The sequence below is a fragment of the Flavobacterium filum DSM 17961 genome, from assembly GCF_000425465.1.
Taxonomy (GTDB): domain Bacteria; phylum Bacteroidota; class Bacteroidia; order Flavobacteriales; family Flavobacteriaceae; genus Flavobacterium; species Flavobacterium filum.
In genome coordinates this window covers 57,672-115,342 of the sequence record NZ_AUDM01000010.1, presented here as the reverse complement: position 1 = coordinate 115,342, position 57,671 = coordinate 57,672, and the positions used below count along the sequence as shown (strand labels likewise).

Sequence of the window (57,671 nt, the reverse complement as noted above, 5' to 3'; positions counted from 1 at the left end):
GGAAGATTCTTTATTTTCTCAATAATCCAATCTTGTTCAAGTCTTTCAGGTGAGAGATACAAGAATTTATAATTGCCATACAAACAGTTGTCAAACAAAGTGGTAATATCATCAACAGAAATTCCACCCGTTAACGCCACCGCTTTGATGTCTCTTTTTTTTAATTGGTCAACCTGGTCTTTCATTAAAGCAACCAAAGGAGAAATAACCAAACAAATTCCATCGTTCATCATCGCCGGAACTTGAAAACATACCGATTTACCGCCACCGGTAGGCAACAAACCAATAGTATCTTTTCCATCCAAAACCGATTGAATGATGTCTAATTGCGGTTCTCGAAAAGAAGAATATCCCCAATATTTTTTTAGTATTTCTTCCGGTTTTTGCATTCTTGAATTTACAATGCGTCTAAAATAAATTGAATTCTGTTTTCAACGGTATCCATTGGCACTTCAATCAGCTCATAACCATAATGTTCGTAGGTTTCTTTAAGATGCGAATAGATTAATTTGGCTTGTTCAAAATTTTCATATCGATGTTCATCAGACATATAAATAGCTTTCCATGGTGGCAAAATAAAAACTTTTGAATACGTATTTTCTTTGCAGGCTTCATCAAAAAATGCAGGATAACTGTCGCCAATATAATGCATGTAAGCCAAAATGTCAGGAATGCCTCGATCTAAAAAAACAATATTATTTTCATGTTGAGAGGCGTTATGAAATTGTTTTTTTCTTCCTTCCAGAAGTAATTCGCTAAACAACAAAGGTTTTTCTAAAAAAAGCTGTTCAATACCTTGTTTTCGGGCCTCGTTTATAATTTCTCTTGAAATTTCAGGCATACAATTATATCCGGTTTTAATCAATCCTTCTATTAAAGTTGTTTTTCCGGTTCCGGGTCCGCCCGTTATAACAATAATTTGCTTGTTCACTTTTGTAAAATAAAGGGGTAAAATTGAGAATATATTGTTTCAAAAACAAGTGAGTCATACATTTTAAACCTTTTTGGGAACAAATTTTGCTTAAATACATAAAAAGTTGATAAAAATACAGCATGCGACCCGAAGAAAATCGAAATTCAAAATCAATGCTGTATATTTGCGTGTAATAATTTAAGCATGGATAAAAAAACAGAAGAATTTTACGAAAGGTTAAAAGAGGAATTAAGAACAACTTCGTCTTGGCCGACCTTATATTTATATAAATTTATTGTGCCAACCGATCAATCAAAAATAATAGCCGTTGAAAATGCATTTGATAACATGGGTGCAGTAATCAATACAACGCAATCAAAAACCGGTAAATTTACAAGTGTTTCTGTAAATGTACCCATGCAAAGTCCGGAACACGTAGTTGAAAAATACTTAGAAGTTTCTACTATTGAAGGAATAATTTCTTTATAAAGCAACAAATGAATCAAAGCGAAAAAGCACATCAAGTTGTGCATCTTTTAGAATATAACGCAGAGCGACCTCATTTAATGATACCGGAATATGGTCGTCATTTGCAAAAATTAATTGATCAAGCCACCGTTATTGAAGATAGGGAAGAGCGGAATAAAGCGGCAAAATACATCATCAAAGTGATGGGAAGTTTAAATCCGCACCTGAGAGATGTGTTGGATTTTCAACATAAATTGTGGGATCAATTGTTTATCATGTCTGATTTTAAATTAGATGTTGATAGTCCATATCCAATTCCTACACGAGAAGTTATCAATCTAAAACCGGAACGTTTAGAATATCCACAGAAAAACCCGAAATACCGTTTTTATGGCAATAATATCAAATACATGATTGATGTGGCTAATAAATGGGAAGAGGGCGAAATGAAAAGTGCATTGATCAAGGTAATTGCCAATCACATGAAAAAATCATATTTGAGTTGGAACAAAGATACTGTTGACGACAAAGCTATTTTTGACCATTTATTGGAATTATCTAACGGAAAAATTGATTTACATCAAAGCAGTGAAGAGTTATCAAATACAACTGATTTGATGCGAACTAACAAAAAAGTTTCTAATAAAAATCTTCCTCAAAACAATAAAAAGATTTTAATAAAGAAAAATAAAAATAACCCGAAAGCATTTAAAAACAACAATCAAAAGCAATAGTTAGATTTTCATGGGAACATTTAAAATAGAAGGTGGTCATCGTTTAAAAGGTGAAATACATCCGCAAGGAGCAAAAAATGAAGCTCTTCAAATCCTTTGTACCGTTTTATTAACAGCTGAAAAAGTAACCATCAACAATATTCCGGATATTATAGATGTGAATAAGTTAATTACGCTGTTGGGTAATTTAGGTGTGAAAATGCAAAAGAACGGGCCAGGCTCCATTACTTTTCAAGCTGATGAAGTGAATGTTGGTTATTTAGAAACAGAAGCTTTCAAAAAAGAAGGTGGTTCTTTGCGAGGTTCTATCATGATTGTTGGCCCTTTATTAGCCAGATTTGGAAGAGGTTATATTCCAAAACCGGGTGGCGATAAAATCGGAAGAAGACGTTTAGATACGCACTTTGAAGGGTTTATCAATCTTGGTGCAAAATTCAGATATAATCGCGAAGACCATTTTTACGGTGTTGAAAATGAAGGAAGATTAAAAGGAACATACATGTTACTGGATGAAGCTTCCGTTACCGGAACAGCCAATATTGTAATGGCTGCCGTATTAGCAGAAGGAGTAACCACCATCTATAATGCTGCTTGTGAACCTTACTTGCAACAATTGTGTAAAATGTTAAACTCAATGGGTGCCAAAATCACCGGAGTAGGTTCTAATTTGCTTACAATTGAGGGAGTAGAAAGTTTGGGTGGTTGCACACATCGCATTCTTCCAGATATGATTGAAATTGGAAGCTGGATTGGATTAGCAGCCATGACTAGAAGTGAAATTACAATTAAGAATGTGAGTTGGGATAATCTTGGTGTTATTCCGAATGTGTTTAGAAAATTAGGCATTACCATTGAAAGAAAAGGTGATGATATTTATATTCCTGAGCACAAAGATGGATATGAAATTAAAAAAGATATTGATGGTTCTATTTTAACCATTGCAGATGCTCCTTGGCCGGGATTTACACCTGATTTATTGAGTATTGTATTAGTAGTTGCTACTCAAGCAAAAGGCGAGGTGTTGATTCATCAAAAAATGTTTGAAAGCCGCTTGTTCTTTGTTGATAAATTGATTGACATGGGAGCCAAAATTATCTTGTGTGATCCGCATAGAGCAATCGTAATTGGTCATAATTTCCAATCTCAGTTGAAAGCTACAACAATGTCATCGCCGGATATTCGTGCCGGAATTTCCTTGTTGATTGCGGCATTATCTGCAAAAGGAACCAGTACTATTCAAAACATTGAACAAATTGATAGAGGATATGAAAAAATTGACGAACGTTTAAGAGCAATTGGTGCTCAAATTGTTCGTGTGTAAATCATAAAGAAATAAAAAAATGCCCCAAATAGTATTTAACTGTTTGGGGCATTTTTGTATAGGGAAAAGGGTTATTCTAAAACGCTTAAAAATTGCATACCAAACATAAATCCATCGCCAACATAACTGCTTCCGCTATACGAACGAACATAATCTAAACGAAGCAATTTGAATTTTCCAAAACCTAATTTGTCTAATCCAACACTAAACTCCTGATACGGTCTAACATCGGGAATGGCTAGTTGATGATAACCCAAAATCAACGTTGATTTTAATTTGTTCAACAACGGAATTTTATTCATAATATATCCTTCAGTATCGTATTCAATATGCGTTTCCATATAACTTTTATTGGTGCTATAAGCGTAATAAGGTAGTTGAAGAAATTGATTTACATAACGATTATCAGTACTCACATTGATTTGGTTGCCATTAAAATGTCTGTAATCTACAAATGAAATATCATCGGCATTGAAAAACGTACCACCTTTTACATTCAGGGCTATATTTCCTTTATTGGAAAGGGAACGCTCATAGAAAATTCTTCCGGCAACAAAATCATAATTATAGTTAGATTCATTTCCTGCGAACCCTTTTTCATATCCTAAATAAAGTGTTGGATATGCATCATCGGAAACCGGAATTTTTCCATCCGGTCGGGATAGGTATTTTTGACCAAAATTGAAACGCGTATTGAGGTTAAATTTTACCAAATTGTGTTTTTCAATCGCTGAATTATCAAAATCGGTAGGATCAAGTGGATTATTTGATAAATAGGCTTTTTTGTTTTTAATTAAAGTATAATCGGTTTGGTCAAATAATGGTTTACGTTCAGCATATTCTAGTGCAACGGAAGTATAAAAACCGTTTACTACTTCTTGACTATAAGAGGCATTGATAAAATTCTTTTCGAATAATTTCATGTAATTCTCTTTAAAAAACAAGGTAGCAACACTGTTTAAAAGAGCACTTATAGGTTGATTTTGATTAAACTGAACAGCCTGACTTCCTCCTCTGAATGATAGTGTACTGAAGTTTTTAGCATTTAAGCGTGTGGTATAAAAGGCAGTAGCTCTGAATTTCTCTTCTGCAAATCCATAATTTAATCTTGTGCCAAAAGAGGTAAACGTGCGTTCATCTTCATTTCTCTTGGTATAGGTTATGTTGGATGTAACATTCCAACCTTGAACGGTATTAAAATAAATTGATTTTAAAATTCCATCATAGCTAATTCTCCAATTTTTTTCTGAATTTTGATAACTATATCCTGTTAAGGCTTTCAAAATCTTGAATTTATTGTTTTTCCGGTCAATAGAATCCAAATAGGGTTTAGATTTTCGTAATGTTTGAATACTGTCTTTTTTCAGATAATCAATTGATTCTTCATCTGTTAATGGAACCGGACGCATGGTATTCCAATAACTGGTATCTTTCTTATTGGCTTGGTCTTCAAAACTTAAGATTTCACTTGTGAATGTTTTCTTTTCAAAACTCTCTTTAAACTCATAATTACTAAAAACGTAAGTAAATTTTCCTGAAAAGACGATACCAAAAGCACCTGCATCAAATTGTAAACCCTGAACGTTTTTTGCCCATATTTTTGAAATTGGATTATAACTAAAGTTTTGAGTAACCGACATTGTGTTTACAAATTCCTGCTTCATTCGGTATCCTTTTGTTTGTAAATCAATACCATAAATCGCCCAAGAATCTTCAACAATAAAAATATAACCTTCAAAAACAGGTTCTACATCTCTTCTCGGTGTAACTTTTATTTTATTAATCAATTGATTGTGTTCGTCATAAAAAGTTCCTTCTAGCGTGTATTTATAATAACTAAAAGCGTTGTCAGCAATAGGAGAAATCATGTTTGTTCCCAATTCAACAACGTTGTCATAAAAGTCAAATCGTGTGCCTTGAGCTGTATTGTAACTAAAACCATTATTGTTTCCACTGATTTTAGAGGCAATTATTTTCTCTTTTAAGTTGTTAGGTTTCTCATAAGTAATTTTTGAAACCGTTTCCGAAAGGTAAATTATTCCGGAACCGGTTGAATCTAACGCACCATCCATATCGCCAATTTCTTGACCGAGAATTTTCTTTGGAGCATTTTTTAATTTAAAAATCCCTTTCGAATAAAAATCAGCTGTAAATTTTCCTGTTTTATCAGAGTTTACAGTTTTGGCTGCAATTGCTTTTCGAATAATGGGTATGGCAGGATTTTCTTTTGAACTGATGACAACTTCTTGTAGAGAATAGTTTTCTTCTTTAAGTTTAACATCCAAAAAGTAAGGGAATTGTGTGATGTTTAAAATTTGTTTTTGCGTTTTATATCCCAAATATTGAAATATCACGGTCACTTGTTCTTTATTTTGCACTTGTAATTCATATTGACCTTTTTCATTTGAAGTAGTGCCGATATAGGTATTTTCGATATAAATATTAACATATGGCAAAGGATTTCCGTTTTCATCGGAAACAATTCCTTTTACTTGAGCATTAGAAATAAGATTGAAAAAGATAAAAATAAAGGTAAAAATAGATTTCATTGGTTTTTATTTTAAGAAAGAAAGTAAGGCTAATTCATAACTTTTTAAACCAAAACCAACAATGATTCCGGCTGCATTGGGAGCAATATAAGATTGATGTCGAAAAGATTCTCTGCTAAATGTATTCGAGATATGTACTTCAATAACCGGAGTGGTAATCGCTTTTATAGCATCGCCAATTCCTATAGAAGTATGTGTATAGGCCGCAGCATTCAAAATAATACCATCATAATGAAAACCAACTTCTTGAATTTTGTTGATGATTTCACCTTCAATATTACTTTGAAAATAGTGAAGATTTACTTGTGGATATTTATTTTTCAATGAATCAAAAAAAGTTTCAAAATCTTCCTTCCCATAAATATCGGGTTCGCGTTTGCCTAATAAGTTCAAATTAGGGCCATTCAAAAGTAGAATTTGCATGATGTGTTGTTTTGAGTAAAATTAGTAATTAATAACTTTCAAAAACAACATTTTAAAACATTAGATTAAAATTAACAAAATTGAATATTTAATCCATTATTTTCACGTTTTAAATTAAAATACCATTTATGAAATTAAAATTATTACTCTTTTCACTGTTTTGTGTTGGAATAATGCAAGCACAAAGTGACTATTATTCGTATGAAAGTCTTTCTAAAAAGGTAAAAGATTTAGAAAGTAAACACAAAAACTGTAAAGTCAAATCCATTGGCAAAAGTAGTGGAGGTAAAGATATTTGGTTGATTACATTGTCTTCAAGCGAAAAAACTAAACCTTCTTTATTAATTACAGCCGGAATTGATGGTAAGCATCAGTCTGGTACATTGATGTCGATAAAATTGATGGAACAATTGTTGACTGATAATGCATTTTCTAAAGTTTTGGAGGAAAAAACGCTTTATTTTGTTCCTTCCGTAAATCCGGATGCAACGGCTGCTTATTTCAGTAAATTGAAATTTGAAAAAAGCGGAAATGCAACGGTAACTGATGATGACAAAGACGGTGAATTTGGTGAAGACGGATTTGAAGACTTAAATAGTGATGGTTATATTTCACAAATGCGAGTGGAAAGTGTAGCCGGAAATTATATTGAAAATGCAGATGACAACAGGATTTTGGTAAAAGCGGATCAAAGTAAAAATCAAATTGGAAAATATCTATTGTTTACAGAAGGAAAAGACAATGATAAAGATGGTGAATTTAACGAAGACTTTTCAGAAGGTGTTAACATCGATAAAAATTTTACTTTTGATTATCCGGCATTTGAAAAAGGAGCTGGAAATTATGCTGCATCAGAACCGGAAACAAAAGCATTGCTAGATTTTTTATACCTCAATCCACAAATTTATGGTGTCATAACGTTTGGCATGCATAATAACTTATCAGAGGCACCTAAGTTTGATAGTAAATCTTCTTCGGGTAGAATTATTAAAGGTTGGATGGAAAAAGATGTGAAAGCTGCTGAACAAGTTTCAAAAATATATTCGCAAAAAGCAGGTTTAAAAGATGCACCAAAAATGCCAATGACTAAAGGAAATTTTGCCCAAACTGCTTATTTTCATGCCGGAAGATTCAGCTTTTCTACTCCCGGATGGTGGATTCCAAAAGAAGAAATGAAAAAAGATTCAACAGCTCCAAAAGTGGAAAAACCAAAAAAAGGAGAAATGAATGAAGTTTTTCCAGAACTTGAATTTTTAAAATGGGCAGAAAGAAATGAAGTAAAAAATGTGTTTTTAAATTGGACAGAAATTAAACATCCTGATTTTCCGAATCAAAAAGTGGAAGTTGGTGGATTTTTACCTTTTGTGATGCATAATCCGCCCGCTCAATTTTTAGATGAAGCAGTAAATAAGCATAAACTATTTTTAACCGATTTGGTTAGTGCAATGCCAAAAATTGAGACTACTCAGCCGTTAATTGAAAAATTAGAAGGAGATGTTTATCGCGTTACTTTAAAAGTAGCTAATAAAGGTTTATTGCCAACCTACACAGAAATTGGTGATAAAATCCGTTTTATTTCCAGAATGAAAACTGAGATTAAATTGAATGCCATTCAATCGATGTTATCCGGTAGAAAATATTTTCTTCGAAATGCACTTCAACCGGATGAATCTGAAGAATATTCATGGTTGATAGCCGGAAAAGGAAAAGTGGTTATCACAACAGGATGTGCCACCACTGGTGTAAAAGAAATTAGTATTGATTTAAAATAAGTGTGCCATGAAAAAAATAATATACTTCGCCTTAATCAGTTTGTTTTCAACAGCTATTTATGCTCAAAATATTGCTCCTCAAGATTTAAATGGTATGCGAGCCATTGGTTCTCCTGCCAACCCAAAAGTTAGAATGTCGTGGGATCGCTATCATGATTATGCTCAAATTACACAATTTGGTAAAGATTTAGTAAAAGCGTATCCCAATTTGGTTAAGATGGAATCCATTGGAAAGTCATTTGAAGGACGAGACATTTGGGTGTTGACCTTAACCGACTTTAAAACAGGAGAAGAAAAAAATAAACCCGGATTTTATATCGATGGTGGTATTCATGCGAATGAATTACAAGGAGTAGAAGTTTCCATGTATACGGCTTGGTATCTTGCAGAAAACTTTCATTCAGTTAAATTTATCGCTAATTTATTGAAAGAAAAAGTATTTTACATCGCTTTAACCATTAGTCCGGATGCGAGAGAAAATTTTATTTACAAAGAAAACAATTCCAACACTTCCCGTTCCGGAATGCGACCATTTGATAACGATGGCGATGGTTTGGTAAATGAAGATAAATTGGATGATTTAGATAGCGATGGAAACATTGTGATGATGCGACGCAAATCGAAAACCGGTCGTTTTAAAATTGATCCTAAATATCCCACTAGAATGTATCAAGTGCGTGGTGATGAAAAAGGCGAATATGAAATGTTAGGATACGAAGGAATGGACAATGACGGCGATGGATTAGTAAACGAAGATCAAGTGGGAACGTATGATCCTAATCGTGATTGGGGGTGGAATTGGCAACCCAATTATGTACAAAACGGTGCCTTATTTTATCCTGGGACCTTACCTGAAACTCGGGCAGTAAAAGATTTTGTCACCAAACATCCAAATATTGCAGGAGCTCAAAGTTATCATAATTATGGTGGAATGTTTTTACGCGGACCGGGTGCGGCAGAAGATGATCCGTTGTATAGCAGACAAGATATTGAAGTGTATGATAACATCGGAAAATTGGGTGAAAAAATGATTCCGGGTTATAATTATTTCATTTTGCATAAAGATTTATATACCGTTTATGGTGGTGAAATTGATTATTTGTCGCTTACAAGAGGAATTTTTACGTTTAGTAATGAATTGATGACTTCCTATAAATTGTTCAATCAAAAAAGTTCTTGGAGCAGATGGGACAATGATGAATTTAATGAATTTGACAAATATTTGTTGTTTGGTGATGGATATGTAGAATGGAAACCCTTCAATCATCCTCAGTTTGGCGAAATTGAAATTGGCGGAGCTAAGAAAAACTATATCAGAAATCACCCTGGTTTTATGTTGCAGGAAGACGCTCATCGAAACATGGCTTTTACCTTATATCATGCGTATCAAACACCAAAATTGGAGATTGTAGATATTAAAACAGAGAAATTGCAAGGTGGATTAACAGCGGTTACAGCAACAATTATGAATACTAGAATCATTCCGACGCATTCAACACATGACATAAAAAACAAAATTGAGCGTCCTGATTACATCAGTTTGAAAGGGGTGAAAGTGATTACAGGAATGACAGTTGAAAATGAAGATTTAAATTTATTTACTGAACAAAAAAATTCACCACAAACCATCAAAGTGGCCAATATTTCCGGAATGGGTAATGTAAAAGTGAGATGGATTGTAAGTGGCAATCCGAATGGAGCAACTGTTGAAGTATCCAGTGCAAAAGGCGGTTTTGTTTCGGATAAAGTAGGAAAGTAATAGTAGAATTTAAACCATATAAGGCATATAAGTTTAGCTAATTAAACTTATATGCCTTATATGGTTAAAAAAAAAGCAGTATGCCTTAGAAACGGTAACCCACTGAAACTTGAATAACTCGATTTTTGATTTCCGCATCTTTTGTAGTATCCGTTAAACCGGCTACGTAGCGTGCTTGAGCAAAAATATTTTCAGTAAAATTAAATCCTAAACCGCCAACAGCGGCAAAATCAAAAGATTTAGACTCAAATTGATCAGGCACATTTTCATTTACCAAAAACGAAAATTGTGGTCCTGCTTCTAAACTCAATTTATCGGTGATGAGATAGAATTTCGCCAATACAGGAACTGTGATATAGCTAAAATTGATGTCCTTAATATTTTCTTCATTTACTTTTGCTCCTTGAGAAGAATACAATAACTCGGGTTGAATGGCAAAGTTCTCGAAAACTTTTACTTCCAATAAAGCTCCAAAATGAAAACTAGTATAGGTGTCAAGACCTTGAGCATCATCACCATCTAGGCTATTAAAATTGGCCCCGGCTTTTACACCAAATTTTAGCATTTGAGCATCTGCCTGAAAAATGCCAATTAAAAGAAATGCACTAATAAAAATGATTTTTTTCATTGTGATAGATTTTAGTTGATTTTAATTTGAATTCTTTTAGTTATAACTTATTTTGATTGAGTTTATTATTTGTAAAAATAACTGAATTGGTTTATAAATTCATTTAGTTTTATAAATATATATATTAAAAATGGGAATATTTTGATGTTTTATATAAGTTTACTTTGTTGTAAAAAAGTAAGTTTTTTAACATTTATTTTACTATACTTAAATTTATTTAAATTAATAAATTGAAAATCAGTATATTAAATATTTAAAAATCATTTTTAAGTTATCAACAAACTTGTTAATAACTCAAGTTTATTGATTTTGAAATACCAATATTTTTTTTAATTTTGTTAATATTAATTATAAAACAATTAAAACATGAAAAAAATTATTTTATCAATTTTAGCGGTTGCAGCATTTGGAACTGCTAATGCACAAGATGGTGGATTTAAAGCTGGTATCAATGTTGGTTTACCAATGGGTGACATTAAAGATTCTTACTCTTTAGCAGTAGGTCTTGATGTAGCTTATACATGGGAAGTAGCTGATAAATTCCGTGCTGGTGTAACTACTGGTTATGCTCATTACATGGGTAAAACTGTTGATTTAGGATTTGGTATTGAAGTTGATGTTGAAGATGCTGGACTTATTCCAATTGCTGGTACTGCTCAATATTCTTTCACTGATAACATTTTCGGTGGTTTAGATTTAGGTTATGCTTTAGGAGTTAGCCCAAGTGGAATGAATGGTGGTTTATTATACCAACCAAAAGTAGGTTACCAAGCTGAAAAATTTGAGGTTTATGCTGGTTACAAAGGAATTGCTGTTGATGGAGGTACTTTTTCTTCTATTAATTTAGGATTCAACTACAAATTCTAATTGAATTTTTATATAGTTTAAAACCACGCCTAGTGCGTGGTTTTTTTATTAATGATAAATACTTGTTTTATTGTATTGGTTTTTAAAGACATATAAAAAATAGAGAATGATTTTAATTGTTTTATTACTTTGTGTAGTATTTTTATTATTTTTGCAAAAATTTTAAAACAATTAAAACATGAAAAAAATTATTTTATCACTTTTAGCAGTTGCTACTTTTGGAACAGCTAATGCACAAGAAACTTCTAACGAAGCAGGATTTGCTAAAGGAGATCTTTTTATTTCAGGAGCTTTTTCTTTTAGTACTTCTAAAACAGGAGATTTTAAAGTAAACTCTTTTGAAGTGGCGCCTAAAGTGGGATATTTTGTTACAGAAAATATTGCAATAGGTGGGTCAATTGGATATCAGTCAAACAAACTTGATTTTGACGGAGAAGATGTTGCTAATACAGGTTTAGGTTTAGGAGCTTTTGGTCGTTACTATTTTACACCTGCGAGTAAATTTTCTTTATTTGCTGAATTAGGTGTTAATTACACCTCTTTTGACAATGAATATTTTATTATTGATGGTGAATTATTTGCTCCTGAAACATCAGTTGAAAGCAAAGAAATTGGTTTCGGATTAGGTTTTGGAATGAATTATTTTGTTTCATCTAATTTTTCAATTGAAGCTGGTGTTGGGGTGTTAGGTTATGCATCTAATGATAATGGTGGTGACGGTGCAGATAAAACAAACACTTTCTCTTTTGGTGGAGATTGGAGAGCTGTAACTTTTGGAGTTAATTATAAATTCTAATTGAATAGTTATAAATATAAACCACGCTTTGAGCGTGGTTTTTTTATTCCCTAAAATTCCCGAACTTTAACGAATGAATTGGTCAACGTATATCAAAAGTTTTCAATCCTATCTTAAAATTGAGAGAGGAATGTCTGCCAATACCATTGACAACTATTCATTTGATTTAATGCGGTTAGTTCATTTTTTAGAGGAAAATAGTAGTGTTGATAATCCCATTTCTATTAAAGAAGAAATGATTCAGCAATTTATTTATGCGGTTTCAAAAGAAGTAAAACCACGTTCGCAAGCGAGAATCATTTCCGGATTGAAAAGTTTTTTTTCCTATTTAATTTTAGAAGATTATCGCCAAGATAATCCAATGGAATTGATTGAAACCCCCAAAATAGGTAGAAAATTACCTGATACTCTCTCCGTTAAAGAAATTGATACATTAATTGCTGCCATTGACTTATCAAAAGACGAAGGCGAACGCAATCGTGCCATGTTGGAAACGTTATACGGATGTGGTTTGCGGGTTTCGGAGTTAATTTCTTTAAAAATATCTGATTTGTTTTTTGACGAAGGCTTTATAAAAATTACCGGCAAAGGAAATAAACAGCGTTTTGTTCCTATTGGTAACGCTACAATGAAATATATTCAATTGTATAGAACCCAAATCAGAACCCATCTTTCCATTCAAAAAGGACATGAAGATACCTTGTTTTTAAACCGAAGAGGAAGGCAATTGACAAGAGCAATGGTTTTTACTATTATCAAAGAGTTGGCTGTAAAAATTAACTTGAACAAGATTATTAGTCCACATACGTTTCGTCACTCGTTTGCCACACATTTATTAGAAAACGGTGCTGACTTACGTTCCATTCAATTGATGCTCGGTCATGAATCAATTACTACCACAGAAGTTTATGTACATTTGGACCGTAAACACTTAACACAAGTGGTTAATCAGTTTCATCCGAGGAAGTAGTTTGTAGTTGCAGTTTTCAGTCTCAGTTAAAATAAAAAAACCGTCTTACTATTTTAAAACGGTTTGATTATTCCTTATTAGAAATGGTTTATTCTTTTTTTACTTTCTTAAATAATAAAGAAGTTATGGCTACCAAGAAAACAACAAAAAATAAATTTGAGAAAAAGCTCATTAGCATATTGCCAATAGAAAATCGATCTTCTTTTTGGAGTTCTTCTTCCATTTTTTCCATTGCAATTAATATTTGTTCTTCAGGTAATCCCATTGTTCTGTAGGTTGATTCAATTCCTTCCACTAATTTTTCAGTTAGAAAAGCACTTGCATCAGGATTAATATAATTCATATAAATAATAACATAAATGGTACTGATGGCAAAACCAATAACACTCATCAAAAATAAATACTTGAATGTCTCACCGTAACTCAAATAACCTTCATTTTCTTTTTTATAGTCTTTAGCTGTAAAATAATGGAATAACACTAAAAGACCAAAAGATAAAAGGGTTTGCATCAACATGCCAAAATAATAAACATGAAAGGTGAATAATGAAATACATATAGAAATGATTCCATATATAATTCCGTATTTAAGAAATGGTTGAATTTTTTTCATACAATTTAGTGTTTTAGCATCGGTAAAATTAGTGAATCTTTTGCAATAATTTTTTTTGCATCAATATCTGTTTTTAAATAGTTGTAATAAAATTTGAATTGATGTAATCCTTTGGTTAATGAATCGGTTTCAAAAATGCATTTTAATCCTTTTTCATTTTTATGAGGATGGGTGTAGTAAACGGAGTTATCTTTAGTAATCCTCTTGTCGTCAATATATAGTTCAAAACTTGATAGAAATGCTTTTTTAATTTTATTAGACTTATCAATTTCTGCTTGTTTTATTTTTTTATCCCATTTCTTTTTTTCTATTTCTACTTTACGTTCTATATTATCAATTTTCAATTTTTTTTGTGCATCAGATTTTTCTTTTTTGAGGTTTCTTTTTTCTTTTAATAATGTCGAAATGATTTTGGATTTTTGTTGTTCCAATAAAGTAATTGTTGGATCATCTATTTCGTTTCCGGTAAAAAATGTAAAGGATAACCCCTTTGTAGTATAGGGAGATAAAGATTTGTCATTTTCAAGCAATTCAATCAGTTCAGGTGTAATTTTGATGAATACAGATGAAAAATTTTCTCTGATATTAAAATGCTCTAAAGAAATCCTTTTAATGATTTCTTTATTGATTTTTCGTTCTTCATTGGGATATTCAACCAAATATTTTTCTCTTAAATCATCATAGTAATAGTCATCAAGTAATTCGCCGGTTTCTAATAATGTGTCTCTGTCCGGAGCATATGGATTATAGGTGTTGGTGAACATTTGACCACCTAAAAAAACCAATAGTATGTAGGGTATGGATAAATAAAATAATTTTTTTGTGTAGGGATGATCAATAAAGTTATACAATAAAGGTCTGTAAAGAAAAGATAATGTAATTGTACTGTAAAACCGATAGATATAGAAATAAATTTTACTAATTGATTTTTCCTTTATTCTTTTAAGACCTCCTAAAGTAATTAAATCAAATAAAACAAATAAACCAATACCAACATATGCTAAAACGGTTAAACCAAAAATACTGTTTAAAGCATAATCATTTAAAAAAAGTTCAAATAAAAGCCTAATTATAATTATGGGAACAAAAAAAATGACCAATGACATAAACAATGCAAAAAGTAGAAATGTGTATGCAAATATCACACTACATAACATCTCTAATCGCTCAATCCAATCATCATAGCTACCTACTTTTTTCTTTAAAAAATTGGTAAAAATATCTGAGTAATTAAATTTATCATATTCTATCTCTTGTGAAACATATCGTAAGCCGATAGCACCAATCCACAAGCCTCTCATGATTACGTGACCTAATAAATTGAAAAAGAAAATTACCCAACCTACTTTTAAAATGATAAAAAAGGGTTTAACTAATGATTTTAAATTATCACTTGAGATATCATTTTCAATATACAAGCCAAAATCAGCTATTAATATTCGTGAAGAATAAATACCAAAAAGGGCGAAACCAGAAATAAGTAATTCTAATTGCCAAGATTCTTGTTGCAATTTTTCTAGCCATTGTTTGAACAATGTTTTTGTTTCATTAGAAGTTTCTCCGCTCATTGCTAAAATGAATTATTCGAATTAAAAGTAAAAAAAAAATAGGGTAGTAACCCTATTTCTTTTCATTTATTTTTTATTGATTTATTTTGCAATATTTACAGCTCTTGTTTCACGAATAACTGTAATCTTTACTTGTCCTGGATACGTCATCTCCGTTTGAATTTTCTGAGAAACTTCAAAAGATAGTTTTGAAGCTTGTTCGTCGGAAACTTTTTCACTTTCTACAATTACACGTAATTCACGTCCGGCTTGAATAGCATAAGCACTTTTCACACCATTAAATCCAAATGCAATCGCTTCTAAATCTTTCAAACGTTGGATGTATGAATCTAACACTTGACGTCTTGCTCCCGGTCTTGCACCAGAAATTGCATCACATACTTGAATAATTGGCGAAATCAAATATTTCATTTCGATTTCATCGTGGTGAGCACCTATTGCGTTGCATACTTCTTCTTTTTCACCATATTTTTCTGCCCACTGCATACCTAAAATAGCGTGAGGTAATTCACTTTCTGTATCCGGCACTTTTCCAATATCGTGTAAAAGTCCGGCACGTTTAGCTAATTTTACATTTAAGCCTAATTCAGCTGCCATGATTCCACATAATTTGGCTACTTCACGTGAGTGTTGCAATAAATTTTGTCCGTACGAAGAACGGTATTTCATTCTTCCTACAATTTTAATTAGTTCCGGATGTAAACCGTGGATTCCTAAATCGATAACGGTTCGTTTACCTACTTCAATAATCTCATCATCAATTTGTTTTGTGGTTTTTGCTACCACTTCTTCAATTCTAGCCGGGTGAATACGTCCGTCAGTTACCAATTTATGTAAAGCTAGACGAGCGATTTCTCTTCTAACGGGGTCAAAACAAGAGAGTATAATCGCTTCCGGAGTATCATCAACAATGATCTCAACGCCGGTAGCCGCTTCTAACGCACGGATATTTCTACCTTCACGACCAATAATTCTACCTTTTACATCATCCGATTCAATGTTGAAAACAGAAACACAATTTTCAACGGCTTCTTCTGTTCCAACACGTTGAATGGTGTTGATAATAACTTTTTTAGCTTCTTGTTGAGCGGTTAATTTAGCTTCTTCAAGCGTGTCTTGAATGTGAGCCATTGCTTTTGTTTTGGCTTCGGCTTTTAGGCTTTCCACCAATTGTTCTTTTGCCTCTTCTGCCGATAATCCGGAAATAACTTCCAATTGATCTACTTGGCTTTTGTGTAGTTTTTCAAGCTCAATCTGCTTTTTGTCCAACACTTCTAAACGATTGTTGTAATCTGCAATTTTTACGTCAAAATCATCAGCTGATTTTTTTGCTCTGGCTAATTCATTAGAAACTTGAGATTCTTTGTCACGTGTTCTTTTTTCAACTTCTGCAATTTTTTTGTCTTTGGCTAAAATCTCTTTTTCGTGTTCAGATTTTAATTCCAGAAATTTTTCTTTTGCTTGTAAAAGTTTATCTTTCTTAATATTTTCAGCTTCCACTTTAGCATCTTTTAAAATAGATGCCGCTTCTTTTTTTGCATTTTTAATCAAGTTGGAAACATTGCTTTTTTCGATGACTTTTGCGATTGCAAAACCCACAGCAACTCCAACAATTCCGGCGATAATTAATAGTAATGTACTGTCCATTGTTTGTTTAGGTTTATATATAAAAAAAGCCTACATTAGGTGATTGCATAAACTCGTTATGACAAGTTTTGAGCTAACTCACTGTTCAAGGATCCCACTACAAGATGGGCATGCTTTAGTAATGACGATTTGCTCATTCTAAATTGTTAGTGTTGAGTTTATCAAATAGAAACTAATGTAGGCAGTATCTTAATTAATGAGTAAGAACGTATTTATTTTTCTAAATAGTCAGCTAATTTTTCATTTAATTTTTTTAACTTTTCTAATGATTCGTTGTAATCTTCAGATTTGTCTATTAATTTTTGTTCTAATTGTGAGGCAAATTGCAAAGCACACATGGCTAATACATCTTGTTTGTCTCTCACAGCATAATTTTGTTCAAATTGCTTAATCATGGCATCAATTTTTTTGGAAGCACTTCTGAGTCCTTCTTCTTGAGTCGGGTCAACCGTCAACGGATAAACTCGATCTGCAATTGATAGTTTAATTTTAAGCTTTTCGTTCATGCTGTATTAGTCAGATAACTGTGCAATACAGTAATCAATCTCACGAATTAATGAATTTATTTTTAGCTTCGTATCTCTTTTGTTTTCGTCACTGCCTAATAATGAATTAGCAATTTTGAGTGTTTCAAACTTTTTATTCAAGTGTTCAATTTCTGTTGCTTGATTTTGTCTGATTTCGATAGATTGTTGTAGTTCATTCTTTAAATCTTGTATCTGTAACTCCAAACTCCTTGATTTTTCAATTAATTTGGAGAGTTTACTTTCAAGAGAATCAACCATTTCTATCATTTCACTCATGATAATCTAATTTCATTACACGAATTACAAAGTTAGTATTCCTATTTCATTAACGCAAATAAAAAAAATAAATTTTATCAATTTTCAGAAATGATTTGTCAATTGGTTGAATTCTACTAAAATTGCATTTTTTGGTTTGTTTTTTGTTAATCATTTTTTAAATTAGCAAAAATTATATGCCATGAAGTACTATTTATTCATTTTGTTATTCGTCAATCAGTTGTTTTTTTCTCAAACTCAATTTCCTACAACTGATTTTATTTCTCCACTTGACATTCCATTATCGTTGTCCGGTTCGTTTGGTGAATTGCGTTCCAATCATTTTCATTCCGGTTTAGACTTTCGTACTCAACAAAAAGAAGGACTGAATGTTTATGCCATTGCGGATGGTTATGTTTCCAGAATTAAAATTTCCACTTTTGGTTATGGTAAAGCAATTTATATCACACATGCAAATGGTTACACTAGTGTTTACGGTCACTTGCAAAGAGCATCAGGAAATATTCAATTGTATATTAAGCAACAGCATTATCAATTACAACAATTTGAAATAGATGTTTTTCCTAAGCCAAATGAACTACCGGTCAAAAAAGGAGAAGTTATTGCTTTATCCGGCAATAGTGGCGGTTCGGGTGGTCCGCATCTTCATTTTGAAATTCGCAATACAGCAACAGAAAAAATTATAAACCCATTCTATTTTGGATATGATGCTTTCATAAAAGATACCAAAGCACCTGTAATCAATGAGATAATTGTTTATCCATTAAGCGTTGATGCGGTGGTAAATCAATCACAACTCCCGATTTCATTGCCACTTTCACTTCAAAAAGACGGAACCTATTTGGCCTCAAAAGTTTTGGCTAAAGGAGCAATTGGTTTTGGAATCAACACTTATGATCAATCGGATAATAATTATGGTAAAAATGGTGTGTTTAAAATTACATCCGTTTTGGATGGAAAAAATGCATTTTCAGTAGATTTCTCCACTTTTGGATTTGATGAAACACGTTATGTAAATGCCTATATCGATTACACTCGTTACAAAAAATTAAATCAAAGGGTGCAACAACTTTTTTATCATAAAAAATATCCGCTTAGTATAATTTCTGCACCAAACGGGAATGGAATCATCCAAGTAGAAAATAATTTGTCACATGTTTTTAACGTTGAAATAATTGATTTTCATGGAAATAAATCAAAAGTAGTAGTGCCAATTCAATTTGCCAATTCAGCAGCAAAAATTGTAAAACCGATGGCCAAAACAGAATTTAAAATTAAATCTGAGCGGGAACATTATTTCACAAAGGAAAATGTATCCATTTATTTTCCGGAGAATGTATTTTATCAAGATACTTTTTTAAACATTGATGTGACTAAAGGAATTTTAAAACTACATGATGAAACCATTCCGGTTCATGCTAATTTTTCAATTGCATTTCAAAATGATACCATTCCCGAAATAAAACGGGAAAAATATTTTATTGCTTCAGTAAGCGGAGCAAAAAAAAGTTATCATTCTACTAAAATAAAAGGAAACACATTTACTGCTTGGGTAAAAAATTTAGGACAATATCAACTTTTGGAAGACTCGAAAGCTCCTTTAATCAAACTTATTAATTTTGAAGAAGGTAAGTGGTTAAGTAAGCAAAACACCATTCAATTAAGCATTACTGATGATCTTTCCGGAATAAAAACGTATAATGGATTTTTAAATGGAAAATGGATTTTATTGGATTATGATTTTAAAACCAATTTAATTACACACGATTTTTCAGATAATGTCGTTATAGAGGGTAAAAATGATTTAAAAATAGAAGTAGTCGATAATGTTGGAAATTCTACTATATTTGAAACACATTTTTATAGAAGTCAAAAACCTTAATTATTTCTTTTGAAAACAAAGTCACATTTTTTTACTTGGGTGTTTTTTTGCCTCGTTTTTTTTGCAAATGCCCAAACTGCCCGTATAAAAGGAATTATTTTAGATAAAAATAATAATCCGGTTGAAGGAGTAAATATCAACTATCAAGATAAAGGAACAACCACCAATAACAATGGTTTTTACGTATTAACTATTCCAGCTAACCAAAAAATTACACTTGTTTTTTCACATGTTACGTTAAAAACAGCCACTTTAAAAATTGAATTAAAACCAAATGAGGATTATGAGCATAATTTTCAAATGAGCGATTCGGAAGAATTATTAGGGGAAGTAATCGTGACTGCCGGAAATAGAAAAAGAGTAGAAGGTATTACAACTATTGAACCGGCTGTTATTCGTAAAATTCCCGGAACGAATGCCGGTGTTGAAAATATTTTGAAATTACTACCCGGAGTAAATTCCAATAATGAATTGAGTACCCAATATTCTGTTCGTGGTGGTAATTTTGATGAAAATTTGGTTTATGTGAATGAAATTGAAATTTATCGTCCGTTTTTAATTCGCTCGGGTCAGCAAGAAGGGTTAAGCTTCACTAATACAGATATGGTGCAGAATGTTGATTTTTCTGCCGGTGGTTTTCAAGCAAAATACGGGGATAAAATGTCTTCTGTATTAGACATTACGTATCGGATTCCAACGCGATATGCTGCTGCTTTTGAGGCGAGTTTCTTGGGTGGAAGTTTAACGCTTGAAGGTGTAAGTAAAAATCAAAAATGGGCTAACGTAACCGGTATTCGTTACCGAGATAACAGTTTGTTAGTAAATAGTCAGGAAACGAGTAGTAATTTCCGCCCAACTTTTATGGATGTGCAAACCTATCTTACGTTTACACCCAACAAAAAATGGCAATTTGGATTTTTAGGAAATGCGTCTCAAAATAAATACAATTTTGAACCGTTGACTCGTCAAACCAATTTTGGAACCATTGACGAACCAATTGCCTTACAAATTTTTTATGACGGACAGGAAAAAGATAGATATCAAACGTTATTTGGTGCATTCAAAGCTTCTTTTGATTATAATGAAAACAATACGTTCAAGTTTATCAGTTCTGTTTATCATACGCAAGAACAGGAATACTTTGATATTTTTGCGGCTTATTTTTTAGGTGAAGTAGATGGAAACATTGGTTCGGATACATTTGGTGATGTAAAATTTAATCGCGGAATCGGAACACAATTGAACCATGGTCGAAATGATTTAGATGCTCTAATTGTGAATGCTGAAATTAAAGGTTTTCATAAAGTAAAAGAAAATACTGTTGAATGGGGATTAAAATATACAAGAGAAGATATTCGTGATCGAATAGTAGAGTGGGAAGTAATTGATTCTGCCGGTTTTTCTTTAAATCCGCCTCGTGAATTTCCTGTAAATGATCAACCTTACAATCCTTATACCGGACCGTTAGTTCCATTTCAAAGTGTTCGAGCGACTAATTTTAATACCATCGATCGTTTTTCCGGATATGCTCAATGGAGTAGAAAATCATATATAGGTACAAGTGAAGTATGGTATAATGCAGGTGTGCGAATGCACCAATGGCAAGTTTCAGGTGATAATGTTGATGGAAAAAGTCAAATGGTTTTTAGTCCAAGAGCTCAATTTTCCATTAAACCTTTGTGGCAAAAAGATATGGTGTTCAGAATTTCCGGTGGATTGTATCATCAACCTCCTTTTTATCGTGAACTCAGAGGTTTTGACGGTCAAGTACGTCCGAATGTAAAAGCTCAACAATCGACTCATATTGTTTTAGGAAATGATTATAGTTTTAAAATGTGGAATCGACCGTTTAAATTAATTAGTGAATTATATTATAAAAGTTTAACGGATGTAAATACATATACGTTAGATAATGTGAGAATTCGATATATCGCGGATAATGAAGCAGAAGCGTACGTATATGGTTTAGACATGCGATTGAACGGTGAGTTTGTTCCCGGAACCGAATCTTGGTTTAGTTTTGGCTACATGAAAACGGAAGAGAATTATCAAAACAAAGGATTTATTCCACGACCAACTGATCAGCGACTTAAATTTGGAGTACTTTTTCAAGATTATGTGCCCAATATTCCAAGCATGAAAATGTATTTGAATTTGGTTTATAATACCGGTTTACCAGGAGGTTCACCTTCCTATGCTGATCCTTATTTATATCAATCCAGATTGAGAGATTACAGAAGAGCGGATATTGGATTTTTGTATGTTTTAACAGAGAAAAATGCCACTCGACCAGACGGACATTGGCTTAAACGTTTTAAAGATTTATCTTTTGGTGTTGAGATTTTTAATATGTTCAACAATCAAAATGCCATTACTAATACATGGGTTAGAGATGTTTATACAAAAACACAGTATGGCGTTCCGAATTATATGACCACTCGGGTTTTCAATTTAAAGTTAACGGCTAAATTATAATTGCAATAAATTTTATACCTTTGAATAAATCAGTATAAAAACAATGAAAATTAATTTCAATCATTTGTTTCTCGCTTTGATGCTTGTTTTCTTTAGTTGTAAAGAAGAAGTAGATCAGCCTAAAGTAATCTATGAAGAGGCAACAAAAGAAGCCATCACTAAAAAAGATACAACCCAAATAAGAGTTGCTGATTTACCTGTTTTTATGGATGGGACTTCTTATATCATTCATCCAGTAGGCGAGTTGCGTGTATATGATGTTAAATCAAAAGCAAGTTATGGTTCTTCGAGCACAAGTAGAGTTAGTTATGCGGTTTCCAATTATAATCGATATGAAATTACCGGATACTTGGATAATCTATATTTTCAACATATTGATTCTTCTTCTACAAAACCATTGACGGATAAACAAATGATCATTCAATCAGCTACCTATCTTACTACTTTTGCCGAAAAAAGTAAAAAGCAAATTATGGTGTACACTGTTGCAGATATGGATACCAATCGCGATAGCAAATTAGACCAAAATGATATTAAAGCATTGTTTTTAAGTTTGTCATCCGGTGAAAATTTCACCAAATTAACTCCGGATTATCAGGAACTTATCGATTGGAATGTACTTGAGCTTAAAAACCGACTTTATTTTAGAACCATTCAAGATTCCAATAAAAACGGTGATTTTGACAAAGACGATGCGGTGTTCTATTTCTTTGTAGATTTATTAGATAAAGAATGGAAAGTAAACGAATACAAACCGTTTAATTAAATCAAAATATCACTTTCCAAATCGGATTTTTCGATTGTAAAATTAAACCCGAGTTGTTCCATCAACTGAATAACTAAATTTTTATACCAATTCTCAGATTTGGGATGAATGTAAATTCGTTCTATTAATTGATGAATATCGACCTCAATTTTTAAACCATCATTAATGGAAATGTTGTTGGACGTAACATCCGTAATGATGCGAATTTCTCTTTCGTATTGAAAACTTTTCCGCTTAAATAGAAAAGGGAAAAATGTATCATCAAATGGGATGTGTTCTTTTTTGTAGTCGATATAATTGACTTCGCCAATGTATTGTTCCGTATTTCTTTCCGGTTTTAAGGCTTCTTGTAATCTTTTTACGGTGGATTGAATGGCTAATCCTTCGTTGTTTTTGGTGAAAATTTGCCACATGGCAAACGATTCGTATTCGTTAATGTGCCAACTGCTTATGACAATTTTTTCGCGATGCGATTTGTAATAATCCAAAAACTTCGGATTGTTTTCAGCTATTTTTCGAATTTCTTCATAAGTGGGTTCGCTAAACGTTCCTTCGTATTGGTCTTCAAATTTGTCGGACCGCGACATGAATAATTTTTTAGACAACAACAAATCCAAAAATTTAGACAAATCCAAATATTTCCAAACGATGGTGTTTGGGTCATCCGGAAGAATAATGTTTGGATTGTGTATGTACATTTTTGATTCTTAAATTATTCGATTTTCAGATTTAGAGTTTTCCAATTACCCATTACCCATTACCCATTACCATTCACCTATAACCTACTCAAACGACTGCATCATTACCAATTTGGCATACATCCCATTTTTAGCCAATAATTCGTCATGTGTACCTTGTTCTACAATTTCTCCTTTTTGCATGACTACAATTACGTCGGCTTTTTGAATGGTAGAAAGGCGGTGAGCAATTACAATAGAAGTTCTGTTTTGCATCATGTTTTCCAAAGCTACTTGTACTAATTTTTCACTTTCGGTATCCAAAGCAGAAGTGGCTTCATCCAAAATCATAATGGGTGGATTTTTCAAAACAGCACGAGCTATTGAAAGGCGTTGTTTTTGACCGCCTGAAAGTTTACCTCCGGCATCTCCAATATTCGTATTAATTCCGTTTGGTAAATCTTTTACAAATTCATACGCATTGGCAATTTTCAACGCTTCAATGATTTCATCATCGGTTGCGTTTTGTTTTCCTATCAGAATATTATTTTTAATGGTATCATTAAACAAAATCGAATCCTGTGTAACCAATCCCATCAAATGTCGCAACGAGTTCATGGAAATATCTTTGATATCCACACCATCAATTTGGATACTTCCTTTGTTTACATCGTAAAAACGCGTTAATAAATTGGCAATCGTACTTTTACCACTACCGGATTGACCAACTAAAGCTACCGTTTTTCCTTTTGGTATTTCTAATGAAAAGTTTTTCAAAACGGCATCTTCTTCATAGCTAAAGTTGATATTTTGAATGGAAATAGATGTTTTAAACTCTTTTTTGTATAGAGCATTTTCTTTATCCACAATTTCATTTTTCACTTCTAAAACATCAAAAACTCTTTCGGCTGCAGCCAATCCCGTCTTTACTTGGTAGGATGCTTTTGAAATGGCTTTGGCCGGTGTGAGAATATTATAGGCCAATCCCATATAGGCTAAAAATTTAGAGCCTTCCAATAAAGGAGAGCCATTTGCAAATTTTTCTACCAAAACCATATTTCCTCCATACCAAAGCAAAATAGCGATGACTACAATTCCTAAAAATTCACTCATAGGTGAAGAAAGGTTGTTTTTTCTACCAATACTATTGGTTAATCGATACAATCTGAAAATAGAATCGTTGAATTTTTTGGTAAACGTATTTTCTGCATTATAACTTTTAACCACTTTTAAACCACCCAAGGTTTCTTCTACAATTGAAATTAAATAACCGTTTTCATCTTGTGCTTTTTTAGATTTGGCTTTTAAGCTTTTTCCAATTTTAGAAATGATAAATCCGGAAATTGGAATAAAAATAAAAACAAATAAAGTCAGTTTAAAACTAATTGCTAACATTGCTCCAATAGTGAAAATGATAGTCATAGGTTCTTTTACTACCAATTCTAAAATGGAGAAAAAGGAGTTTTTTACCTCATTTACATCGTTTAACATGCGAGCCATCACATCACCTTTTCGCTTTTCGGAATAGTAAGAAACCGGTAAATCAATGATTTTATCAAACATTTTGTTTCGAATGTCTTTCAAAACGCCATTTTTCAACAACAATAAATGATTTAAAGCCAGGTAATTGAATAGGTTTTTTAATAAAAAGGTAATAATGATGATGGTCACTACCAATAACAAAGCATATTGTGGGCCGTTTTCTTCGGAAAGTTTGGTGATGTAAAAATACAAGTAGTCTTTTCCGAAATCACCAATTTTCCATATTGACGTGTAAACCGGTTTGGTTTCAATCTTTTCGGCATCTTTAAACAACACATCCAACATGGGAATAAGTGCTATAAAAGAGAGAGTGCTGAATAAGGCATACAATATATTGAATACAATATTCCACACCACATTGGTTTTGTAGGGTTTTAAAAACGGAAATATTTTCTTTAAATTTTCATCCATTAGTTGAGGTGCATCTCTGCAACGATGTTTTTAATTTTTTGATCTAAATCGGCTTCTACTTTTTTGAAATTATCTAAGGAGTCTAGTGGTTCATTTACACTAAAATAAAATTTGATTTTAGGTTCGGTTCCACTTGGTCGAGCACAAATTTTGGTGCCGTCTTCTAAATAATATATTAATACGTTAGATTTCGGAATGTGAATAGGTTCTACTTCTTCTGTGATGAGGTTCTTTGCTGTTGAATTTTGATAATCCTCTACACAAACCACACGTTGCCCATTGATTTCCTTTAATGGATTTTCGCGAAGATCAATCATCATTTGTTTGATTTCGTTGGCCCCTTCAATTCCTTTTTTAGTCAAAGAAATCAAATATTCTTTATAAAAACCGTGATCTATATATAAGTTCAACAGTTCTTTGTACAATGAACTTCCGGCGGCTTTGGCTTGTGCGGCAATTTCGCAAACGAGTAGGGTAGCCGCTACGGCATCTTTATCGCGAACGGCATCGCCAACCATAAACCCAAAACTTTCTTCTCCACCGCCCACAAATTTTTGATTAGGAAAGTCTTTGATGAATTTAGCAATCCATTTGAATCCGGTAAGTCCTACTTTGCATTCCACACCATAGGCGGCAGCTAATTCCAACATCATGGGTGTAGATACGATGGTTGAGCCAATGAATTCATTACCTTTGAATCTTCCTTCACGTTTCCACTGTTCTAACAAGAAAGCAGTCATGATAACCATGGTTTGGTTTCCGTTGAGTAAAATCATTTTCCCTTCGGTATCATGAACTGCTACTCCCAAACGGTCAGAATCAGGGTCAGTGCCTATTACAATATCGGCACTAGTTTTTTCTGCTAAAGCTAAAGCCATAGTCAAAGCTTCCGGCTCTTCAGGGTTGGGCGATTTTACCGTTGGAAAATTTCCATCCGGCACTTCTTGCTCTTTTACTATGTTTACATCGGTATAGCCTGCTTTGGCTAATACGGCCGGAATGGCTTTTATAGAAGTTCCGTGTAAAGAAGTGTAAACTATTTTGAGGTTTTCTTTAGCAGTAGCCGGTGTATTGAAACTGGCATTTTCAATCGTTGAGTTGAAAAAAGCTTCATCAACTTCTGCTCCAATATATTCAATTAGGTTTTCGTTGGCTTCAAATTTAATTTCGTCATACGCCAAATCTTCGATTACCTGAATGATTTCTTCATCTTGTGGCGGTACTAATTGCCCTCCATCTTGCCAATATACTTTATATCCATTGTATTCCGGTGGATTATGAGACGCGGTCAAAACAATACCGGCATGGCAGTTTAAATATTTTAAAGCAAATGATAATTCCGGAGTTGGACGTAATTCTTCAAAAAGGTAAACTTTGATTCCGTTAGCGGAAAAAACATTGGCAACTACCTTGGCTAAAGTATTACTATTATGACGACAATCATAAGCGATCACCACTTTTAATTGTTCGTTTGGAAAAGCTTTTTTCAAGTAATCGGAAAGACCTTGAGTGTTTTTTCCCAACGTATATTTATTGATGCGATTAGAACCAACGCCCATGATTCCTCGCATTCCACCCGTTCCGAATTCTAAGTTTTTATAGAAACTTTCCTCTAATTCTTTGGGTGAAGAAGTCATCATGTTTTTGATTTCTTCTTGAGTCGCATTGTCAAAAGTTGGTGTTAGCCACTCGTTTACTTTGCTTAATATGTTTTCAGAGATATGCATATGCTTATTTTTTGTATCCTATTTTGTTTCGTTCTAAGTTTCCGGGTTTACTTTCTTTGTCCATTAAAAAATTCAAAATTTTATAAATGTCCGGAAACTGTTTTTCTATTTCTGTTATTTTGTCATTCAATTCTTTGTATAGCAAGCTAAAATGCCTAATCGATACAAATGTTCGCATGATAGCGATATTGATTGCAATGGCTTTATCAGAGTTTAACACACTTGAAAGCATGGCCACTCCTTGTTCAGTAAAGGCAAAAGGCATGTAACGTAAACCACCTCTTTTTGAGGTCACAAATTGTGACCTCAAACTTTCGAACTCCTCTTTATTGAGTTCAAACATGAAGTCAGTTGGAAAACGATTTATGTTTCTTTTAACGGCTTGTTTAAGAACTTTTGTTTCGATTTCATATAAGTTAGCTAAATGAAAATCGAGCATTACTTTTTGACCTCTAATTTCAATAATTTGTTGTTGAATAATTTCTGCTTTCATGATTTTGGCGTTTATTAATTTTTTGTAATGGCATATATTTTTATTTCAGATTTAATTCGCTTGCTATTTTATAATTTTCACTTGCATTTTTACTGCGTAAAATTAGTTCTCCTAAAAATCCGGCTAAGAATAATTGTGTTCCAATAATCATAGTGGTTAAGGAAATATAAAAATACGGACTATTGGTTACCAAATCATAAGGTAAGTCGTTGTACAATCGGTATAATTTTGAGATACCAATGTAACCGGCGGTAGAAAATCCTATCATAAACATGACTACACCCCAAGCTCCAAAAAGATGCATGGGTCGTTTTCCAAAGCGAGACAAAAACCAAATGGTGATTAAATCTAAAAAACCGTTGATAAAGCGTTCCATACCAAATTTAGTTTCGCCATATTTTCGAGCTTGGTGTTTCACCACTTTTTCACCAATTTTTGAAAAACCGGCATTTTTAGCCAAAACCGGTATATAGCGGTGCATTTCGCCTGATACTTCGATGTTTTTGATGACCAAATTTTTATAGGCTTTTAAGCCGCAATTAAAATCATTCAATTGCACACCGGAAGTCTTTCTGGCTGCCCAATTGAATAGTTTTGAAGGTAGATTTTTTGAAACAACCGCATCATAACGTTTCTTTTTCCAACCGGAAACCAAATCGAAATTCTCTTGCATAATCATATTATACAATTCCGGAATTTCTTCAGGGTTGTCTTGCAAGTCGGCATCCATAGTAATGACAACATCACCTTGAGCTTTGGCAAATCCGGCATGAAGAGCTTGCGATTTTCCAAAGTTTTTCAAAAAGCGGATGGCTTTTACATTCGGGTTTTGTTGCGTAAGTTGTTCGATTACATGCCAAGATTGATCGGTGCTACCATCATCAATAAAAATTACTTCATAACTAAAGTTATTTTCATTCATGATTTTTAAAATCCATTCATGTAATTCCTTTAAGGATTCATCCTCGTTTAATAATGGAATAACGATTGAAATATTCATTTACTCTTTGTGGGATGGGGTTTTAAAAATAAGTGCAACCAATAATCCTAAAACCGCATAAAAAGCAATTTGGAAAAAATAAGATTTAAATTGAGCAAATGGACCAAAATTATCCGTTTTTTCAATCTCTTCAATGGCTTTATTGATTTCTGAAGCGGGTACTTTAAATTTAACCATCATTTCTTTTGTCATGGAAATAACATTATCGGTTAATGTATCTTTTGCTCCGGGATCAACTACATTAAAAAGTAGAATGTTAAATAATACAAAAAGCCCAATTCCAACGATGATAGGGAGAATGAAGCTTATGAATGCTTCTTTGTAACTCATGATTCCATTTAAAAATCTTTTGGAAGTTATTGAACTGTAAATAGCTAATCCTATGATGATTAAGAAATTTATAATTCCAACCCACCAATTTGTAAACAATGATAAATCAACTACATACATTGTAGTGGTGATGAGAATTAAGATTACACCTAAAATTACACCATTTGTTAAACCGATCTTTTTGATACTGTTTTCCATACTTTTAGTTTTAAAATACAAATATAGTAATTAATGGTCGTAATTTATAATGATATAGAAATGTGAATTGTTACAAAAAAAGTCAATTGGAAGGTTTGTATATTCAAAAAATAGTGTAAATTTGCACCTCAAAATTAGTATAAACAAAAAGTTGTGTGAAGTTTATACCTTTTCAAAGTGAAAAGCCGCAAAATGTAGCACAACCATTAATAGAAAAAGATTTACACAAAATGAAAAAAGGAATTCACCCAGAAAATTACAGATTAGTAGCTTTCAAAGACATGTCAAATGAAGATGTTTTTATTACTAAATCAACAGTAGAGACTAAAGAAACAATTGTACACGAAGGAGTTGAATATCCGGTGTTTAAAATGGAGATTTCCAGAACATCACACCCTTTTTACACAGGTAAATCGAAACTTATTGATACTGCAGGTCGTATTGACAAGTTCAAAAACAAATATGCTAACAGAGCTAAATAAGTTTACGTTACAAATCATAAAAAAATCCCGAGCAATCGGGATTTTTTGTTTTTATCAATTTCCTATTTAAAAATTCCTTCCAGAGGTTTGAGTTGATCCATATCGATGTCTGATTTTTTTAAGGCTTCCAACAAAGTCATAAAATTTTCAGGATTCATTTTATCACCTAAAATTCGAACTACGGCAAAACCATTTTCAGCTTGGCTGCCATACAATACAAATTCTTCAATAGCATCATCTTTTCCAACAAAATAAACAGCAGCACCATCTTTTCCGGAACCAAATTTCATTAATTGTTGGTATTTTTCATTTTTCAAAATTTCTGTCACTTCCATGCGTTCACCGTCAAAAGATGCTTTATTTTTTTCATTCATTTTGAAAGCTAGTACATTCATTTTTTTAAATGTTTTCAAAGCATTTTGTTGTTCAATGGTTAATGCATCCGGTTGAATGTTTAATATGCTAGGTGAGACATCAACCGTGATGAAATCAGTTGATTCTGTTTTTTCTACAAAATATTTTTGTAAGGTTGGTTCGTTTTGGCAAGACCAAACACTGACAATAATGAGTAAAATCAATATTTTTTTCATGTTAGTTTTCTTTTAAAAATTGTAATATTCTTTCTTCTTTTTCTGATAAAGGAAACGTATTGTTTGTTTCCCAAAACTTTTCAGTAAAATTCATACCGTTATCATATAAACTTCGGGATTTAAAAAATGAATTTTTTTCAGGCAAAATGGAAACGTTATCATGATAATCTGTCACAACCAAATCGCTAATACTCGTCATTCGGTCATTCATTTGTTTGCCAAATTTAATATGAATATCAAGAATAGATTTCCGATAACTAGGAATATATTTTCCGTTTAAGTACTTATAGGTTTGCTTGATTTGAATGTCATGAATTGCAAACTTCATAATCAAAGCATTGATGGTTTCTACATATTGTTTGTGATTATCAGACATTTTTATATCAATATCTAAAACAACTTTATTAATTGGGTCATACGTAATTTTACCAGCCATCAGTGATTTTTCAACATTTGCTCTTGGCTTGATATAAATCACTTCTAATGCATTTCCAAACTGGTCTTTTTTAGAACGTAATTCAAATTCGTAATTTTCATTGGCTTTATCAGATGAAATTCTGTCTATATATTCGTAGGTAAAAAAACCATTAGCCGCTTTTTGTATATCAAAGAAAGAATCTAATTCACTTAAATCTGCTTTGCCTTTTTTTTCAATCTCATCAACGCTGGCTAGTTGAAAAGCCCTACTTTGACTAACAATTAGTTTCGCTTCAACTTTTTCTTTTCGTTTAGGTTGAACATAAAAATCAATCATTCCGTCAGAAAATTTTGAATACTTGTTATTGATTTTTACAAATTCACGATAATACGTTTCTAATTTGATACTTTTATCCAATTGATTTTTAGAATTCGATAGAATTCCGGCTAAGATTTGATTAATCGGTTTATTGGTCACGATAACTTCTTCTAATGCCATTTCGTCTGCTTCAAGAAAAATAGTTATACTTTCTTTTTGGATTAGTTTTACATCAAAAATTTGGCTTTTGTAACCGATGTGACTAACTTCAATTTTTTCTACTCCGTTTGGAATGTAAAACTTAAATATACCGTCTTCATTTGAAATCACTCCTTGGGTAGAATTTTGTACAAAAATGTTGGCAAAAGGAATACTTTCTTTTGTGTTTTTATCGATAATTTTCCCTTCAAAAACAGTTTGTCCAAAAGAGGTTATAAATAAAAATTGGAAGAAAAGGAATGTAATTTGTTTCATGGATGTTAGCGTAAATTATTTTGTATAAAAATAAGAAAACTTTGCCAAAATTGGCTTTTGACAAAGTTTATTTTAAAAACATTTAGTTTTATTTTTTTCCTTTTGAGGCTTTTTTCAAATCGTCACCTCCAGGTAAATTCATTTGTTCCGTTAAGGCTGAAATTTCATCCAAATTAAAATTACCGGTTAATGAAAACAAGACGGTTTCATTGTCTTTAGCATTTCCTTCAATGAACATAAATAATTCTTTCACTGAGTTTTCAGTGGCACCGGAACGCATGTAAATTTTTACATTTTTTCCGCCATCAGAAATTCTCATCAATTCATCCATTCCGGATGTTTTTAGATATTTATCTGCCGTTGAACGCATTTCTGCAATTTGTTTCGGACTTGAAGTGATAAATACTTTTAAATTTTCTAATTTTTTAAGCAAACTTACATATTGTTGTGTTTCCTTGTCGTTTGCTTTTACTTTACTCATCATTTCAAACATTTTTTTGTTGACAATGATGGTTTTTACATCATCCGGTCCGTCAAATTTGTCAAAAATGGACTGACTTGACATGATTTGAGAAATTAATAATGTTACGAAAACTAACAAATAGGTTATAATTTTAGACATGATTTTATTTTTTAAAGATTAATTTTTTTGAGTTTTGATATTCATTTATATAGTTAACACTTTTCATGCCAACATTTACATTAGATGATAAAAGTGCTAAAGCTTTTTGTGTTTCTTCAAATGCTTCTTCCGGTGATTCAAATTGACCTAAATCAGCAGTTGAAACGGATTCATTTTGAGCTTTACCGTTAAAATGTAAGAACGTAAGTAAACCGGCAAATAACACCATGCTGGCTGCAAGTCCTAAACCAATCATTGGTTTTTTATTTTTCGTTTTTTGCAAAATCGAAGGTGAAAATTGAGCTTCTTTTTCTTTTACAAAAAACTGAAATAGTGATTGATAGTGTTCCAAATGTGGTGCTACTCTTGGAGAAGAAAAATACGTTCTTAATTCGTTTTCTTCTGCTAAAGTGGTTTCGCCATCAAAATACTTTTCTACTAATTGTTCTATTTTAGCTAATTCCATATGCATGGGTTTTATTCATTTTTTCTCTAATCATTTTTCGGGCTCTTGATAAATTAACGCGAACAGCTGTTTCGTTCATATCCAATATTTTGGCAATTTCTTCAAACTCATATTGTTCAATATCACGCATTTGAATAATTAACTTCTGTTGATCAGGTAATTCGTTTATCATTTTTTCTACCCAATTCCAGCTATCATTGTCTTCAGTTGCTTGGTCCAACGTTGCCTCTTTAGCAACATAATTGGAATGTACAATTTTCAGATGATTAGCTCTTTTTGATTTTAGCTGATCCAAGCAATAATTTTTAGTCATCGTCATCGCAAAAGCTTCAATACTGGAATACTTTTCTAAACCATTTTTTTTGTCCCAAAGTTTTACTAATACTTCTTGAGTAGCATCTTGAGCCTCTTCATGACTGACCAATAATCGTTTGGCTAATCTGAAAAGTTTATCCTTAAAAGGATTAATCATCAAAATGAACTCATTTTGGTTCATATCAATTGGTTATTGGTTGGTTATATAGTCAAGACGAATCAAACTAATTTTTGTTACAAAGAAATTGAAAATAAAACTAAAGTTATTAAATTTACGTTCTTAAAATAAAAAACTGCTATGAAGAATACATTAAAAATTGTTTTATCATTCTTTGTTTTTTCACTTGTTTTTCTTTCTTGTGATGACATTGATGATAAACCGGCACCAAGTTCTTTAGAAATTAAAGATTTTATTTGGAAAGGTTTAAACCTCTATTACTTTTGGCAAGGACAAGAACCAAATTTGGCCGATGACCGTTTTGCTACTCAGCGAGATTTGAATGCTTTCAATGAAACATTTGCATCTCCCGAAGCATTATTTGAAGATTTGCTTGTGGAACGTTCTACTGATCGTTACAGCGTTATTTTTAGTGATTATCGTGTGCTCGAAGGAATTTTAACAGGTACTTCCAAAAGTAATGGAGTAGATTATGGTCTAAAAAGAATAACTCCAGGTTCAAATGAAATTTATGGTTGGGTTCGATATATTTTACCTAGCTCAGATGCTTCCTCAAAACCGATTCAAAGAGGTGATATTTTTTATGCGGTTAACGGAACGCCTTTAACGGTTGATAATTATAATTCATTGTTGTCAAATGATACTTACACCTTAAATTTAGCTGATTTTAATGGTGGAAATATTTCACCAAATGGTCAATCTGTTAGTTTAACAAAAACAGATTATGCCGAAAATCCGGTTTATTTGACGAATGTTTATGATTATGGTGATAAAAAAATTGGTTACTTGATTTACAATGGTTTTTTTACCTCATTTGAAAATCAACTCAATCAAGCAATTGGGCAATTAAAAAATCAAGGAATAACACATTTAATTTTAGATTTGAGATATAATTCCGGTGGTTCAGTTGATACGGCAACTCGATTGGCCAGTATGATCACGGGTCAATTCAATAATGATGTTTTTGCCCGTCAACAATGGAATCAAAAGGTGGAAGATTACTTAAATCAAAACGATCCAAGTTCATTGGTTAATCGTTTTACCAATGTTATTTCGAATGGAAATTTAATCAACAACCTTAATTTGAATAAAATTTATATTATTACTTCACCAAGCACTGCATCTGCAAGCGAGTTGATTATTAATGGTTTGAAGCCACATATTTCGGTAGTTCAAATCGGAACCAAAACGGAGGGTAAAAATGTAGGATCAATAACACTTTATGATTCCCCAACTTTTGGAAAATCTAACAGAAATAATAATCATCGTTATGCCATGCAACCAATTGTGTTAAGAATTGCTAATAAATTAGGAGAAGGTGATTATGTAAACGGATTGAGTCCAAATGTTCCGCAAGATGAGAATATAGCAAATTTGGGAACACTTGGAGATGTTAATGAACCACTATTAAATACTACCATAAATTATATTTTAGAATTTGGTCGTCCAAGAGCAACTTATACAGAAGACGGAAAATTGTATTTCAAAGATAGAAAATCAATGCTGCCTTATGGAAATGAAATGTATTTAAATGATGTTCCGCAAGGATTGTTTCAAATTTTGCAATAAAAAAAAGGATGTTCAAAACGAACATCCTTTTTTTGGAGTAATTCTACAAACTAGTCATTAAAGTAAAATCCTGCCGGAATTACTCCAACTGTTTGTTGATCTATTAAACTACCGTTTAAAGAATAAATATAAATTTTTCCGTTAGAATTATAATCAACAGCATCTCCAACATAAATTTTATTGTCTTCTACAGTAAAACTATAAACACCATAAACTCCTTGTGCTGTTGTGCTGAAAATTGGAGTAGTAGGTAAACTTGTTGTTGTAATTGATGCTTTATAAACATCAGAATCAATCGTATAATAAAGTTGACCATCTTCTTCAACTAAGTTGGAAGGATGTTGAGTTGAACCAAAATCAAGACTACTCGCAACATTATTTGTAGATAAATTAATCTTTGATAACTTACCACCAGATTCATTACCAGACCATGATGGTAAACCTCCTGACAATACATAAAGAGTATTATTAGATATGAACATTGAGTTTGGTACGTATCCAACATTTATAGTGTTTGAAACAGTATTGTTTGTTGTATTGATTACTGAAATGGTTTCGCCAAATCCAAATCCACCTTGATGTGCTACATATAAATTATCATTATGCTCGATAATTTTTTCGGGTCCTTCAACAACAGGAATGCTTGAAATAACAGTATAGTTGGTTAAATTAATAACAGCTATATAGTCATCATTCGGATTCATTCCGCTTCCCCAGTTAGTTACGTAACCTTTTCCATTTGAAAATGTAATATTTCTCGGATTACTTAATCCGGAAGAAATAGTTGTTATATGTTGAAGCGTATAACGATTTATAACTTGAATACTATTAGAATTATTCATAACCACAAATGCTTTTTCATTTAGAAATCCTATATCTTGACCGGTATCTCCTAATTCAATACTAGGATTAACTGCTGAAAAGGCATTTAGTTGAAATGTTAGTAAATCATCTGACCAGAAGGAAATAGAGCTGTTTCCACCACCAAAATTTCCTTGATTTAAAATTAAAAGGCCATTATCATAATCGCCTAATGATTTTTCTTTTTGATCATCATCGCTACAAGATGTAATGAATAGACCTGCAGCAATAGCTAAAATGGAAAGTTTTTTAAAATTCATTTATTTAAGATTTAAAGTTAGATACACTTGAAAATGTCTTCCCGGCATCGGGCGAGAAGCAACGTTTTGATAGTTTGTGTTTTCGAGATTTAATACCTGAAAACCTAGTCGATAGGTGTTTTTCTTCCCAAAATCATAATCGACTCCAATAGTTGAAAAATGATAGGAATCCAAACTATAGAAATTATCAGAAGAAGTAAACACTTCACCATTAAACAACGTTTGAAAATAAGCTGTTATTTTTTGATAAGAATAAGCCAATGAACCATTTGCTTTGTGAATAGGAACATAAATCAACTGTTTTTTTAAATCATCTCGTTCCGAAATAGTATAAGCATACGAAGCGTTCAAAGAAAAATGATGATTGCCAAAAGTCAATTTATTTTCTAACAACGTTTCTAAACCGTACACGGTCACTTTGTCCGTGTTTTGCGGTTGCCAAAGTCCGGATGAATTCGGAATCCATCGCAACATATCGCGAAGTTTGACGTAATATCCTGTTACAGTAAGTTTTGTGTTTTTGTAGTTGAATTCTTGCCCAATTTCTGCTTGCAAAGCGTGTTCCGGTTTCAATTCAGCATTTCCGCTTCCTTGCCAATACAAATCATTGAAAGTGGGGATTCGATAGTTTTTAGAAGCATTAAATTTTATAGTATAAAAATCATTCAAATTCAATCTTGTTCCTGCAGAAAACAGAAGTGGACTTTCATAACGATCCGAAATCTCATTCCGAATACCTAATTCATAATTCCATTTCTCCGATAATTGATGTTTCCAAACAAGACTACCGCTTCCAATTGTTCTTTTTTTCGATTCAATATCTGATCCTTCACCTTGATTCTGACTAATGTCAAAAACAGAATTAAGATCAATTTTTTCCGAAACTTTAATGCTTAAATCATATCGCCCCAAGAGCGTATTTACTTTTCCGAAAGTAAAAAACGGATTGTCTTTGTTTTCAAAATAGTTGTATTCTTCAGTCAAATAGGCCAACTTCAGTTTAGAAGTAAATTTGTTTCTGAAACTTACCCATTCCAGCATGTTTCTCGTAGTAAAATCTTGGTATTTGTTTTTAGAAGTCACCGTGATTGTGCCCGAAAAATGCCTTTCGCCGTCAAACAAAAGACTATAAAACTTTAAAAAATTATTTTCATTGATTTTATATCCGGCAGAAAAATTCAGACTTTGATTATAATATTCACCGTTTTCATTTTTCCTATTTCTACCTATGTACTCATAATCATTATCAGAACTATTTCTCGTAATACCAACTTGAAAAGCCCATTTTTCCGAACCGCCTTTCACATTATAATTTAGACCAAGCGTATTAAAACTACCATAATTCGATCTAAATTCATGTTCAATTTCAGTGTTAAACATCAACAAATTGTTCAAATGAATACTTCCGCCAACTGCTCCGCTACCATACAAAACGCTACCACCACCGGAACGAATGCCAATCGAATTAAAATCGGTGGCATTGATCGTATTAAAATCAGTCTGGCCGTTGAGTTGCGAATTAATATTGATACCATTCCAAATCACCGCAGTTTGCTGAGCCGTAGTTCCTCTAAACGAGGGCGAAGCAACCATTCCGGCACCATTTTCTTTAAAATAAATAGTCGAGTGAAGAAGAAGCAAATTGGTGAACGAGCCGTTGTTTTTCAATAAAATACTGTCGTTCAAAAACACAACTTGTTGAGCATCTGAAAACTTTCGCAATTTCGAGTCAGAAACCACCACTTCCTGCAAACGCACAATCGAGTCGTTCTGTCCCAAAACAAATTGAAACAGCAACAAAGCCAAGCCACAAAAGAGAAATTTCCAAGTCATACTCATCCAAAACCTTTCTTCCCGAAGGTTCGATAATTGTTAAGCACTTGGCAGGTCTCCTGGCTTGCGTCTTGTTGTTGGCCTTCTCATTCGCCTAGGCGAACAATGGCATGAAAGATAACAACAAGCTAATTAGCTCACAGTTGCGGGTACAGCTCAGGATTTTAATTAACGATTTTTGATTTTTGACTTTCGATTTCAGAACAGTTCTAAAATCAACAATTTCCAATCAACAATCTCCAATCTTCACCTGATTCCCTTTTAATGCTCGGCCCAAAAAAGGCGTTGCAACCAAAATACTTGCCAAAAGTAAACATTTTAAGTAAACAATTCTTAATTTTTTTCAGAAGCTATTCCGGCTTTTCACTACAAGTTTTTTTTCAAAGCAAAAGTTTTGTAAGGTTTGGCAAGAGCTCCCAAGGTTGCTTTGCCAAACCAACAAAACTAATTTGCTTTTTCAAAAAAAGCTTTCCGTTACAATCCGGGCTAGGAGAGCGTGCTTCAAAGAAAATTTGACTTAAGATTCGTCATTTTTCTTATTCATCTTCATCCACAACCAAATAAAACCCACTACAAAATGAAGCAAAATAATTCCTCCAACGATATACATAAATAAATTGGAATCTCGCATTATATTTTTTCTGTAAAAGTAAATAGTCAATTTTTTTCCCACGATAACATTTGTTACAAACCGTTACCTTTGCAAAAAAGCAGTCAATGAAAAAATACATTTTACTTTTACTCATTTCTTTCTTCTTTATTTCTTGTCAGCAAAAAGAGAAAAACAAAAAAGAAATCCAATCTCAAGAAAATTACATTCGTTACGCCAGCGGACTTTCCATTCAAAAGCAGGACGATTTTTCCATCGTAACTGTTTCCAATCCGTGGCCAACATCCGATAAAAATTATACTTATGTTTTATATAAAGAAAATGCTATCATTCCGGATAGTTTACAAAAATATGCTTCAATTCAAGTTCCTATACAATCCATTGTAGTGACTTCAACTACACACATTCCGGCATTAGAATTATTAGGAGTTGAAGACAAGTTGATTGCTTTTCCCAACACTGATTATATTTCTTCCGAAAAAACGAGAACCTTAATCGAAACCGGAAAAATCCGTGAAATCGGCACCAATCAAAGTTTAAACACCGAAGTTTTACTCGATATGCAACCTGATGTTATTATCGGTTTTGGCGTAGATGGCGAAAAGAAAACCTATGACAATTTACAACAAAACGGACTAAAAATTCTTTACAATGGCGATTGGACAGAGCAGCATCCGCTTGGTCGTGCCGAATGGATTCAATTGTTTGGAGCTTTATTCGGACTTGAAGAAAAAGCAGATCAAGTATTCAAAACCATCGAAAAAGATTATATTCAAGCCAAAGAATTAGTGCAGAATGTTTCCAATAAGCCAACCATTTTCAGTGGTTCAGTTTACCAAGACCAGTGGTATTTGCCACAAGGGAAAAGTTGGGCAGCACAATTTCTAGATAATGCCGGTGGGAATTATCTTTGGGCAGCTACCGAAGGAACCGGAAGTTTATCTCTTTCCTTTGAAACTGTTTTTGAAACCGCTCAAAATGCCGATTTTTGGATTGGTCCCGGGCAATTCACTTCCTTTGAACAACTCGAAAAAGCCAATCCCAACTACAAACATTTTAAAGCCGTTCAAAACAAAAATGTCTATTCGTTCAGTTCCAAAAAGGGAAAAACCGGCGGAATTATTTACTACGAATTAGCCTCTAACCGCCCGGATTTAGTATTAAAAGATTTAATCAAAATTCTGCATCCGGATGTAATGAAGGATTATGAATTGTACTTTTTCGAGAAATTGAAATAAAAAAAGTTACCATTTTGGTAAAAATTATGTAATTTTGTAAGCCATGAGGATAATATCGAGAAAAACATTACGATCATTTTGGGAAAATCATGCTGATGCAGAACAAGCTTTAAAAACATGGTTTCAAGAGGTTGAAAATGCCAATTGGGAAAACTATAATGAACTTAAAAATGAGTATCCCAATGCAAGTATATTGGTTGACAATCGTGTAGTTTTCAATATTAAAGGAAATAAATATAGAGTAATTGTGAAATTTAATCTTCATTATCAAATGGCTTGGATTCGATTTGTTGGAACACATGCCGAATATGATAAAATTGATGCAAAAAACATTTAAGATGAACATAAAACCTGTAAAAACAGAACAAGATTATCAATTCGCTTTAGAGCGATTAGAGGAAATTTTTGATGCAAAACCTAATTCAAAAGAAGGTGATGAGCTTGAAATTCTGTCTATTTTAATTGAAAAATATGAATCAAAACATTTCCCAATAGAAATGCCGGATCCTATTGAAGCCATAAAATTTAGAATGGATCAACTTGGTATGAAACAAAAAGATTTAGCGGAAGCTGTTGGTTTCAATAGCCGAGTGAGTGAAATTTTAAATAAAAAACGAAAATTAACGATAGAAATGGTGAGGAGTCTTAGCGAAAAACTCCGAATTCCAACCGAAGTTTTGATTCAAAAATATTGATTATTTAGTTTTTAATTTCTCAACATCATCCTATTAACGGTTCAAAAAATTGCCAACTCAAAAAAATAAAATACTATTCCTTTTTTTATCTTTCGCTTTAATCGGAACGTTTTTGCTTAATTTAAGTTTAGGTTCCGTTTCTATTCCAACAAGCGAAATTTTTAATTCCATCCTTGGTAACGAAATCAAAACTTCTTGGGAAATCATACTGTGGAATTTCCGCTTACCAAAAGCCATCACAGCCATTTTAGTGGGAATGGGTTTATCGATTTCGGGTTTGTTAATGCAAACCTTATTTAGAAATCCGCTTGCCGGACCTTATGTACTCGGATTAAGTTCGGGTTCAAGTCTCGGTGTTGCTTTTGTAATTATGGGAGCCGGATTTTTGCCCTCTTTTTTAGTTTCCGATTACGGAATTGTTTTGGCTTCTTCGTTGGGAAGTTTTTTAGTTTTATTGGCGGTTTTAGTCGTTTCCCAAAAATTACGTGACACGATGGCAATATTAATTGTTGGACTTATGTTTGGAAGTTTCACCAGTGCTATTGTGAGTGTGTTGAGTTATTTTAGCACCGCTCAAGAACTGCAAAAATTCACCTTTTGGTCTATGGGAAGTTTGGCTAATTTACCTTGGAGTTCCATCTTAATTTTAGCCATTTGTTGCGTTTTAGGATTAATGTTGAGTATTTTCGGCATTAAACCTTTGAACGCATTGTTACTAGGAGAAAATTATGCCAAAAGTCTCGGACTAAATTTCAAAAAAACGCGATTAATTATCATATTTGCCACCAGTATTTTAGCCGGAAGCATCACTGCTTTTGCCGGACCCATTGCTTTTGTCGGATTGGCTGTTCCGCATTTGGCTAAATTGCTTTTTCAAACCAGTAATCATTTTATATTATTTTGGAGTACCTTGCTAATCGGAGCCATTTTGATGTTGGTTTGCGATTGCATCGCCCAACTTCCCGGAAGTGATTATACGTTACCTATCAATGCCATTACTTCTATGGTTGGAGCTCCGGTTGTGGTTTGGCTTTTAGTCAGAAAACGGAATTTAATGATTTAAAAAAAACTCAGTAACTCAGTATCTCAGCAACTCAGCACCTCAAATTATGATCCTCCAAACCCAAAACCTCTCCATCGGTTACAACTCAAAAGCAACTACCAAAATAATTGCTTCAGACGTTACTATTCAATTAGAACCCGGAAAATTAATTGGTTTGGTAGGAGCCAACGGTATTGGAAAATCAACTTTATTGCGAACGCTAACCGGAATTCAGAAACCACTTTCAGGAACGGTTTCGCTAAATGAAAAATCAATCGAATCTTTTGAGTCCTTAGATTTGGCTCAACAAATCAGTGTGGTGTTAACCGAAAAATTACCACCAAGCAATTTGACCGTTTATGAATTAATTGCTTTGGGAAGACAGCCCTACACCAATTGGCTGGGAAAATTGACAGACGAAGATAAAATCCAAATTGACAAAGCCATTGCATTAACCGAAATTTATCATTTAATCCATCAAAAACATAATGAAATCAGTGACGGTCAGTTGCAAAAAGTTTTAATAGCCAGAGCATTAGCACAAGACACACCGTTGATTGTTTTAGACGAACCTACAACGCATTTGGATTTATTGCACAAAGTTTCACTATTTAAGCTCTTAAAAAAATTAACCACCGAAACACAAAAATGCATTTTATTTTCTACTCACGATATAGATTTAGCCATTCAATTGAGTGATGAAATGATTGTGATGAATGGAAAAACCATCATACAAGATCAACCGTGTAATTTAATTTCTAAAGGTGTTTTTTCTTCGCTATTTAATAATGAACATATTCAATTTGATGCAACCATAGGGAAATTTGTTATCATTTGAGATTTAACCATTTCTTTACATTCGTTCAAGTAACAAAATAAATTGAAACTCTACTTATTAACAAACTTAAAATGAGTAGAGTATGGATGCTAAATTTTACAGATTTTTATACGGCGGTTTTGTTTTGTTCGGATTGTATTACGCTATTTTTTCTCAAAACTTTGGTGATGCCGGAATGATGTTAGGAATTGCATTAGCATTTGATCCATTTGACCAAAAACAACCTTTTAATGAAAGACCAACTTGGCAAAAAGTATGGTTGATTGTGCATTTGATTTTGGTTTTTACTTTTTTTATTTTAGCTCTTCTGAAAATGGTGAACTAATTTTATTCCAGTAAGATTTTGTGAAAGTACTTTACTTTTGTGTATTTTTACTTTTCAAAAATCATCGCCAAATGTCAGACATTATTATTTTTACCGTCGTATTTATTCTTGCTTTAGCTATCGGAATTTATATAGGAAAACTATTGTTTACCGCTCAATCCAAATCTGAAAAATCAGGATTAGAAGAACGAATTAATGGATTATTATCCCAAATTGACCAACTGAAAATTCGTTTTCAAGAAGAGCAGAATCAATTTACCAAAAATTTAGAATTGGAAAGAAAAGAAAAAGAAGAAATTCGTCGTAAAAAAGATTCCTTATCCTTACAACTCACCAAAAAAGAAGCCGATTTTGAAAATCTTTGGCAACGCAATAAAGAACAAAAACAAGAAGTAGAGGAATTGCAGGAAAAATTTACCAAAGAATTTGAAAATTTAGCGAATAAAATTCTAGAAGAAAAAACGGTGAAGTTCACTGAGCAAAATAAAGAGAATCTCAAAACTATTTTATCGCCTTTACAGGAAAAAATTCAGCATTTTGAAAAGAAAGTAGAAGATACGCACAAGGAAAGTATTGATTATCATGCCGCTCTTCGTCAGCAAATTGTTGGGTTGAAAGAAATGAATGAGCAAATGAGCAAAGAAACGCTCAATTTGACCAAAGCTCTCAAAGGAGATAGTAAAATGCAAGGGAATTGGGGCGAATTAATTTTGGAACGGGTACTTGAAAAATCCGGTTTAGAAAAGGGGCGGGAATATGAAGTGCAGCAAAGTTTTCAAACCGAAGAAGGCAATCGTGTTCAACCTGATGTGGTGATTAATTTACCCGACGGCAAAAAAATGATTGTGGATTCTAAAGTTTCGCTAACGGCGTATGAACGTTTTGCGAATGAAGAAGATGATGCTCAAAAAACAGCTTTTTTAAAAGATCATATCAATTCCATTAAACGTCATGTGGAGCAATTGAGTGATAAAAATTACCACGATTTGTATCAAATGGAAAGTCCGGATTTTGTGTTGCTTTTTATTCCAATTGAATCTGCTTTTGCCATTGCTTTGAATGAGGATAATTCGTTGTATAACAAAGCATTTGAGCGAAATATTATCATCGTTACGCCAACTACTTTGTTAGCCACATTGCGAACCATCGATAGCATGTGGACGAACCAAAAGCAACAAGAAAATGCGTTGGAAATTGCCCGTCAAGCCGGAGCTTTATATGATAAATTTGAAGGTTTGGTTTCGGATTTAATCAAAATTGGTAAAAAAATGGAAGAGGCCAAAACGGAATACGGCAATGCCATGGGTAAATTGGTTGAAGGGAAAGGCAATCTTATTGGTAGTGTGGAGCGATTGAAAAAAATGGGTGCCAAAGCCAAAAAAGCATTACCTGATGCTATTTTGAAAAGAGCAGAGGGAGATTTTTCTGAATAAATTAAATTGTGAATAACGAAACAAATTCACTAATTTGTTGATTGTTATAAATAAAATTAGAACTAAAAATAGGTTAATTCAATTTTTTTGTTACTTTTGGAATCAAATTTCCAATTACGCATGAAAAAATTATACTTTTTAGTATCCTTATTAATTTTATCTATTGCCATTTTTATTTCTTGTTCGGATGAAGACAAAGAAACTAATTATGAACCTGTTTCACCAGTAGTGGTGGATTTAACCCAAGTTCCATATCCAAAATTATCAGATTATAAATTCTTTGAAGGGGAAATGAAAAATCAAATACCCTCCTTAGATGTTTTGCCTTATGAGCCTATTTCTCAACTTTTTACTGATTATGCTCATAAAAAGCGATTTGTTTGGATGCCAAAAGGTACAAAAGCAACTTACAACGGAGATGGCAATGTACTAGAATTGCCGGTTGGAGCAGCAATTATCAAAAACTTTTATTACGAAAATACATTGCCTTCTAATGCTACCAGAATTATTGAAACCAGAATCATGATTCGAAAACAAAACGGTTGGATTTTTGCCGAATATGTATGGAATGATGAACAAACAGAAGCTTTTTTAAACATGGATGGTGGATTTACAAGTGTTTCTTGGACGGAGGAAAGTGGAATAAAAACGGTATCTAATTACAGAATTCCCTCTGAAGCTCAATGTTTGACGTGTCATAAGTTTGATGAAAAAGCCATTCCGATTGGAATCAAACCACAAAGTTTGAATAAAGATTTTGCCTTTTCTTCAGGTATGAAAAATCAATTAGCGAAATGGATTGAAGTTGGCTATTTAGAAAATAATTTGCCTTCAACAATTGAAACTACAGTTAATTATAAAGATGAAACGCAGCCTTTAGAATTAAGAGTAAGATCGTATTTAGACATGAATTGTGCTCATTGTCATCGCGATAATAGCCATTGCGATTATCGTCCGATGCGTTTTGCCTTCAATGAAACAACAAATAGAACAAATTTAGGTGTCTGTGTTGATACACAAGACATGGCAGATTTTCCTTCTGCTTTGAGCAGAATCGTTACGCCTGGCAATCCAAATCGTTCAATGATGTTTTACAGATTAGATACAGATAATGAATCGTATATGATGCCTTTAATTGGTCGTTCTGTCATTCATGAAGAAGGAAAAGAATTGATAAGACAATGGATTGAATCGTTGTCACCTTGTAATTAAAACTAAAACAAACTAAACCTTAAAGAATGAAAAAAATTACTTTTTTACTTTTATTTTGCTTGGCATTTCATTCGATGAATGCCCAAAATACTTGTGCTACTGCTCAGGTAATTCCTGGACCCGGATTGTATGTTGTAACTACAGTAGATGGCACTCAAGCTGCTACACCTGTTTGTACAGAGAATGGTGCAATTACAAATAATCCAAGAGCAGAGTGGTACACTTATACTCCGGCTCAAAATTATACGCTTACCATAAGCACTAATATTTCACAAAATACTCCAAGAATTGACACTCGTTTTCATGTTTACACAGGAGTATGTGGTGCTTTAGTTTGTCATGCAGGTGATGATGATTCTGGAGAAAATTATTCTTCTGAAGATTCTTTCCCAGTTTTAGCGAATACAACCTACTATATTGCATTTGACAACAGATGGACCGCAAATGGATTTACCTTTCAAGTAACAGAATCAGCTTATCAAGAACCGATAGGTCAACCTGTGACTTTCACTAATCAATCCATTTCAACAATAGATAGTCAATATAATATTGCTGTTGTTGATATGAATGGTGACTTTTTAGATGATATAGTAGGTGTAAGTTCTACTAATATTAAAGTACACAGACAAAATTCTGTAGTGCCTGGTTTTACAATTTTTAACTATCCAACTGAGGCTGCAAACAACATGCCTTCATGGAGTTTGGCTGCTGGCGATTATAATAAAGACGGGTTCAATGATTTGATGTATGGTGGTGGAAATGGAGTAACATTTATGAAATCTACAGCTAATGGAACTGGTTTTGTAAAAGAAAATTTTACACAATATGTATTTTGTCAACGTACAAATTTTGTTGATTTGAATAATGATGGTAACTTAGATGCTTTTTCTTGTCATGATGTTCAGCCTAATGTATATTTTCTTAATAATGGATCAGGACAATTAACTTTTTATCAATCAAATGTTACTCCTGGAGCTATGTTATTGGGTATTCATCCAAATGGTGGAAACTATGGTTCTATTTGGATTGATTATGATAATGATGGTGACCAAGATTTATTTATTGCTAAATGTAGAGGTGGATCTGGAACTGCAAAAATTAATGAGTTACATAGAAACAATGGCAACGGAACATTTACAGATGTTTCTTCAATAGCTGGTATGGCAGACCCAGTACAAACTTGGTCTTCTGCATGGGCAGATTTTGATAATGACGGTGACATGGATGCTTTAGTTGGAGCTAGTTCTACCGCTGATGGATCACACAAATACATGAGAAACAATGGAAATGGCACCTTTACAGATATTACAGCAGGTTCAGGTTGGGATACCAACACAAGTACTAATATTGAACACATTGCTCATGATTTTGATAACGATGGTTTTGTTGATGTAATGGGTGGAGGAAACAAAATTATGTACAATAAAGGTGATGGAACTTTTGGTCCTTCAAGTGTTGGTTTTGGAGTAGGTGCAGTAGGAGATTTAAATAATGATGGTTTCTTAGATGTTTTAAATGGTTCTACAATTAGAATGAACAATGGTAACTCTAATAAATGGATAAAATTTTATTTACAAGGAATTCAAAGTAACCGAAATGGAATTGGTGCCAGAATTGAAATTTATGGGGCATGGGGTAAACAAATTCGTGATGCCAGAAGTGGTGACGGTTTTGAATACATGAGTTCATTAAATGTTCACTTCGGAATTGGTCAAGCCACTGCAATTGATCAAGTAATTATCAGATGGCCATCCGGTATTGTGGATACAATCGTAAATCCTGACCCAAATCAAGCTATTTTGGTGGTTGAAGGTTCTACTTTAAGTGTTGGAGGAAATGATTTTACTTCATTTAGTATTTATCCTAATCCTGCAAAAGATATTGTGAACATTAAATCAGGTAATAATTTTGATGTAGTTTCAGCTGAAATTTTTGACCTTAACGGAAGAAAAGTACTAGAATCTGCTGTGGTTAATGAATCATTCTCGGTTCAGTCTTTATCAACAGGAACATACATTCTTTTAGCAAAAGACAGCGAAGGAACATTATCAACACACAAGTTGATCAAACAATAAACAACCTAACCAAACTAAATTTTGAAAAGCCCTCCATTTGTGAGGGCTTTTTTATAACTTTGAATTTCAAAAAAAATATCAAAAATGAACTACATACTTTTTGACGGACCGGTTCGTAACGCTCTTTTACCATTTACATTTACACGACCTGTGGCAGACATTCGCATCGGAATTTTAACCATTCGTGAAAAATGGGAAAAATATTTAGGTTATACCACTACAACTATCACTGAGGACTATTTATCTGAAAAATATCCTATGGTAGAAATGGAAGAAAATATCCTAATCAATTCCTCTTTTTTACCAAATGATGTGTTGGTAGAAATGATTAAAAGTTTGGAAAAAAACCAAGCGATTTTTAAAGGGGAAGAAGTAGTTGCGTTCTATACGAATGATACGCAAGAAGAAGTAGATTTTGATACCTATGAAATCATTGATTATAACGAAGACGGTTTACGCATCGAACATACATGGGATATTTTTGCCAAAAACGATGCCGCCATTCGCGAAGATTTCGATTTATTAACCGAAGGAAGAACATCACAACCGATTCCAAAAAGTGTGAATGTGATTTCGCCCGAAAATATATTTATTGAAAAAGGTGCAAAACTTGAATTTGTGACTTTAAATGCTTCAACAGGACCGATTTATATTGGATATAATGCTGAAATCATGGAAGGTTCTGTCATTCGTGGGCCTTTTGCATTATGCGAAGAAGCTCAAGTAAAATTAGCCACCAAAGTGTATGGAGCCACCACCGTTGGCCCACATTGCAGAATTGGCGGCGAAGTGAATAATTCTGTTCTCTTTGGGTATTCCAATAAAGGTCATGATGGATTTTTAGGTAATGCTGTTCTAGGAGAATGGTGCAACATTGGAGCAGATTCCAACAATTCAAATCTTAAAAACAACTACGAAGAAGTAAAATTGTGGAGTTACGAAACCGAAGGTTTTGCCAAAACAGGCTTACAGTTTTGCGGACTCATGATGGGTGATCACAGTAAATGTGGTATCAACACCATGTTTAACACCGGAACGGTTGTTGGTGTTTCGACCAATATTTTCGGTAGCGGATTTCCACGCAATTTTGTACCAAGTTTCAGTTGGGGTGGAGCAGCCGGGTTTACAACCTATATCACCAAAAAAGCGTTTGAAACTGCTCGTATTGTGATGTCTCGTCGTCATGTAGAATTTACTGAACAAGATGCTAAGATTTTAGAACATGTGTTTGAGGAGACGAAGAAATGGAGGAAGGAGTAGTTTATTTATAGTTTCTCGCAAAGACGCAGAGACGCAAAGAAAAACTTGGCGACTTTGTGTCTTTGCGAGAAATAACTTTTGTGTTCTTAGCGTAACCCTTTGCGTCCTTTTCGGTTAAATCTTCTTAACCTTTTTCAAACTCAACAAATTCAACGGATTAATTCCCAAACCTTCCACATTTTTTCGTGTAAACCTCGCCACTTTATCATAAAACAACGGAATCACCGGAGCTTCTTCAATGATGATTTGATCCATTTGTTGATACAATTCAAATCGTTTGGCATCATCGGTTTCAAGGAATGCTTTTTCATATAACGCATCAAATTTAGGATTAGAAAAATGCGTGTAATTGGGTCCGTTGGGAGCAAAGTTTTTACTGTAAAAAAGCGATAAATAATTCTCCGCATCCGGATAATCGGCAATCCAACTCGCTCTGAAAAAAGTAACTTTTCCGATTGCAATCGCTTGGCGTAATGTAGATGGTGGATTCACATCAATTTCAATATCCAAACCGATTTTCTGCCATTCGCGTTGTAAAAATTCGCCAATATCAATGTAAGTTGCATTCGTACTCAAAACGATTTTTGGTTTTTTAATTCCGGTTTCTTTGACAAATTCGGCTACCAATGCTTTGGCTTTTTCAGGTTCAAAATCATATCCTTTTTGGTTGTTAAAACTCGGCATACCGCTTGGAATGATTCCGCTGGTGGCCGGAATTCCCATATTATTTCGCAAATAGGTAATCATCTTCGCTCTGTCAAAACCATAATTTAAGGCATGACGAATGCGTTTGTCCAAAATCGTTTTATCCGAACCATCCATTCTGAAACCGAGATATTCCGTGTTGAGATAGGAACCGCTAATCAAATTTACATCTTCTTTATATTTCGGTTGCAATTCGCCTTTTTGCGTAAGAATTTCATCTTTATACGACGGATCTAAACCGGAAACAAAATCAATTTTTCCCTGTATAAATTCCAAAAAGCCACTTTGTTTATCGGGTAAAAAAGTAATGGCAACAGCTTCTAAATAAGGTAATTGCTTTCCTTTTTCATCTTTTTCAAAGTAAATAGGATTTCGTCGTAAAACCAATTTGACATTTTCTTCCCAAAATTTAAATTGAAACGGTCCGGTTCCGATGGGTTTTGTTCTGAAATCATAATTCGGACTTTCGATGATTTCTTTTGGAACAACCGACGCATATTTCATCGATAATAATCCTAAAAAAGCCGGAAATGATTTGGAGAGTTTTATTTCGAAAATCGAATCGTTTTTCGCTTCAAAATTTTCTACATTTTGCAAAATCCATCCGCCGGGCGAAGCGATTTTTTCGTCTTTCAAACGATTCAAACTGTATTCAAAATCACTTGCTTTCACAATTCGGGTGGAATCTTTCCCAAACAAATGATTCTTGTGAAAATAGACATCGTTTCGCAACATAAATTGATACGTTTTTCCATCTTCCGAAATCGTCCAACGTTTAGCAATATCGGGCTGAATGTGTAAACTATCATCCAACTGAACCAATCCGTTAAACAATTGATTACACGCCCAAATGATGTTTTGCGATTTGGAAAAAGCTGGGTCTAACGTGGCAATGTTTGCACTTTCGTTGTATCTGAAAACGAGGTTGTCATTGGTTTCCGCTTTCTTATTTCCACAGGAATTGAACACTGTAAAAAAGTAAAATAGTGATAGATAGCGAAGTAATGATTTCATTTTACCAAATATTGTGTGTAAATTTGCACTCTTTTTAATAGGGTAAATATAAGTAAAGAAACCCTTTTTCCAATTTTAGGAAATGCAGAATATGATAGCAAGCCCAAAAAAAGTCGCTTTTTACACCTTAGGTTGCAAACTGAATTTTTCAGAAACCTCTACTATTGCTCGAAATTTTCAACAAGAAGGTTTTGAACGTGTTGATTTTGAAGAAGTTGCTGATATTTATGTGATTAACACCTGTTCGGTAACTGAAAATGCGGATAAACAATTCAAACAAATTGTCAAAAAAGCATTGAAAAACAACGAGAAAGCGTTTGTGGCTGCGGTGGGATGTTATGCTCAATTGAAACCTGAAGAATTGGCCGCTGTGGATGGTGTAGATTTGGTTTTGGGTGCGACAGAAAAATTCAAAATCACCGATTATTTGAATGATTTGACCAAAAATGATTTGGGCGAAGTACATTCCTGTGAGATTGAAGAAGCTAATTTTTATGTGGGAAGCTATTCCATTGGCGACCGAACCCGAGCTTTTTTGAAAGTGCAAGACGGTTGCGATTATAAATGTACCTATTGTACGATTCCTTTGGCTCGTGGTATTTCTCGCAGTGATGAATTGCAAAATGTGTTGAAAAACGCCAAGGAAATTTCGCAACAAGGCATCAAAGAAATCGTGTTGACCGGTGTGAATATTGGCGATTATGGGAAAGGTGAATTTGGCAACAAAAAACACGAACACACTTTTTTAGAATTAGTACAAGCGTTGGATGAAGTAGAAGGCATTGAGCGTTTGCGAATTTCGTCTATCGAGCCGAATTTATTAAAAAACGAAACCATTGATTTTGTTTCCAAAAGCCGAACATTTGTACCGCATTTTCACATTCCGTTACAATCAGGGAGCAATGACATTTTGAAGAAAATGAAACGTCGTTATTTGCGTGAATTGTACGTAGATCGCGTGAATAAAATTCGCGAGGTGATGCCGGATGCGTGTATTGGCGTGGATGTAATTGTCGGTTTTCCAGGTGAAACGGATGAACATTTTTTAGAAACCTATCACTTTTTGAATGACTTGGATATTTCTTATTTGCATGTTTTTACCTATTCTGAAAGAGATAACACAGAAGCCGCTGAAATGGATGGAGTTGTGCCGATGAATGTTCGCTCCAAAAGAAGTAAGATGCTTCGTGGATTATCTGTAAAGAAAAGAAGAGCATTCTACGAAAGTCAACTAGGAACTACCCGAACCGTTTTGTTTGAAGCCGAAAATAAAGAAGGTTATATTCACGGTTTTACCGAAAACTATGTAAAAGTAAAAACCCCTTGGAATCCTGAATTGGTGAACACTTTGCACGAAATCAAATTGACAAAAATTGATGAAGATGGTTCTGTGAGGATGGAATTTGTGAGGGATGTTGTCTCTATTTAAAAATTAGAATTTTTCTTATTTTGTGTCATTTCGACGATAGGAGAAATCACATAATCTATGGCAAATTATTTTTATTAGGAATAACTAAGCACTTTAAACGTTATGAGATTCCTCCTTCGTCGGAATGACACAACTAGCAAGAGACTGCGACTATAAACTGTAAACTGAATACTACCTCTCAAAAACCGTCACTCTCCCATCAATCGTATAACTCGAAAAACTAATATTTTTAGTAATCCATTCCATTGTTTTGGGATGATAGAAGAACACATGTGAATGGTCATTTTTGTAATACCAGGTGTCAAAATTTTGAGTTTCGGAGAAAAAATCGGTCATGCAGATGAGTTTTCCACCTGGTTTTAGAAGTTGGTATAGTTTTTTAAATTCCTCAAACGGATGGTGAAAATGTTCAATCACTTCGCAACAGGTGATGTAATCGTAATGTTTTTCCAAAACTTCAGGTTGGTTGGAAAAGAAAGGGTCGTATTCTACTATGTTGTATTTTTTGTCTTTCAATAATTTCACAATCACCGAGTTGGTTCCTGCACCGAAATCTAAACCGGAGTGTTTGGGTGTGAAATCGTTCAATACAATTTTTACAATAGGCGAAGCAAATTGCTGATAGCCTTTATCGTTTACATCATTATTGTGAAATTCGTAATGCTTTTTTTCATCCGATTCAGACATATAGTTTTTAGTGTCTAAAAAGACTGAAAAACAAGTGGAACAAAAATAAAATTCACGGTGTTTGTGCGTATAAAAATGATTGGCAATATCGACACACAACGGACATTTCATGATTAAATTTTGATTCCCGGAGGAAGTAATTCTTTATACACCGGATTTTTTCTGAAAAACTGTGCCACAAGCGGGTGAGTGGGTACCACTTTGAATTTTTTTTCAGTTGCTAATGCTAAAATAGCTTTCATAAAATCTTCACTCAAAGACGCATCGGCTTCTTCACGAACTATTAATTTAGTCAAAAATAATTTTTTCTCTTGTATGGCATATTCCATTACCAAAAGACCATTTGGCGTTTGGGTTTCAAATTGTCTCAATAGTTGATTGTCTTTGATTTCCATGGTTTTCAAATTGAATAAAGTGAAAGGAATTGATTGCAAAGTTACAAAATTATCAATTAGCTTTTTTAACCAAAATGTTAATGTATTTCTTATAAATAAGTAGATATTTAACGAGCTATTTACGTTTGAATAAAACGAAAAGTGTAATTTTATGCCAATTCTGTAATAATGGAAAAAATCCCTGTTTATTTTATGCCCGGTTTGGCGGCAAGTCCAACAATTTTTGAACGCATTCATTTGCCTGAAGAGCAATTTGAGCAATTTTTTTTAGAATGGATTTTACCGATTCCAAATGAACCTATTTCAGCCTATGTTAAACGTTTGGCTGAAAATATAAAACACGAACAACCCGTTTTAATTGGTGTTTCGTTTGGAGGAGTAATTGTTCAGGAATTATCAAAGGTAATTTCGGTTCGAAAAACAATCATCATTTCGAGTGTAAAAACCAATCGTGAATTTCCTAGAAGAATGAAATTGGCTAAAACAACAAAAGCGTACAAAATTCTTCCAACCGGATTAATTCAAAATGTTGAATCGATGGCCAAGTTTTCGTTTGGTTCAACAATCACTCAACGTTTGAAATTGTATGAAAAGTACTTGAGTGTAAGAGATAAAAGCTATTTGGATTGGGCCATTGAAACTATTATTTTGTGGGATAGAACTACGGTTGATACTAATGTTATTCATATTCACGGAGATGCGGATGAAGTTTTTCCAATAAAATATATTCAAGATTGTACCGTTCTCAAAGGAGGAACACACATTATGATTTTGAATAAATTCAGGTGGTTCAACGAACATTTACCAAAAATTATACTGAATTCAAATTAATTTTTGGAAAGGTTTTTGTAGTTTTACCAATATAAAAAAAAGAGGACGATGGAACGATTTAAAAAAATTGCCTTTACTTTAGCCTTGTTAGGTTGTAGTAGTTTTTTAATTTATTCTACAGTGAATGAAACAAAACTCGTACCCAAACGAGAAGTGGCTAGTTTGCCTTCAGCTATAGATTTTGCCGGAGAAAAAACTCCGTTGCATGTGGCTGATGTGAGAGAACGATTTGATAGAGAAATGATTATCAACACGAATTTGCATTCTACTACAACGTTAATTTTGAAAAGAGCAAATCGCACGTTTCCGATAATTGAGCCAATTTTAAAGAAATATGATATTCCGGATGATTTTAAATATTTAGCAGTTATTGAAAGTGGCTTAGCCAATGTTGTTTCTCCATCCGGAGCAAGAGGTGTTTGGCAATTTATGCCCGAAACTGCCAAGGAAAAAGGGATGGAAGTAAATGATTTTGTAGATGAACGCTATCATTTAGAAAAATCAACTGAAGCGGCTTGCAAGTATTTAATAGAGGCCAAAAATAAGTTTGGAAGTTGGACATTAGCCGCCGCAGCTTATAATGGTGGAATGGGCGGAATTAATAAACAAATCACTAATCAGCAAGTGAATGATTATTATGATTTGTTATTGACAGAAGAAACGTCACGTTATGTTTTCAGGATTTTAGCGTTAAAAGAAATCATGAAAAACCCTGTAAAATACGGTTTTGATTTACCAAAAGAAAGTTTATATCATCCTATCGAAGTGAAAAAAATTACGGTAGATTCTACAATTACTGATTTGGCTTCATTTGCTAAAACACAAGGTATAAATTATAAGATTTTAAAAATTCACAATCCTTGGTTGAGAGACAAATCACTTGCCAATAAAACCAAGAAGGAATATGTTTTAGAAATTCCTGTTGAAGGATATTAATCAAATGAAAATGAGTGTTTCCACCTTACTATTTTTATTGTTGATTGGTTTATTAGCCGGTTTACTGAGCGGGATGGTTGGTATTGGTGGAGGTCTCATTATGGTTCCATTATTGTTACTATTAGGATTGTCCCAACATGAGGCTCAAGGAACCAGTTTGGCTGTTTTATCCGTTCCAGTTACTCTATTGGCTGCCATAAATTATTACAAAGAAGGTTATGTAGATTGGAAATATGCAGCTATAATTGCCATTTTCTTTGTAGTGGGAGGGTATATCGGAAGTAAATTTGCCGTACAAATTGATCAAAAAATATTGAAAAAGATATTTGGAATAGCTCTTCTATTAGTAGCGGGTAAATTACTTTTTGGAAAATAATTTAGTTGGAAATCACCATTCCGTTGAATTGATTTTGATGATTTATCAATTCGGTTATTTTTAGATTAAATACATTATAATTTTCTTCTAATGCTTTTTTCATTGGCGTTTTATACGGAATTGAAATGGAGCCTCTTTTGATATTTACCACTTGAAGATTGGAATCAATGATATAACTAGTCGGAAAACCGAGTGTTTCCTTCATGTTGCTTACTATTTCATTGTCATTTTTATAATTTTTATCGGCATAGCAAACTTCAATATTACTACTGAATTTCTTGGCAAATTTCTTCGCTTCCTTTTTCTTCCCCCAAACAATGACAATAAATTCAACGTCTTTATATTGCTTGGCAAGTTTATTTATAGCAGGTATTTCGCCTTTAGATGGAACGCACCATGAAGCATACGTAATAAGAAAAATAGGTTTTTTTACTTTACTGATTTTTAGTTTTTTACTCGAAACTCTTTTGAGTGAGTAATCATTAAATTTTGAACCAATTAATTGGTTTTGAACTAAACTATCAAATAAAAATTGGCCTTTTTCAAAGTTACCTTCTTTGTAAGCTTGATTACTTTGACTTCTGAATTTACTGAAATTGGTACGAACAGCATCAGAAAAAAGTCTGCTGTTTTCTTGACTGGAAAGCAGTTGAGGAATCAGGAAAAGGAATAATAGTACTAATAACTTTTTCATTTGATTAGTATATTAACACAGTCAAATGTATATAAAGTTATTAACATTTCCAAATTTTTTGTCAATAAAGTATTGATAACCAATAAAAAACCGCTTTACTACACATAAAACGGTTCTTTTAAATTATAGGAAAATTAAGAATTAAATCTTCTTTAATTGTTGTTTCATCATCGTAATTTGATCTTTCAACATGTTTTGTTTATCTAATTTTGACACTTCGTTGATAAGGTTAGTGGCTTCAATTTTTCTTCTGCGAGACATCGCTATTCCTGCTAAATTTAATTTTGCCACCGCTAGATCCATGTCTAACGAAAGTCCTAATTCAATTGCTTTTTTGAAATATTTTTCCGCTTGGTTTAAATTGGTTTGAGCAATCATTAAGCCATGTAAATAATTAAAATAACCTTGTTGTTTTCTAACCAACGCTCCTTCAGGGTTTTTAATTTTGTTCAACCAAACTTTTGCTCCTTCAAAATCTTGCTTTCTCAATTTGAAAAAAGCCATTAAGATGTATTCGTTTTTAAAATACAACACTACCGGAATACTGATTAGAAGAAGTAAAAAGATTCCATTTCCGATATTATTTTCGGTAAATTGCCATATAGCAGTGGCAAAAAGTAAAGCAGCAAGAACTAATTTGATATTTTTATGAAACATAATCTGTTTATTTTTTTGTGTTTGCAAAGGTAATAAAAGGAATTGAAAATATTTTTAGAAAACCACTTGCGAGAAAAAAAAGTCTTTGTATATTTGCACTCGGTTTTTAAGAAACCCAAACAAAGATATTTATACACGATTTTAAAGATACAAAACAATGAGTAAGAGAACATTTCAACCATCGAAAAGAAAAAGAAGAAATAAACACGGGTTTATGGATAGAATGGCTACTGCAAATGGTAGAAAAGTCCTTGCTCGTAGAAGAGCCAAAGGAAGACACAAATTAACTGTTTCCTGCGAACCAAGACACAAAAAATAATGATTAGTTTTTAATCAAATATAAAGGCGTTACTCTTTTCAGTAACGCCTTTTTTTTATACCTTGTCAACTGAAAAACAACTAAACTTCTATAACACAACAACATGCCTAAAGACAATTCTATTAAATCGGTTTTAATCATTGGTTCGGGACCAATTGTAATTGGACAAGCCTGTGAATTTGATTATGCTGGTTCGCAAGCCGCCCGTTCCATCAGAGAAGAAGGAATTGAAGTCATCTTAATCAATTCCAATCCGGCAACCATTATGACTGACCCGAGTATGGCCGATCATGTATATTTACTGCCATTAACTACAAAATCAATTATTGAAATTCTTAAAAAACACCCCAATATTGATGCGGTACTTCCTACCATGGGTGGACAAACGGCTTTAAATTTATGTTTAGAAGCAGATGAAAAAGGAATTTGGGCTGATTTTGGTGTACGATTAATTGGGGTGGATATTAATGCTATTAACATTACCGAAGATAGAGAACAATTCAAACAACTATTAGAAAAAATAGGAGTAGGAGCCGCTCCTGCTAAAACAGCCACTTCCTTTTTGAAAGGAAAAGAAATTGCTCAAGAATTTGGTTTTCCTCTGGTGATTCGACCATCATTCACGTTAGGAGGAACCGGAGCTGCTTTTGTACACAGAAAAGAGGATTTTGATGAATTACTAACCAGAGGTTTAGAAGCTTCGCCTATTCACGAAGTGTTGATTGATAAGGCTTTATTGGGTTGGAAAGAATATGAATTAGAGCTACTTCGCGATAAAAATGATAATGTTGTCATCATTTGTTCCATTGAAAATATGGATCCGATGGGAATTCATACCGGGGATAGTATAACCGTTGCCCCTGCGATGACCTTATCGGATACCACTTTTCAAAAAATGCGAGACATGGCTATTTTGATGATGCGAAGTATCGGAAATTTTGCAGGAGGTTGTAACGTACAATTTGCCGTTTCTCCAGATGAAAAAGAAGATATTGTGGCGATTGAAATTAATCCGAGAGTTTCACGTTCATCTGCTTTAGCTTCAAAAGCAACAGGTTATCCTATTGCGAAAATAGCTTCAAAGTTAGCTTTGGGGTATCATTTGGACGAATTGCAAAACCAAATTACCAAATCAACTTCGGCACTTTTTGAACCTACTTTGGATTATGTGATTGTTAAAAT

At 33.1% G+C, this 57,671-nt stretch carries 57 protein-coding genes, 1 other RNA gene and 1 riboswitch (2 of these 59 cut by a window edge); of the genes, 29 read left to right on the top strand and 29 right to left on the bottom strand.

The features are described from left to right. Together H601_RS0107595 and H601_RS0107590 are read right to left on the bottom strand one after the other, a co-directional pair. A protein-coding gene (locus tag H601_RS0107595; RefSeq protein WP_026710949.1) for a RecQ family ATP-dependent DNA helicase crosses the window boundary here: on the bottom strand, positions 1-389 show its 5' portion. The gene continues 1,507 nt to the left of window position 1, outside the view; the window shows 389 of its 1,896 coding nt (coding positions 1-389); the start codon lies at positions 387-389; its stop codon lies beyond the left edge, outside the window. 8 nt (positions 390-397) lie between these two features. Then, entirely contained in the window at positions 398-931 is a 534-nt protein-coding gene (locus H601_RS0107590) for an AAA family ATPase (RefSeq protein ID WP_026710948.1), read from the bottom strand. A gap of 186 nt (positions 932-1,117) precedes the next feature. Here H601_RS0107590 and H601_RS0107585 point away from each other — a divergent pair, with 186 nt between their 5' ends. Genes H601_RS0107585 through murA form a run of 3 tightly spaced genes read left to right on the top strand, consistent with a single transcriptional unit; the run spans position 1,118 to position 3,436 of the window. Continuing rightward, entirely contained in the window at positions 1,118-1,402 is a 285-nt protein-coding gene (locus H601_RS0107585; protein WP_026710947.1) for a DUF493 family protein, read from the top strand. 8 nt (positions 1,403-1,410) lie between these two features. Then, a complete protein-coding gene (locus H601_RS0107580) occupies positions 1,411-2,115 on the top strand; it encodes a DUF4290 domain-containing protein (protein WP_026710946.1) in 705 nt (234 codons plus the stop codon). 10 nt (positions 2,116-2,125) lie between these two features. Continuing rightward, positions 2,126-3,436 (top strand): UDP-N-acetylglucosamine 1-carboxyvinyltransferase, encoded by a 1,311-nt coding sequence (gene murA / locus H601_RS0107575; protein WP_026710945.1) that lies wholly within the window; start codon positions 2,126-2,128, stop codon positions 3,434-3,436. Between the two features lie 71 nt (positions 3,437-3,507). Here the strand turns inward: murA and H601_RS0107570 are convergent, their stop codons facing one another. Both H601_RS0107570 and aroQ read right to left on the bottom strand, forming a co-directional pair. Then, on the bottom strand, positions 3,508-5,985 hold the full coding sequence (locus tag H601_RS0107570) for a DUF5686 and carboxypeptidase regulatory-like domain-containing protein (RefSeq protein ID WP_026710944.1): 2,478 nt from the start codon (positions 5,983-5,985) through the stop codon (positions 3,508-3,510). 6 nt (positions 5,986-5,991) lie between these two features. Beyond that, positions 5,992-6,408 carry a type II 3-dehydroquinate dehydratase gene (gene aroQ, locus H601_RS0107565; protein ID WP_026710943.1) on the bottom strand — a complete coding sequence of 139 codons (417 nt, stop codon included), beginning with the start codon at positions 6,406-6,408 and terminating at the stop codon, positions 5,992-5,994. A gap of 128 nt (positions 6,409-6,536) precedes the next feature. On the opposite strand from aroQ, the gene H601_RS0107560 reads away from it, so the two are divergent. Next, positions 6,537-8,180, top strand: a complete 1,644-nt coding sequence (locus H601_RS0107560) for a M14 family metallopeptidase (protein ID WP_026710942.1) — start codon at positions 6,537-6,539, stop codon at positions 8,178-8,180. Positions 8,181-8,187: 7 nt separating this feature from the next. After that, the gene (locus H601_RS0107555) at positions 8,188-9,939 is read left to right on the top strand and encodes a M14 family metallopeptidase (RefSeq protein WP_026710941.1); all 1,752 of its coding nucleotides are present in this window, start codon (positions 8,188-8,190) and stop codon (positions 9,937-9,939) included. 85 nt (positions 9,940-10,024) lie between these two features. On the opposite strand, the gene H601_RS0107550 is transcribed toward H601_RS0107555, so the two are convergent. Continuing rightward, a complete protein-coding gene (locus H601_RS0107550; RefSeq protein WP_026710940.1) occupies positions 10,025-10,567 on the bottom strand; it encodes a porin family protein in 543 nt (180 codons plus the stop codon). A 366-nt stretch (positions 10,568-10,933) separates the two neighbouring features. Between H601_RS0107550 and H601_RS0107545 the strand changes: the two genes are divergently transcribed. The 3 genes from H601_RS0107545 to xerD all read left to right on the top strand — a co-directional run bounded on the left by H601_RS0107545 (position 10,934) and on the right by xerD (position 13,200). Further along, positions 10,934-11,434 carry a hypothetical protein gene (locus H601_RS0107545; protein ID WP_026710939.1) on the top strand — a complete coding sequence of 167 codons (501 nt, stop codon included), beginning with the start codon at positions 10,934-10,936 and terminating at the stop codon, positions 11,432-11,434. Between the two features lie 178 nt (positions 11,435-11,612). After that, positions 11,613-12,230, top strand: coding sequence for an outer membrane beta-barrel protein (locus tag H601_RS0107540; protein ID WP_026710938.1), 618 nt, complete (start codon positions 11,613-11,615; stop codon positions 12,228-12,230). Between the two features lie 73 nt (positions 12,231-12,303). Continuing rightward, on the top strand, positions 12,304-13,200 hold the full coding sequence (gene xerD / locus H601_RS0107535) for a site-specific tyrosine recombinase XerD (protein ID WP_026710937.1): 897 nt from the start codon (positions 12,304-12,306) through the stop codon (positions 13,198-13,200). 88 nt (positions 13,201-13,288) lie between these two features. Here the strand turns inward: xerD and H601_RS0107530 are convergent, their stop codons facing one another. From H601_RS0107530 to H601_RS0107510, 6 genes are all read right to left on the bottom strand, one after another. Then, on the bottom strand, positions 13,289-13,813 hold the full coding sequence (locus H601_RS0107530) for a DUF4199 domain-containing protein (protein ID WP_026710936.1): 525 nt from the start codon (positions 13,811-13,813) through the stop codon (positions 13,289-13,291). Between the two features lie 5 nt (positions 13,814-13,818). Then, positions 13,819-15,381 carry a hypothetical protein gene (locus tag H601_RS0107525; protein ID WP_026710935.1) on the bottom strand — a complete coding sequence of 521 codons (1,563 nt, stop codon included), beginning with the start codon at positions 15,379-15,381 and terminating at the stop codon, positions 13,819-13,821. Between the two features lie 81 nt (positions 15,382-15,462). Continuing rightward, the gene (gene rny, locus H601_RS0107520; RefSeq protein ID WP_026710934.1) at positions 15,463-17,028 is read right to left on the bottom strand and encodes a ribonuclease Y; all 1,566 of its coding nucleotides are present in this window, start codon (positions 17,026-17,028) and stop codon (positions 15,463-15,465) included. 49 nt (positions 17,029-17,077) lie between these two features. Further along, positions 17,078-17,186: non-coding RNA, 6S RNA (ssrS, locus tag H601_RS16330), on the bottom strand. Positions 17,187-17,240: 54 nt separating this feature from the next. Beyond that, entirely contained in the window at positions 17,241-17,534 is a 294-nt protein-coding gene (locus H601_RS0107515) for a cell division protein ZapA (protein ID WP_026710933.1), read from the bottom strand. A 6-nt stretch (positions 17,535-17,540) separates the two neighbouring features. Further along, a complete protein-coding gene (locus tag H601_RS0107510) occupies positions 17,541-17,831 on the bottom strand; it encodes a hypothetical protein (protein ID WP_026710932.1) in 291 nt (96 codons plus the stop codon). A 181-nt stretch (positions 17,832-18,012) separates the two neighbouring features. Between H601_RS0107510 and H601_RS0107500 the strand changes: the two genes are divergently transcribed. From H601_RS0107500 to H601_RS0107490, 3 genes are read left to right on the top strand one after another with little or no spacing between them, the layout of a single operon-like run. Further along, complete coding sequence (locus tag H601_RS0107500; protein ID WP_026710931.1) at positions 18,013-19,713, top strand: M23 family metallopeptidase; 1,701 nt, start codon at positions 18,013-18,015, stop codon at positions 19,711-19,713. 9 nt (positions 19,714-19,722) lie between these two features. Then, complete coding sequence (locus H601_RS0107495; RefSeq protein ID WP_051220695.1) at positions 19,723-22,188, top strand: TonB-dependent receptor; 2,466 nt, start codon at positions 19,723-19,725, stop codon at positions 22,186-22,188. Between the two features lie 43 nt (positions 22,189-22,231). Beyond that, positions 22,232-22,954: a hypothetical protein gene (locus tag H601_RS0107490; protein ID WP_026710929.1), complete on the top strand. Its 723-nt coding sequence runs from the start codon at positions 22,232-22,234 to the stop codon at positions 22,952-22,954. Here the strand turns inward: H601_RS0107490 and H601_RS0107485 are convergent. From H601_RS0107485 to H601_RS0107460, 6 genes are all read right to left on the bottom strand, one after another. Then, the gene (locus H601_RS0107485) at positions 22,951-23,652 is read right to left on the bottom strand and encodes a DUF2971 domain-containing protein (protein ID WP_026710928.1); all 702 of its coding nucleotides are present in this window, start codon (positions 23,650-23,652) and stop codon (positions 22,951-22,953) included. The two genes, H601_RS0107490 and H601_RS0107485, sit on opposite strands and share 4 nt — an antisense overlap. Positions 23,653-23,736: 84 nt before the next feature. Continuing rightward, on the bottom strand, positions 23,737-25,584 hold the full coding sequence (locus H601_RS0107480; protein WP_026710927.1) for an ABC transporter ATP-binding protein: 1,848 nt from the start codon (positions 25,582-25,584) through the stop codon (positions 23,737-23,739). Beyond that, complete coding sequence (locus H601_RS0107475; RefSeq protein WP_026710926.1) at positions 25,584-27,311, bottom strand: phospho-sugar mutase; 1,728 nt, start codon at positions 27,309-27,311, stop codon at positions 25,584-25,586. The genes H601_RS0107480 and H601_RS0107475 overlap by 1 nt, the downstream gene beginning before the upstream one ends. 4 nt (positions 27,312-27,315) lie before the next feature. Further along, positions 27,316-27,804, bottom strand: coding sequence for an ORF6N domain-containing protein (locus H601_RS0107470; RefSeq protein WP_026710925.1), 489 nt, complete (start codon positions 27,802-27,804; stop codon positions 27,316-27,318). A gap of 40 nt (positions 27,805-27,844) precedes the next feature. After that, complete coding sequence (locus tag H601_RS0107465) at positions 27,845-28,804, bottom strand: glycosyltransferase family 2 protein (protein ID WP_026710924.1); 960 nt, start codon at positions 28,802-28,804, stop codon at positions 27,845-27,847. After that, on the bottom strand, positions 28,805-29,332 hold the full coding sequence (locus H601_RS0107460) for a DUF4199 domain-containing protein (protein ID WP_026710923.1): 528 nt from the start codon (positions 29,330-29,332) through the stop codon (positions 28,805-28,807). A 230-nt stretch (positions 29,333-29,562) separates the two neighbouring features. Between H601_RS0107460 and H601_RS0107455 the strand changes: the two genes are divergently transcribed. After that, entirely contained in the window at positions 29,563-29,814 is a 252-nt protein-coding gene (locus tag H601_RS0107455) for a type B 50S ribosomal protein L31 (protein WP_026710922.1), read from the top strand. Between the two features lie 62 nt (positions 29,815-29,876). On the opposite strand, the gene H601_RS0107450 is transcribed toward H601_RS0107455, so the two are convergent. From H601_RS0107450 to H601_RS0107430, 5 genes are all read right to left on the bottom strand, one after another. Then, on the bottom strand, positions 29,877-30,404 hold the full coding sequence (locus H601_RS0107450) for a DUF4252 domain-containing protein (protein ID WP_026710921.1): 528 nt from the start codon (positions 30,402-30,404) through the stop codon (positions 29,877-29,879). 1 nt (position 30,405) lies between these two features. Further along, the gene (locus H601_RS0107445; RefSeq protein ID WP_026710920.1) at positions 30,406-31,614 is read right to left on the bottom strand and encodes a carboxypeptidase-like regulatory domain-containing protein; all 1,209 of its coding nucleotides are present in this window, start codon (positions 31,612-31,614) and stop codon (positions 30,406-30,408) included. 88 nt (positions 31,615-31,702) lie between these two features. After that, positions 31,703-32,236 carry a DUF4252 domain-containing protein gene (locus H601_RS0107440; RefSeq protein ID WP_026710919.1) on the bottom strand — a complete coding sequence of 178 codons (534 nt, stop codon included), beginning with the start codon at positions 32,234-32,236 and terminating at the stop codon, positions 31,703-31,705. 4 nt (positions 32,237-32,240) lie between these two features. Next, a complete protein-coding gene (locus H601_RS0107435; protein WP_026710918.1) occupies positions 32,241-32,702 on the bottom strand; it encodes a hypothetical protein in 462 nt (153 codons plus the stop codon). Continuing rightward, positions 32,689-33,198, bottom strand: coding sequence for an RNA polymerase sigma factor (locus tag H601_RS0107430; RefSeq protein ID WP_026710917.1), 510 nt, complete (start codon positions 33,196-33,198; stop codon positions 32,689-32,691). Before H601_RS0107430 ends, H601_RS0107435 begins: the two co-directional genes overlap by 14 nt. A gap of 117 nt (positions 33,199-33,315) precedes the next feature. On the opposite strand from H601_RS0107430, the gene H601_RS0107425 reads away from it, so the two are divergent. Next, entirely contained in the window at positions 33,316-34,764 is a 1,449-nt protein-coding gene (locus tag H601_RS0107425; protein ID WP_026710916.1) for a S41 family peptidase, read from the top strand. Positions 34,765-34,814: 50 nt separating this feature from the next. Here the strand turns inward: H601_RS0107425 and H601_RS0107420 are convergent, their stop codons facing one another. Then, positions 34,815-35,885 carry a YncE family protein gene (locus H601_RS0107420; RefSeq protein WP_026710915.1) on the bottom strand — a complete coding sequence of 357 codons (1,071 nt, stop codon included), beginning with the start codon at positions 35,883-35,885 and terminating at the stop codon, positions 34,815-34,817. Further along, on the bottom strand, positions 35,886-37,718 hold the full coding sequence (locus H601_RS0107415) for a TonB-dependent receptor plug domain-containing protein (RefSeq protein ID WP_051220694.1): 1,833 nt from the start codon (positions 37,716-37,718) through the stop codon (positions 35,886-35,888). It lies immediately after the preceding gene. 32 nt (positions 37,719-37,750) lie between these two features. After that, positions 37,751-38,029, bottom strand: a riboswitch (cobalamin riboswitch). A gap of 406 nt (positions 38,030-38,435) precedes the next feature. On the opposite strand from H601_RS0107415, the gene H601_RS0107400 reads away from it, so the two are divergent. The 10 genes from H601_RS0107400 to H601_RS0107355 all read left to right on the top strand — a co-directional run bounded on the left by H601_RS0107400 (position 38,436) and on the right by H601_RS0107355 (position 48,446). After that, the gene (locus H601_RS0107400) at positions 38,436-39,566 is read left to right on the top strand and encodes an ABC transporter substrate-binding protein (protein ID WP_026710912.1); all 1,131 of its coding nucleotides are present in this window, start codon (positions 38,436-38,438) and stop codon (positions 39,564-39,566) included. A 43-nt stretch (positions 39,567-39,609) separates the two neighbouring features. Then, positions 39,610-39,903 (top strand): type II toxin-antitoxin system HigB family toxin, encoded by a 294-nt coding sequence (locus tag H601_RS0107395; RefSeq protein WP_026710911.1) that lies wholly within the window; start codon positions 39,610-39,612, stop codon positions 39,901-39,903. A 1-nt stretch (position 39,904) separates the two neighbouring features. Next, positions 39,905-40,261, top strand: coding sequence for a helix-turn-helix domain-containing protein (locus H601_RS0107390; protein ID WP_026710910.1), 357 nt, complete (start codon positions 39,905-39,907; stop codon positions 40,259-40,261). 49 nt (positions 40,262-40,310) lie between these two features. Beyond that, the gene (locus H601_RS0107385) at positions 40,311-41,324 is read left to right on the top strand and encodes an iron ABC transporter permease (protein ID WP_026710909.1); all 1,014 of its coding nucleotides are present in this window, start codon (positions 40,311-40,313) and stop codon (positions 41,322-41,324) included. Positions 41,325-41,370: 46 nt separating this feature from the next. After that, on the top strand, positions 41,371-42,141 hold the full coding sequence (locus H601_RS0107380; RefSeq protein ID WP_035655700.1) for an ABC transporter ATP-binding protein: 771 nt from the start codon (positions 41,371-41,373) through the stop codon (positions 42,139-42,141). Positions 42,142-42,223: 82 nt separating this feature from the next. Beyond that, entirely contained in the window at positions 42,224-42,466 is a 243-nt protein-coding gene (locus H601_RS15455; RefSeq protein ID WP_051220693.1) for a hypothetical protein, read from the top strand. A 71-nt stretch (positions 42,467-42,537) separates the two neighbouring features. Beyond that, complete coding sequence (locus H601_RS0107370) at positions 42,538-43,899, top strand: DNA recombination protein RmuC (RefSeq protein ID WP_026710907.1); 1,362 nt, start codon at positions 42,538-42,540, stop codon at positions 43,897-43,899. Positions 43,900-44,019: 120 nt separating this feature from the next. Then, positions 44,020-45,111, top strand: coding sequence for a hypothetical protein (locus H601_RS0107365; protein WP_026710906.1), 1,092 nt, complete (start codon positions 44,020-44,022; stop codon positions 45,109-45,111). 26 nt (positions 45,112-45,137) lie between these two features. Then, on the top strand, positions 45,138-47,186 hold the full coding sequence (locus tag H601_RS0107360) for an FG-GAP-like repeat-containing protein (protein ID WP_051220692.1): 2,049 nt from the start codon (positions 45,138-45,140) through the stop codon (positions 47,184-47,186). Positions 47,187-47,270: 84 nt separating this feature from the next. Next, positions 47,271-48,446 (top strand): GlmU family protein, encoded by a 1,176-nt coding sequence (locus H601_RS0107355; RefSeq protein WP_026710904.1) that lies wholly within the window; start codon positions 47,271-47,273, stop codon positions 48,444-48,446. Positions 48,447-48,560: 114 nt separating this feature from the next. Here H601_RS0107355 and H601_RS0107350 read toward each other — a convergent pair whose 3' ends face one another. After that, positions 48,561-50,165, bottom strand: a complete 1,605-nt coding sequence (locus tag H601_RS0107350; protein WP_026710903.1) for an ABC transporter substrate-binding protein — start codon at positions 50,163-50,165, stop codon at positions 48,561-48,563. Positions 50,166-50,259: 94 nt separating this feature from the next. On the opposite strand from H601_RS0107350, the gene mtaB reads away from it, so the two are divergent. Next, the gene (mtaB, locus tag H601_RS0107345; protein WP_026710902.1) at positions 50,260-51,594 is read left to right on the top strand and encodes a tRNA (N(6)-L-threonylcarbamoyladenosine(37)-C(2))-methylthiotransferase MtaB; all 1,335 of its coding nucleotides are present in this window, start codon (positions 50,260-50,262) and stop codon (positions 51,592-51,594) included. A 171-nt stretch (positions 51,595-51,765) separates the two neighbouring features. On the opposite strand, the gene H601_RS0107340 is transcribed toward mtaB, so the two are convergent. Further along, positions 51,766-52,392 carry a class I SAM-dependent methyltransferase gene (locus H601_RS0107340; protein ID WP_026710901.1) on the bottom strand — a complete coding sequence of 209 codons (627 nt, stop codon included), beginning with the start codon at positions 52,390-52,392 and terminating at the stop codon, positions 51,766-51,768. 2 nt (positions 52,393-52,394) lie between these two features. After that, on the bottom strand, positions 52,395-52,676 hold the full coding sequence (locus H601_RS0107335; RefSeq protein ID WP_026710900.1) for a GNAT family N-acetyltransferase: 282 nt from the start codon (positions 52,674-52,676) through the stop codon (positions 52,395-52,397). Between the two features lie 168 nt (positions 52,677-52,844). Here H601_RS0107335 and H601_RS0107330 point away from each other — a divergent pair, with 168 nt between their 5' ends. The 3 genes from H601_RS0107330 to H601_RS0107320 are packed head-to-tail and all read left to right on the top strand — an operon-like array spanning position 52,845 to position 54,819. Continuing rightward, a complete protein-coding gene (locus H601_RS0107330; protein WP_026710899.1) occupies positions 52,845-53,507 on the top strand; it encodes an alpha/beta hydrolase in 663 nt (220 codons plus the stop codon). Between the two features lie 48 nt (positions 53,508-53,555). Further along, positions 53,556-54,443, top strand: coding sequence for a lytic transglycosylase domain-containing protein (locus tag H601_RS0107325; RefSeq protein WP_026710898.1), 888 nt, complete (start codon positions 53,556-53,558; stop codon positions 54,441-54,443). Positions 54,444-54,453: 10 nt separating this feature from the next. Further along, positions 54,454-54,819 carry a sulfite exporter TauE/SafE family protein gene (locus H601_RS0107320; protein WP_026710897.1) on the top strand — a complete coding sequence of 122 codons (366 nt, stop codon included), beginning with the start codon at positions 54,454-54,456 and terminating at the stop codon, positions 54,817-54,819. A gap of 1 nt (position 54,820) precedes the next feature. Here the strand turns inward: H601_RS0107320 and H601_RS0107315 are convergent, their stop codons facing one another. After that, entirely contained in the window at positions 54,821-55,513 is a 693-nt protein-coding gene (locus H601_RS0107315) for a TlpA family protein disulfide reductase (RefSeq protein WP_026710896.1), read from the bottom strand. 141 nt (positions 55,514-55,654) lie between these two features. Next, positions 55,655-56,170 carry a hypothetical protein gene (locus tag H601_RS0107310; RefSeq protein ID WP_026710895.1) on the bottom strand — a complete coding sequence of 172 codons (516 nt, stop codon included), beginning with the start codon at positions 56,168-56,170 and terminating at the stop codon, positions 55,655-55,657. Positions 56,171-56,327: 157 nt separating this feature from the next. On the opposite strand from H601_RS0107310, the gene rpmH reads away from it, so the two are divergent. Both rpmH and carB read left to right on the top strand, forming a co-directional pair. Continuing rightward, positions 56,328-56,489, top strand: coding sequence for a 50S ribosomal protein L34 (gene rpmH, locus H601_RS0107305; RefSeq protein WP_026710894.1), 162 nt, complete (start codon positions 56,328-56,330; stop codon positions 56,487-56,489). Between the two features lie 103 nt (positions 56,490-56,592). Beyond that, positions 56,593-57,671, top strand: partial view of a carbamoyl-phosphate synthase large subunit gene (gene carB / locus H601_RS0107300; protein ID WP_026710893.1) — the 5' end (the start) only. 1,774 nt of this gene lie beyond the right edge of the window; 1,079 of the gene's 2,853 nt are visible here — the first part of the coding sequence; its start codon is at positions 56,593-56,595; its stop codon lies off the right edge, out of view.

Excerpts from the sequence above, each read along its gene's own strand:
- H601_RS0107585 (WP_026710947.1), top strand. The coding sequence starts at position 1,118 with ATGGATAAAAAAACAGAAGAATTTTACGAAAGGTTAAAAGAGGAATTA.
- H601_RS0107580 (WP_026710946.1), top strand. The coding sequence starts at position 1,411 with ATGAATCAAAGCGAAAAAGCACATCAAGTTGTGCATCTTTTAGAATAT.
- murA (WP_026710945.1), top strand. The coding sequence starts at position 2,126 with ATGGGAACATTTAAAATAGAAGGTGGTCATCGTTTAAAAGGTGAAATA.
- H601_RS0107570 (WP_026710944.1), bottom strand. The coding sequence starts at position 5,985 with ATGAAATCTATTTTTACCTTTATTTTTATCTTTTTCAATCTTATTTCT.
- aroQ (WP_026710943.1), bottom strand. The coding sequence starts at position 6,408 with ATGCAAATTCTACTTTTGAATGGCCCTAATTTGAACTTATTAGGCAAA.
- H601_RS0107560 (WP_026710942.1), top strand. The coding sequence starts at position 6,537 with ATGAAATTAAAATTATTACTCTTTTCACTGTTTTGTGTTGGAATAATG.
- H601_RS0107555 (WP_026710941.1), top strand. The coding sequence starts at position 8,188 with ATGAAAAAAATAATATACTTCGCCTTAATCAGTTTGTTTTCAACAGCT.
- H601_RS0107550 (WP_026710940.1), bottom strand. The coding sequence starts at position 10,567 with ATGAAAAAAATCATTTTTATTAGTGCATTTCTTTTAATTGGCATTTTT.
- H601_RS0107545 (WP_026710939.1), top strand. The coding sequence starts at position 10,934 with ATGAAAAAAATTATTTTATCAATTTTAGCGGTTGCAGCATTTGGAACT.
- H601_RS0107540 (WP_026710938.1), top strand. The coding sequence starts at position 11,613 with ATGAAAAAAATTATTTTATCACTTTTAGCAGTTGCTACTTTTGGAACA.
- xerD (WP_026710937.1), top strand. The coding sequence starts at position 12,304 with ATGAATTGGTCAACGTATATCAAAAGTTTTCAATCCTATCTTAAAATT.
- H601_RS0107530 (WP_026710936.1), bottom strand. The coding sequence starts at position 13,813 with ATGAAAAAAATTCAACCATTTCTTAAATACGGAATTATATATGGAATC.
- H601_RS0107525 (WP_026710935.1), bottom strand. The coding sequence starts at position 15,381 with ATGAGCGGAGAAACTTCTAATGAAACAAAAACATTGTTCAAACAATGG.
- rny (WP_026710934.1), bottom strand. The coding sequence starts at position 17,028 with ATGGACAGTACATTACTATTAATTATCGCCGGAATTGTTGGAGTTGCT.
- H601_RS0107515 (WP_026710933.1), bottom strand. The coding sequence starts at position 17,534 with ATGAACGAAAAGCTTAAAATTAAACTATCAATTGCAGATCGAGTTTAT.
- H601_RS0107510 (WP_026710932.1), bottom strand. The coding sequence starts at position 17,831 with ATGAGTGAAATGATAGAAATGGTTGATTCTCTTGAAAGTAAACTCTCC.
- H601_RS0107500 (WP_026710931.1), top strand. The coding sequence starts at position 18,013 with ATGAAGTACTATTTATTCATTTTGTTATTCGTCAATCAGTTGTTTTTT.
- H601_RS0107490 (WP_026710929.1), top strand. The coding sequence starts at position 22,232 with ATGAAAATTAATTTCAATCATTTGTTTCTCGCTTTGATGCTTGTTTTC.
- H601_RS0107485 (WP_026710928.1), bottom strand. The coding sequence starts at position 23,652 with ATGTACATACACAATCCAAACATTATTCTTCCGGATGACCCAAACACC.
- H601_RS0107480 (WP_026710927.1), bottom strand. The coding sequence starts at position 25,584 with ATGGATGAAAATTTAAAGAAAATATTTCCGTTTTTAAAACCCTACAAA.
- H601_RS0107475 (WP_026710926.1), bottom strand. The coding sequence starts at position 27,311 with ATGCATATCTCTGAAAACATATTAAGCAAAGTAAACGAGTGGCTAACA.
- H601_RS0107470 (WP_026710925.1), bottom strand. The coding sequence starts at position 27,804 with ATGAAAGCAGAAATTATTCAACAACAAATTATTGAAATTAGAGGTCAA.
- H601_RS0107465 (WP_026710924.1), bottom strand. The coding sequence starts at position 28,804 with ATGAATATTTCAATCGTTATTCCATTATTAAACGAGGATGAATCCTTA.
- H601_RS0107460 (WP_026710923.1), bottom strand. The coding sequence starts at position 29,332 with ATGGAAAACAGTATCAAAAAGATCGGTTTAACAAATGGTGTAATTTTA.
- H601_RS0107455 (WP_026710922.1), top strand. The coding sequence starts at position 29,563 with ATGAAAAAAGGAATTCACCCAGAAAATTACAGATTAGTAGCTTTCAAA.
- H601_RS0107450 (WP_026710921.1), bottom strand. The coding sequence starts at position 30,404 with ATGAAAAAAATATTGATTTTACTCATTATTGTCAGTGTTTGGTCTTGC.
- H601_RS0107445 (WP_026710920.1), bottom strand. The coding sequence starts at position 31,614 with ATGAAACAAATTACATTCCTTTTCTTCCAATTTTTATTTATAACCTCT.
- H601_RS0107440 (WP_026710919.1), bottom strand. The coding sequence starts at position 32,236 with ATGTCTAAAATTATAACCTATTTGTTAGTTTTCGTAACATTATTAATT.
- H601_RS0107435 (WP_026710918.1), bottom strand. The coding sequence starts at position 32,702 with ATGGAATTAGCTAAAATAGAACAATTAGTAGAAAAGTATTTTGATGGC.
- H601_RS0107430 (WP_026710917.1), bottom strand. The coding sequence starts at position 33,198 with ATGAACCAAAATGAGTTCATTTTGATGATTAATCCTTTTAAGGATAAA.
- H601_RS0107425 (WP_026710916.1), top strand. The coding sequence starts at position 33,316 with ATGAAGAATACATTAAAAATTGTTTTATCATTCTTTGTTTTTTCACTT.
- H601_RS0107420 (WP_026710915.1), bottom strand. The coding sequence starts at position 35,885 with ATGAATTTTAAAAAACTTTCCATTTTAGCTATTGCTGCAGGTCTATTC.
- H601_RS0107415 (WP_051220694.1), bottom strand. The coding sequence starts at position 37,718 with ATGACTTGGAAATTTCTCTTTTGTGGCTTGGCTTTGTTGCTGTTTCAA.
- H601_RS0107400 (WP_026710912.1), top strand. The coding sequence starts at position 38,436 with ATGAAAAAATACATTTTACTTTTACTCATTTCTTTCTTCTTTATTTCT.
- H601_RS0107395 (WP_026710911.1), top strand. The coding sequence starts at position 39,610 with ATGAGGATAATATCGAGAAAAACATTACGATCATTTTGGGAAAATCAT.
- H601_RS0107390 (WP_026710910.1), top strand. The coding sequence starts at position 39,905 with ATGAACATAAAACCTGTAAAAACAGAACAAGATTATCAATTCGCTTTA.
- H601_RS0107380 (WP_035655700.1), top strand. The coding sequence starts at position 41,371 with ATGATCCTCCAAACCCAAAACCTCTCCATCGGTTACAACTCAAAAGCA.
- H601_RS15455 (WP_051220693.1), top strand. The coding sequence starts at position 42,224 with ATGGATGCTAAATTTTACAGATTTTTATACGGCGGTTTTGTTTTGTTC.
- H601_RS0107370 (WP_026710907.1), top strand. The coding sequence starts at position 42,538 with ATGTCAGACATTATTATTTTTACCGTCGTATTTATTCTTGCTTTAGCT.
- H601_RS0107365 (WP_026710906.1), top strand. The coding sequence starts at position 44,020 with ATGAAAAAATTATACTTTTTAGTATCCTTATTAATTTTATCTATTGCC.
- H601_RS0107360 (WP_051220692.1), top strand. The coding sequence starts at position 45,138 with ATGAAAAAAATTACTTTTTTACTTTTATTTTGCTTGGCATTTCATTCG.
- H601_RS0107355 (WP_026710904.1), top strand. The coding sequence starts at position 47,271 with ATGAACTACATACTTTTTGACGGACCGGTTCGTAACGCTCTTTTACCA.
- H601_RS0107350 (WP_026710903.1), bottom strand. The coding sequence starts at position 50,165 with ATGAAATCATTACTTCGCTATCTATCACTATTTTACTTTTTTACAGTG.
- H601_RS0107340 (WP_026710901.1), bottom strand. The coding sequence starts at position 52,392 with ATGAAATGTCCGTTGTGTGTCGATATTGCCAATCATTTTTATACGCAC.
- H601_RS0107335 (WP_026710900.1), bottom strand. The coding sequence starts at position 52,676 with ATGGAAATCAAAGACAATCAACTATTGAGACAATTTGAAACCCAAACG.
- H601_RS0107330 (WP_026710899.1), top strand. The coding sequence starts at position 52,845 with ATGGAAAAAATCCCTGTTTATTTTATGCCCGGTTTGGCGGCAAGTCCA.
- H601_RS0107325 (WP_026710898.1), top strand. The coding sequence starts at position 53,556 with ATGGAACGATTTAAAAAAATTGCCTTTACTTTAGCCTTGTTAGGTTGT.
- H601_RS0107320 (WP_026710897.1), top strand. The coding sequence starts at position 54,454 with ATGAGTGTTTCCACCTTACTATTTTTATTGTTGATTGGTTTATTAGCC.
- H601_RS0107315 (WP_026710896.1), bottom strand. The coding sequence starts at position 55,513 with ATGAAAAAGTTATTAGTACTATTATTCCTTTTCCTGATTCCTCAACTG.
- H601_RS0107310 (WP_026710895.1), bottom strand. The coding sequence starts at position 56,170 with ATGTTTCATAAAAATATCAAATTAGTTCTTGCTGCTTTACTTTTTGCC.
- rpmH (WP_026710894.1), top strand. The coding sequence starts at position 56,328 with ATGAGTAAGAGAACATTTCAACCATCGAAAAGAAAAAGAAGAAATAAA.